This window comes from Hoeflea sp. AS16 (genome assembly GCF_038900095.1).
Classification (GTDB): Bacteria; Pseudomonadota; Alphaproteobacteria; order Rhizobiales; family Rhizobiaceae; genus Hoeflea.
The window spans coordinates 1-57,671 of the sequence record NZ_JBBMQQ010000011.1; the positions used below are offsets into that span (position 1 = coordinate 1).

43 protein-coding genes and 1 tRNA gene (1 of these 44 running past the window's edge) are annotated in these 57,671 nt (G+C 59.6%); 18 read left to right on the forward strand and 26 right to left on the reverse strand.

Features of this window, described 5'->3' with window-relative positions; all coding sequences use genetic code 11:
- Positions 1–98 precede the first annotated feature (98 nt).
- Positions 99–593: a hypothetical protein gene (locus tag WNY80_RS20005; RefSeq protein WP_342889175.1), complete on the reverse strand. Its 495-nt coding sequence runs from the start codon at positions 591–593 to the stop codon at positions 99–101.
- Positions 594–2,182: 1,589 nt separating this feature from the next.
- On the opposite strand from WNY80_RS20005, the gene WNY80_RS20010 reads away from it, so the two are divergent.
- On the forward strand, positions 2,183–4,300 hold the full coding sequence (locus WNY80_RS20010) for a DUF262 domain-containing protein (RefSeq protein WP_342889176.1): 2,118 nt from the start codon (positions 2,183–2,185) through the stop codon (positions 4,298–4,300).
- 165 nt (positions 4,301–4,465) lie between these two features.
- Here WNY80_RS20010 and WNY80_RS20015 read toward each other — a convergent pair whose 3' ends face one another.
- Positions 4,466–5,302: a DUF429 domain-containing protein gene (locus tag WNY80_RS20015; protein ID WP_342889277.1), complete on the reverse strand. Its 837-nt coding sequence runs from the start codon at positions 5,300–5,302 to the stop codon at positions 4,466–4,468.
- A gap of 32 nt (positions 5,303–5,334) precedes the next feature.
- Here WNY80_RS20015 and WNY80_RS20020 point away from each other — a divergent pair, with 32 nt between their 5' ends.
- The 5 genes from WNY80_RS20020 (at position 5,335) to WNY80_RS20040 (ending at position 12,537) form a co-directional block, all read left to right on the forward strand.
- Positions 5,335–6,054: a hypothetical protein gene (locus WNY80_RS20020; protein ID WP_342889177.1), complete on the forward strand. Its 720-nt coding sequence runs from the start codon at positions 5,335–5,337 to the stop codon at positions 6,052–6,054.
- Positions 6,055–6,116: 62 nt separating this feature from the next.
- Positions 6,117–7,607 carry a class I SAM-dependent DNA methyltransferase gene (locus tag WNY80_RS20025; protein ID WP_342889178.1) on the forward strand — a complete coding sequence of 497 codons (1,491 nt, stop codon included), beginning with the start codon at positions 6,117–6,119 and terminating at the stop codon, positions 7,605–7,607.
- Positions 7,597–8,769 carry a restriction endonuclease subunit S gene (locus WNY80_RS20030; protein WP_342889179.1) on the forward strand — a complete coding sequence of 391 codons (1,173 nt, stop codon included), beginning with the start codon at positions 7,597–7,599 and terminating at the stop codon, positions 8,767–8,769. The genes WNY80_RS20025 and WNY80_RS20030 overlap by 11 nt, the downstream gene beginning before the upstream one ends.
- Positions 8,770–8,776: 7 nt before the next feature.
- Positions 8,777–11,791, forward strand: coding sequence for a type I restriction endonuclease subunit R (locus tag WNY80_RS20035; RefSeq protein WP_342889180.1), 3,015 nt, complete (start codon positions 8,777–8,779; stop codon positions 11,789–11,791).
- Positions 11,792–11,793: 2 nt separating this feature from the next.
- Positions 11,794–12,537 carry a SprT family zinc-dependent metalloprotease gene (locus WNY80_RS20040; protein WP_342889181.1) on the forward strand — a complete coding sequence of 248 codons (744 nt, stop codon included), beginning with the start codon at positions 11,794–11,796 and terminating at the stop codon, positions 12,535–12,537.
- A gap of 524 nt (positions 12,538–13,061) precedes the next feature.
- Here WNY80_RS20040 and WNY80_RS20045 read toward each other — a convergent pair.
- The 5 genes from WNY80_RS20045 to cpdR1 form a co-directional block, all read right to left on the reverse strand.
- Entirely contained in the window at positions 13,062–14,060 is a 999-nt protein-coding gene (locus WNY80_RS20045; protein WP_342889182.1) for a hypothetical protein, read from the reverse strand.
- Positions 14,061–15,152: 1,092 nt separating this feature from the next.
- The gene (locus WNY80_RS20050; protein WP_342889183.1) at positions 15,153–15,554 is read right to left on the reverse strand and encodes an XRE family transcriptional regulator; all 402 of its coding nucleotides are present in this window, start codon (positions 15,552–15,554) and stop codon (positions 15,153–15,155) included.
- 253 nt (positions 15,555–15,807) lie between these two features.
- Positions 15,808–16,827 carry a GSU2403 family nucleotidyltransferase fold protein gene (locus tag WNY80_RS20055; RefSeq protein ID WP_342889184.1) on the reverse strand — a complete coding sequence of 340 codons (1,020 nt, stop codon included), beginning with the start codon at positions 16,825–16,827 and terminating at the stop codon, positions 15,808–15,810.
- A gap of 298 nt (positions 16,828–17,125) precedes the next feature.
- A tRNA-Val gene (locus WNY80_RS20060) sits at positions 17,126–17,200 on the reverse strand.
- A gap of 203 nt (positions 17,201–17,403) precedes the next feature.
- Complete coding sequence (gene cpdR1, locus WNY80_RS20065) at positions 17,404–17,769, reverse strand: response regulator CpdR1 (protein ID WP_152007482.1); 366 nt, start codon at positions 17,767–17,769, stop codon at positions 17,404–17,406.
- A 199-nt stretch (positions 17,770–17,968) separates the two neighbouring features.
- Here cpdR1 and WNY80_RS20070 point away from each other — a divergent pair, with 199 nt between their 5' ends.
- Positions 17,969–18,865, forward strand: a complete 897-nt coding sequence (locus WNY80_RS20070) for an N-formylglutamate amidohydrolase (protein ID WP_342889278.1) — start codon at positions 17,969–17,971, stop codon at positions 18,863–18,865.
- A 333-nt stretch (positions 18,866–19,198) separates the two neighbouring features.
- Entirely contained in the window at positions 19,199–19,975 is a 777-nt protein-coding gene (gene hisN, locus WNY80_RS20075; protein WP_342889185.1) for a histidinol-phosphatase, read from the forward strand.
- Here the strand turns inward: hisN and WNY80_RS20080 are convergent.
- Entirely contained in the window at positions 19,962–20,930 is a 969-nt protein-coding gene (locus tag WNY80_RS20080; protein WP_342889186.1) for an alpha/beta hydrolase, read from the reverse strand. The two genes, hisN and WNY80_RS20080, sit on opposite strands and share 14 nt — an antisense overlap.
- 407 nt (positions 20,931–21,337) lie before the next feature.
- Between WNY80_RS20080 and WNY80_RS20085 the strand changes: the two genes are divergently transcribed.
- Positions 21,338–21,805, forward strand: coding sequence for an Hsp20 family protein (locus WNY80_RS20085; RefSeq protein WP_342889187.1), 468 nt, complete (start codon positions 21,338–21,340; stop codon positions 21,803–21,805).
- A gap of 81 nt (positions 21,806–21,886) precedes the next feature.
- Here the strand turns inward: WNY80_RS20085 and WNY80_RS20090 are convergent, their stop codons facing one another.
- The 5 genes from WNY80_RS20090 to WNY80_RS20110 form a co-directional block, all read right to left on the reverse strand.
- On the reverse strand, positions 21,887–22,477 hold the full coding sequence (locus tag WNY80_RS20090; protein WP_342889188.1) for a DoxX family protein: 591 nt from the start codon (positions 22,475–22,477) through the stop codon (positions 21,887–21,889).
- A complete protein-coding gene (locus tag WNY80_RS20095; RefSeq protein WP_342889189.1) occupies positions 22,474–23,277 on the reverse strand; it encodes a DNA-binding domain-containing protein in 804 nt (267 codons plus the stop codon). Before WNY80_RS20095 ends, WNY80_RS20090 begins: the two co-directional genes overlap by 4 nt.
- Positions 23,264–24,184: a DUF692 domain-containing protein gene (locus WNY80_RS20100; RefSeq protein WP_342889190.1), complete on the reverse strand. Its 921-nt coding sequence runs from the start codon at positions 24,182–24,184 to the stop codon at positions 23,264–23,266. The genes WNY80_RS20095 and WNY80_RS20100 overlap by 14 nt, the downstream gene beginning before the upstream one ends.
- Before the next feature lie 31 nt (positions 24,185–24,215).
- Positions 24,216–24,521, reverse strand: coding sequence for a DUF2282 domain-containing protein (locus tag WNY80_RS20105; RefSeq protein ID WP_342889191.1), 306 nt, complete (start codon positions 24,519–24,521; stop codon positions 24,216–24,218).
- 179 nt (positions 24,522–24,700) lie between these two features.
- A complete protein-coding gene (locus tag WNY80_RS20110; RefSeq protein WP_342889192.1) occupies positions 24,701–25,750 on the reverse strand; it encodes a low specificity L-threonine aldolase in 1,050 nt (349 codons plus the stop codon).
- Positions 25,751–26,336: 586 nt separating this feature from the next.
- Between WNY80_RS20110 and gltB the strand changes: the two genes are divergently transcribed.
- The 3 genes from gltB to WNY80_RS20125 are packed head-to-tail and all read left to right on the forward strand — an operon-like array spanning position 26,337 to position 32,856.
- Positions 26,337–31,058 carry a glutamate synthase large subunit gene (gltB, locus tag WNY80_RS20115; RefSeq protein ID WP_342889193.1) on the forward strand — a complete coding sequence of 1,574 codons (4,722 nt, stop codon included), beginning with the start codon at positions 26,337–26,339 and terminating at the stop codon, positions 31,056–31,058.
- Between the two features lie 5 nt (positions 31,059–31,063).
- Positions 31,064–31,390, forward strand: coding sequence for a heavy metal-binding domain-containing protein (locus WNY80_RS20120; protein WP_342889194.1), 327 nt, complete (start codon positions 31,064–31,066; stop codon positions 31,388–31,390).
- 11 nt (positions 31,391–31,401) lie between these two features.
- Positions 31,402–32,856 (forward strand): glutamate synthase subunit beta, encoded by a 1,455-nt coding sequence (locus WNY80_RS20125; protein WP_342889195.1) that lies wholly within the window; start codon positions 31,402–31,404, stop codon positions 32,854–32,856.
- Between the two features lie 144 nt (positions 32,857–33,000).
- Here the strand turns inward: WNY80_RS20125 and WNY80_RS20130 are convergent, their stop codons facing one another.
- The gene (locus tag WNY80_RS20130; protein WP_342889196.1) at positions 33,001–34,164 is read right to left on the reverse strand and encodes a DUF459 domain-containing protein; all 1,164 of its coding nucleotides are present in this window, start codon (positions 34,162–34,164) and stop codon (positions 33,001–33,003) included.
- A 58-nt stretch (positions 34,165–34,222) separates the two neighbouring features.
- Entirely contained in the window at positions 34,223–35,440 is a 1,218-nt protein-coding gene (locus WNY80_RS20135; RefSeq protein ID WP_342889197.1) for a lytic murein transglycosylase, read from the reverse strand.
- 193 nt (positions 35,441–35,633) lie between these two features.
- On the opposite strand from WNY80_RS20135, the gene galU reads away from it, so the two are divergent.
- Positions 35,634–36,518: a UTP--glucose-1-phosphate uridylyltransferase GalU gene (gene galU, locus WNY80_RS20140; protein ID WP_342889198.1), complete on the forward strand. Its 885-nt coding sequence runs from the start codon at positions 35,634–35,636 to the stop codon at positions 36,516–36,518.
- A 51-nt stretch (positions 36,519–36,569) separates the two neighbouring features.
- On the opposite strand, the gene WNY80_RS20145 is transcribed toward galU, so the two are convergent.
- Positions 36,570–38,171, reverse strand: a complete 1,602-nt coding sequence (locus WNY80_RS20145) for an outer membrane beta-barrel protein (protein ID WP_342889199.1) — start codon at positions 38,169–38,171, stop codon at positions 36,570–36,572.
- A gap of 137 nt (positions 38,172–38,308) precedes the next feature.
- Here WNY80_RS20145 and WNY80_RS20150 point away from each other — a divergent pair, with 137 nt between their 5' ends.
- Positions 38,309–39,304, forward strand: a complete 996-nt coding sequence (locus tag WNY80_RS20150) for a KpsF/GutQ family sugar-phosphate isomerase (protein WP_342889279.1) — start codon at positions 38,309–38,311, stop codon at positions 39,302–39,304.
- Positions 39,305–39,306: 2 nt separating this feature from the next.
- Here WNY80_RS20150 and WNY80_RS20155 read toward each other — a convergent pair whose 3' ends face one another.
- The 7 genes from WNY80_RS20155 to WNY80_RS20185 all read right to left on the reverse strand — a co-directional run bounded on the left by WNY80_RS20155 (position 39,307) and on the right by WNY80_RS20185 (position 49,482).
- The gene (locus WNY80_RS20155; RefSeq protein WP_342889200.1) at positions 39,307–39,762 is read right to left on the reverse strand and encodes an NfeD family protein; all 456 of its coding nucleotides are present in this window, start codon (positions 39,760–39,762) and stop codon (positions 39,307–39,309) included.
- Positions 39,759–40,787: an SPFH domain-containing protein gene (locus tag WNY80_RS20160; protein WP_342889201.1), complete on the reverse strand. Its 1,029-nt coding sequence runs from the start codon at positions 40,785–40,787 to the stop codon at positions 39,759–39,761. The genes WNY80_RS20155 and WNY80_RS20160 overlap by 4 nt, the downstream gene beginning before the upstream one ends.
- A 149-nt stretch (positions 40,788–40,936) precedes the next feature.
- Positions 40,937–41,989, reverse strand: coding sequence for a ferrochelatase (hemH, locus tag WNY80_RS20165; protein WP_342889280.1), 1,053 nt, complete (start codon positions 41,987–41,989; stop codon positions 40,937–40,939).
- Positions 41,990–42,211: 222 nt separating this feature from the next.
- Positions 42,212–44,131, reverse strand: coding sequence for a 5'-nucleotidase C-terminal domain-containing protein (locus WNY80_RS20170; RefSeq protein ID WP_342889202.1), 1,920 nt, complete (start codon positions 44,129–44,131; stop codon positions 42,212–42,214).
- Positions 44,132–44,271: 140 nt separating this feature from the next.
- Positions 44,272–45,525 carry an AMP-binding protein gene (locus tag WNY80_RS20175; RefSeq protein ID WP_342889203.1) on the reverse strand — a complete coding sequence of 418 codons (1,254 nt, stop codon included), beginning with the start codon at positions 45,523–45,525 and terminating at the stop codon, positions 44,272–44,274.
- Between the two features lie 565 nt (positions 45,526–46,090).
- Positions 46,091–47,542 carry a homospermidine synthase gene (locus tag WNY80_RS20180; protein ID WP_342889204.1) on the reverse strand — a complete coding sequence of 484 codons (1,452 nt, stop codon included), beginning with the start codon at positions 47,540–47,542 and terminating at the stop codon, positions 46,091–46,093.
- 92 nt (positions 47,543–47,634) lie between these two features.
- Complete coding sequence (locus WNY80_RS20185) at positions 47,635–49,482, reverse strand: M3 family oligoendopeptidase (protein ID WP_342889205.1); 1,848 nt, start codon at positions 49,480–49,482, stop codon at positions 47,635–47,637.
- Positions 49,483–49,666: 184 nt separating this feature from the next.
- On the opposite strand from WNY80_RS20185, the gene WNY80_RS20190 reads away from it, so the two are divergent.
- Together WNY80_RS20190 and WNY80_RS20195 are read left to right on the forward strand one after the other, a co-directional pair.
- On the forward strand, positions 49,667–51,208 hold the full coding sequence (locus WNY80_RS20190; protein WP_342889206.1) for a sigma-54 dependent transcriptional regulator: 1,542 nt from the start codon (positions 49,667–49,669) through the stop codon (positions 51,206–51,208).
- 249 nt (positions 51,209–51,457) lie between these two features.
- Positions 51,458–53,233 carry a DUF882 domain-containing protein gene (locus WNY80_RS20195; protein ID WP_342889207.1) on the forward strand — a complete coding sequence of 592 codons (1,776 nt, stop codon included), beginning with the start codon at positions 51,458–51,460 and terminating at the stop codon, positions 53,231–53,233.
- 234 nt (positions 53,234–53,467) lie between these two features.
- Here the strand turns inward: WNY80_RS20195 and WNY80_RS20200 are convergent, their stop codons facing one another.
- Complete coding sequence (locus WNY80_RS20200; protein ID WP_035531163.1) at positions 53,468–53,734, reverse strand: DUF2312 domain-containing protein; 267 nt, start codon at positions 53,732–53,734, stop codon at positions 53,468–53,470.
- Between the two features lie 122 nt (positions 53,735–53,856).
- Complete coding sequence (locus WNY80_RS20205; protein WP_342889208.1) at positions 53,857–54,639, reverse strand: N-formylglutamate amidohydrolase; 783 nt, start codon at positions 54,637–54,639, stop codon at positions 53,857–53,859.
- Between the two features lie 303 nt (positions 54,640–54,942).
- Here WNY80_RS20205 and WNY80_RS20210 point away from each other — a divergent pair, with 303 nt between their 5' ends.
- Together WNY80_RS20210 and pyk are read left to right on the forward strand one after the other, a co-directional pair.
- Entirely contained in the window at positions 54,943–55,335 is a 393-nt protein-coding gene (locus WNY80_RS20210; RefSeq protein WP_342889281.1) for a DUF1036 domain-containing protein, read from the forward strand.
- Positions 55,335–56,774, forward strand: a complete 1,440-nt coding sequence (gene pyk / locus WNY80_RS20215) for a pyruvate kinase (protein WP_342889209.1) — start codon at positions 55,335–55,337, stop codon at positions 56,772–56,774. The genes WNY80_RS20210 and pyk overlap by 1 nt, the downstream gene beginning before the upstream one ends.
- Positions 56,775–56,816: 42 nt before the next feature.
- Here pyk and WNY80_RS20220 read toward each other — a convergent pair whose 3' ends face one another.
- Positions 56,817–57,671, reverse strand: partial view of an alpha/beta hydrolase gene (locus WNY80_RS20220; RefSeq protein WP_342889282.1) — the 3' portion only. The gene runs 159 nt beyond the window's last position; only the last 855 of its 1,014 coding nucleotides appear in the window; its start codon lies beyond the right edge, outside the window; its stop codon occupies positions 56,817–56,819.

A 57,671-nucleotide genomic window follows, 5' to 3' on the forward strand; every position in this document is an offset into this window, starting at 1 on the left:
CTGTTTCCGGCATCTAAGCCAAACTCAGGCAGAAATTCCACTTATCCCTGCTGTGCAGTTTTCCCGAGCCACCTCTCTCGACCGGCAGATTCCTCCGGTCATTCAGTCTTGACTTGAATGACCGGGAAGAAATGGCTGGTCTTCCTCATCAGCGGCTTGCGCATGTATTCGAGCCTGACCTTGTCGGCGGGTGAGGCGGTCTTCATCGCCTCATCGATTTCTTGAAGTTTGAACTCATTGATGAGCGTTGAAAGCTCCTTGGCGGCGTCGATGAACGCGCCGACGAGGCCAGTCGCGACGTTCAGTGATGTTGGCTCCAATCCTGACCACTCCGGCCATTCTGATGCCATCTCGAAATCAGGATGGTCGTTCTCAAGATTGACGTCTACTTCGACACCACACCAATGAAGGGACTCGTAAAAGAGGGTGTTGCTTGATCGCTCTTTCAGGAACTCCGCAAAAGATGATTTCAGATAGGATGCTAGCTCGTCTTCCGTCGGTTTGAGAGCTTCCTTGCGGGCTTTGGGACTTTGTTGTGCAGCCTTCTGGCGTTCACGACGGCGTTTCATTTTCTCTGCGTTAGACAGTGCCATAGTTTGATCTCCGTTGGTGTCGATATATATAGACACCGACACCAGTGAAGTCAATTACTTTCTGCCAAAATTAATTCGCCCTCACCCTCGCCGGAGAAAATTTCGATGGGCCAAATGTTCAGATTGCCAAGGGCTCCGATGAGTTCGCTGCGAAGGCAGACCGGTGCGGCAGGATCGAAAGTGCGGGCGATGCTCTCACCGCGATCAAGGACGAGGTGACAGGCGCGGCTGTGGAGAGTGCAGCCTATCACGCTAGGTCAGGCTCAGCGTAACGACACAGCTGCTTTTAATGGTAGAGGTGGGCAGGTTTCCCTTTCTTCGGCAGCATGCGATGTTGGCGCTAATTTCCGCGGCGTCAAAGCTTGGTAGGACTATGCGCCCTGTTCTTCAAAGAGCGTCAGACAGAACTATCTGCTTTGATGCCGAACAAAATAGCATATGCTAGGATGAGCTTCACCAAGTGTCAGCTTTCGGCGATGTCGACACGTCCACGCGCTGGTCGCCATTAGCTATTTTTCCTTGTGGCGTATGCGTTCGAGCTGATGCGCGTCGCCTTACGAGCGAGCCGGGACGTTTGTGCTGAAATAGCTATCGTGGAGATTGTCGGCACACTCGTCGTCCGACAGAAGAAGCGATCTTCGCTCTTAGCCGACGACATCGATGGTTGTGTTTCTTGACGCCACTATCGACAAAAAAGGCCGAATTTGACCCGTCGCTGTCAACTTAGCGTAAAGTTAGCGTCAACTGGCCCTTATTTCGCCTAAGAAGGAGCTCGGTGCGCTACACAACTGAGGCGGGAAAAAGTTGTCGAAACTGGCACGCGAGGAGTGAATATCTTTACATGATGACAAGGTCACAAGCGTCTGACCTTTACGTCCTGGTGCACAGAGGTGGATTGGTTTCCGGAAAGCTTGCGGCGCCAGGAGGCATCCCGTTGCAGTGAAGAAATATTTTCTAGGACTTCGCTCGCTGTGCAAGGCGATGTCACATGGCTTCCATCTATCCCGAAGCGGATCCTGGCTGATGCGATATCGTAAAACGATGAACATGGCCCTGATGGTTACTCAGGTTCAGGCCATCCGTGTCGGCGGGTAGCTCATTCATCGCGGTGATGCTCATCCGGGAGAGAGTAGCGCACGACAGATTGTCCGATGCTTATTGTTCAACGGTGGGGCTAGCTCGAACTTGTCGAGCAGGGCCGATAGCAGCATACGGGCTTCGTCCGGTGCGCGGTTGGGAGGGGCTGCTGATTGAGGTCTCCGACCAGGATTTTGGAATGCACCGGATCAACAAGCCTGTCACGTAGGGTGGTAAAGTCTGACGAGGTCAGACTCTGCACCTGCTGGCCCTTGGTGGCGCGATATTCATGTTGGCCAATAGATGGCTCTCTACGATGCCTACACCTTTATTCATCCCTTGACCGTCAGACGCTAGATCAGGCTAACTTGAAGGCACTGATTCCGAAGAAGGTGGTAGCATCGTTGGTGTGGAGATCAAATTAGCGATGCAAATCGAGCCGTGTATTAAGTCGCCCCACGCCTTCTGGCCTTGTAATTGTCGGTATGATTATTTTCAAATCAGGAGTTGTAATGAGCAACCAGCCTAAACCAGACTCAAAAACCTATGATGACCTAATTTCAGAAATTAAAAAAGGCATAATAAAGGTCCCCAAATTTCAAAGAGATTTTGTCTGGGATATTGCGAAAACGGCAAGTCTTCTTGATTCGATATTGAAGGGATATCCAATTGGAACTTTCATTCTTTGGGAGACAGACCAGCGTATCAATGAGATAAAAAATATCGGAAACCTTGATTTGCCGGACACACCTAGCGGTAGTAGTGTCCAATATGTTTTGGACGGTCAGCAGCGCATAACATCGCTTTTTGCAGCTTATCTGGGTGCGAAAATTCAGAAATCGGGTGAAAGGAAAGTCACGGATTACAACGATATTGTGGTGAATCTGGCTGATGATCTCGATGAAAACGAGGATTACATCATTACCGTAAAGGGTGAGGCAACTGAGTTCGTCAGCCTCCATGATGTGCTGCATTTTGATTTCGAGATGTCTCAGAGATTGGCGGGCATAGGCTACTCAAACGCGCAGATCAGCAAGATCAGCCGCTACTCGAAGGCATTCTCAACGTATGCCTTCTCAACGGTCACACTGCGCAAGAACGACATAGGCTCTGCTATTGATGTGTTCACCCGCATCAACACTGGCGGAAAAATTCTGACGCTTTTTGAGATCATGTCAGCCAAGACTTTTGATGAAAAAGCCAATTTTGACATGCAGGCGCTATGGGATGAGTTCCAAGATAAACTGAAGGATCGCAAATACGAGAATATTTCCCCCACGGTCATATTGCAGCTCCTTAGTCTGCTCATCAGCGAAACGAAGGAATGCAAGCGCAAGACCATCCTAACACTAGAGAAGACCGATATTATCAATACCTGGGCCTCGGCGATCTCGGCCATCGAGCATGCTATCGATTACTTCCGCACTGTGTTGCGCATTCCGGTCTCACAGCTTTTGCCTTACGACACGTTAATCGTGCCTTTTGCCTATTTCTATAACATCACCGGCAAGGCCCCAAACGGTCAACAACGCAAATATCTCGAAGAGCTTTTCTGGAGGTCTGCGTTATCCTTGCGCTATTCCTCGGCCACGGAGTCCAAGCTCGCTGCCGATATCAAACGAGTGGATAAGATCATTGCCGGTGAGCGGCCCACATACGGAGATGTGCGCCTTTTTATCAGCTCCGCTGATGATCTGAAGGAAACAGTCTTCTCCACAGGTAATGCTATTTGCAAGTCGATCCTCTGCATCTTGGCTTATCAGGAGCCGAAAGACTTCCATAACAATGCCCGTATTTTACTCGATAACTCATACTTAAAAATCGCCAGCAGTAAGAACTACCATCACTTCTTCCCCAAGGCCTTTCTGAGAAAATCGGAAAACGGCAACGCCAACTCGATTGTCAATATTACGCTCGTTAGTGCCGATCTGAACAAAAACAAGATCCGGTCAAAAGCGCCCTCGGTTTACCTTGAAGAGTTCCGTGACGAGAACCCGGAGCTGACAAATGCTCTGAAGACCCATCTTATCGACATTCAGCATTCAGGTGTTATCCAAGATGACTATTCTGCCTTCCTGAAACATCGCTCAGAGGCACTCTATATCGAAATCCTTAAGCGGATTGAGCCTTCGAGCACATCAGCGCCGATCGATTCCGTGCATGAACTTATCCTCGAAGGTGAAGGTCAGATGATCGAGTTCAAGTCGACCATGCGCTACGACATGCGCACAGGCGAGGTGAACAAAAAGCTGGAGCACGTGATCGCGAAAACGGTCGCTGCATTCATGAACTCTGCAGGCGGAAGCCTATTCATCGGCGTCGATGACAACCAGAACGCCATCGGGCTTGAGAAGGATTATACGACTCTGAGCAAGCCCGACCGTGATGGTTTTCAGCTCCACCTTAGCAACCTTCTCGACAAATATTTGGGTAAGGAGGTCATGAAGCTCTGGAAACTAGAATGGCCCATCTACGACGAGAAGCAGATTTGTGTGGTGCAGGTAACGGCTGGCAATAAGCCCGTCTATGTCACCTATGAGGGCAAAGAAGAATTCTTCGTGCGTAAGGAAGGCTCGTCGCAGCCTTTGACACGTGCAGAAGAGCATGCATGGGGACAAGGACGTTGGTAGATGCTATGCCAATATTTGATAATGGCGCGATGTGGCTACGGTTTTTTGTCATATGCCTTCGCGATTTAAAAACGTCGCACCACATAGGCTTCGTGACACACCGCCTGGTCCGCTGAAAATCTCAACTCCCGCTTTCGCGGTGTGCCGGTATGGCTGGATTATTCCCTAGTCAGACTCATTCTTGAAATCGATCGGCACCCCGCGCTTGGCTGCAGCGGTCACAAGCCGGGAATGAATGCCGTTTGTCGCCGGGGCGATCATGTAGCCGTTGGTGAGGTCGCCGATCGCAACGGATTGGTCGCGCGGTGCGACAATCCAATGCAGACCGATCAAAGCGCAGATCATGGCGTCGACCTTGTCCTGGTCGGATTTCCTGGGGGCGATTTTTGCGAGGTATTCGTCGCACCATTCATCGATTTGTGATCGCGCTCCAGTCAGCCCGAAAGTCCGGATGGTTTCGATCACGGCTTGCCAGTGTTCGATCCGGAAACGCTTGCGAACCGCCGGATTGTATTTGGGCTGAGCTAGCCGCTGGCAGAACACCTCATTCAGGCTGATGAGCGCCAGGGCCGGAAAGACTTCGATCAGGAACAGCCCCGATGCAGCCGAGCGCGCAGTTTCGGGATCCTCCACGGCATTGAGCGCGTTTTTGAAGCGCCAGATGGGTGCAGTGTCATCGAACATGCCGACTTTTGAGCGGTTTGCCGGCTGGACGCCGCCTCCCACCCAGGAGATGAGCGAGCCGGCAACCTTGTCGACTGGTCGCGAGCCCTTGAGGTTTGGCACGATCGTTGGCTGGTCGAGCGCGACCAGGCATTTGGTGACCAGATGTTGCTCGCTCTGGATAATCTGGACAGCCTCGTGGAAGGATACCAATTTGGGGGCCAAATGCAGCCATGTCCCCTCAGGCCCCTGGCGGATCACACATATGGCTCCAGGTGACCGCGGATTGTTGGTCCATGCTGAGTCAAACCCGATAATTGATGTAGTTTCTTGATTCATACGTATCCCACAGCTCGCGCAGGAGAAGATAGATGGGAATTCCACAGCATTACAGTCTCGACATTCCTGCCCGCTGCCTGGCACTCCTGGATCTGTGCGAGCCCGTTGTGAAGAGTGCCGGCGGAAGGGGTCGTTTTGGTGGTCCGTTGAACACGACCCTGTTGTTGGCGCTCGCTACCCCCATGATTAGCCTGCCGATTGAGCGGATCTACAAGAATATTGATTTTGGCGATAGGGAAGGGATGGTCGATGACCGGCGGGTCAATCCGCAACTCGCGGAAAGGCTGGACGCGGAAATCAAGCGGAAGACGCTCCGACAGAATAGGTATTTCAGCGATTTGCATTGGTCGTTCGCAAAGGACGTTGAGATTTTCAACGCGGCGCACCCTTTATCAACGGATCTGGCTGATCAGCTCTCTTCTGACGATGCTCACGAGGCGGCAAGGTCCATGGAGATGGCTCAGTTCGTCTCGTGTCTCCGCAATGCCTTGGCCCATGGCGGCATCATGTATCTCGATGGTGATGGACAAAGCTCGACCGGGCAGGCCGACATGTTGCTCTTCGTCAGCGCGAAGCCACTGATACCCGACCCTGTTTTCGACGAAAAAAAGGGGAAGTATGTCAATTCTAGGCCGGTCATGGAGTCGATGCGGCTTCTGCGTATTCCCCAGGAGGACTTCCGAACCTTCCTGAAGAGCTGGGTTACATGGCTCAACGAGCTCGGCATAATTGAAGATCTTGATGCTGCCTGATCGTTTGCCTTCCGCGACCCATCTGATAGCGTCGCGCCATAGTTGAATCGGGAGTTTGTTTCATGGCGACTTTGAGCTTATCGCAGCTGGAGACCCATCTCTGGCGCGCTGCCGATATCCTGCGCGGATCGATCGATTCAGGCGATTACAAGCACTACATTTTCGGGCTTCTGTTCTTCAAGCGGCTCTCGGATGTCTGGCAGGAGGAGTATGAGGAGCGGCTGGCGCGCTATGGTGACGCCGCGATCGCCGCCGATCCGGAGGAACATCGCTTCGATATTCCGAAGGGGCATTTCTGGGGCGATGTGCGCAAGCACACCACCGATATCGGCACGCATCTGAACGCCGCTTTCCGGGCCATCGAAGACGCCAACATGAAGCTGCGCGGCGTGTTCCAGGATGTCGACTTCAACAACAAGGAGCGCTTTCCGGATGCCATGCTGGAAAAGCTGCTGCAACACTTCGAGACCTATCGCCTTAGGAAGTCCGATGTCGAGCCGGATGTGCTGGGCCAGGCCTATGAATATCTGATCGCGCAATTTGCCGATGACGCCGGCAAGAAGGGCGGCGAGTTCTATACGCCGAAAATGGTCGTGCGGCTGATTGTCGAGTGCCTGAAGCCGGAAGAGGGAATGTCGATCTATGACCCCACCTGCGGCTCGGGCGGCATGCTGCTGGAGGCTGTGCATCATCTGGAGCGGCAGGGCGAGAACCCGAAAAGCCTGTCGCTGTTCGGCCAGGAGAAGAACCTCAACACCTGGGCCATCTGCCAGATGAACCTGTTCCTGCACGACATCGACGACGCGAAGGTCGCGCGCGGCGATACGCTGCTGGAGCCAAAGCACCTGACAGGCGAGGGCGTGAAGGCGATCCGCACCTTCGACCGGGTGCTGGCCAACCCGCCGTTCTCGCTGAAGAGCTGGGGCCATGATGTCTGGAGCCAGGGCGATGCCTATGGCCGCGACCGCTACGGCTGCCCGCCGAAGTCCTACGGCGATCTGGCCTTCGTGCAGCACATGTTGGCCAGCCTGAAGGAAGACGGCGTCTGCGGCGTGGTGCTGCCGCATGGCGTGCTGTTTCGCGGCGGCGCTGAAGGCCGTATTCGCGAAGGGCTGATCCGTGACGACCTGGTCGAGGCGGTGATCGGTCTTGCGCCCAACCTGTTCTACGGCGCCGGCATTCCTGCCTGCATCCTGATCCTGCGCAAGACGAAACCGGCGGCGCGCAAGGGGCAGATCCTGATCGTCAACGGCGCCGAGCAGTTCGTCGAAGGCAAGGCGCAGAACCACCTGTCGGAGGCGAATGTCGCCACCCTGGCGAAGGCCTATGGCGACTTCACGGACACCGACCGGCTGGCGCGCGTGGTGCCGGTTAGCGAGATCGAGGCAAACGACTTCAATCTAAACATCAGCCGCTATGTGCATCTGGGTGAAGAGGCGGACGAGGTGGATGTCGCGATGGAAGTGGAAAAGCTGGCCGAGCTTCAGGCCGATCGGGATGCGGCGGAAGCGCGGATGATGGGCTTTCTGCGGGAGCTTGGTTATGTCGCGTGAGGTGCCAGAGGGGTGGACGCTGCAAAGTCTGAACGGATTGATCAAGCTCATCCCAGGCTGGCCGTTTAAGAGCAATCGATTCACCGAAAACCCCGATAAAGGGCGCCCTCTTATTCGAATACGTGATTTGGTCAAACAGGCGCCTGCTGTCTTCACACCTGAAGATTGTGATGACCGTTATTCCGTAAACGATGGAGATTACCTCATCGGTATGGACGGAGAGTTTTTGGCTGTTAAATGGCAAGGCCCCTCTGCGGTTTTGAATCAGCGGGTGCTTAAAATCACATCAGCAGATGAATGTCTTGATGCAAACTTTCTGTTTTACCGGATTCAACCCGCGCTCTCCGACATTGAGGCCCGCACGGGCGCAACAACGGTCAAGCATCTCTCCACCAAAGATCTCCTTTCACTCAATTTGGGTCTCCCCCCGCTCCACGAACAGCGCCGCATCGCCGAAATCTTGTCCAGCGTCGATGAGGCCATTGCGGCAACGCGTGCGGTGATCGAGCAGACCAGAAAGGTCAAGCAGGGCGTGCTGGAACGCCTGCTCACCAAAGGCATCGGCCACACGCGCTTCAAGCAGACGGAGATCGGGGAGATCCCGGAGGGATGGGAGGTCCATAGTTTTGGCACGATTTTCAAGTTGACAAGCGGCAAACTCAAATCGGTCAAGGGTCTTGCCGCTGCCGAAAGTGATACCGCACCCTATCCTGCCTACGGTGGTAACGGTGTCGCAGGTTATAGTGCGGACTATCTCATTGATGGGGAATTGATCGTAATCGGTCGCGTGGGCGAGTATTGTGGTTCGATCTACAAAAGCTCTGGCAAAGTGTGGGTTACGGATAACGCCCTGTATACGAAGGAGATTTTGGCAGATGTAGACTTGGATTTTATTGCCTATGCGTTTTCGCGTGTCCCAGCCGAACGCATCAGAGGTGGAGGCGGCCAGCCACTGGTAAGCCAGGCGGCGATCTATAGGCAAACGCTTGCACTTCCAAGCTTGGATGAGCAAAAGGCAATCGTCGAAATTCTCAGCTGCTTTGACACTTCCGTATCTGATTTGCAGTTTGCAAAGCTCGTTGAGATCAAATCCGCCCTCATGTCCGACCTTCTCACCGGTCGCAAGCGTGTGTCGGACGCCGTGCCAATGGCTGCGGAGTGAGCGCTTCATGAGCCATGGCCCCGAATGGCATTTTGCCGAGCGACCGACCATCGAGCACCTGCAGGCCATGGGCTATGGCTTCGTGGCGCCGGCCGAGCATGCAGGTCTGCGCGACGGCGAGAACCAGGTTCTGTTTCGCCCGCACCTGGTCGAGGCGCTGATGCGGATCAACGGGATCGACCGGCCGTCCGCCGAGGCAACCTATGGCGAGCTGGCCGCGATCAGCGGCAACGAGACCTGGCTCAAGGTGCTGCGCGGCGACTACAGCCGCAAGATCTCCGGCCAGGAGACGCGGCAGACCCTGCGGGTGATTGACTTTCTCAAGCCCGGCAACAACCGCTTCAGCGTAACCAACCAGCTGCGCGTTGAGGCGGAGAACACGCGCCGGCCGGATCTGGTGGTTTTTGTGAACGGCATTCCGCTGGTGGTGATCGAGGCCAAGAGCCCGCTCAACATCAAGGACAAGACCGGCGAGGCCTTCGAGCAGATAAGGCAGTATGAGCGCGACATTCCGCGGCTGTTCTTCTCCAACGTCTTCAACATCGTCACCGACGGCGCGCTGGTGCTCTACGGCGCCACCGGCGCGAGTTCGAGATATTTCGGCGAATGGCGCGACCCCTGGCCGAAGAGCGAGGCCGATTTCGCCGACAGCCTGGCCAAGGGGCTCTGGTGCCTGCTGCAGCCGGGCCGGCTGCTCGATCTCATCGCCCATTACGTGGTGTTCGAGACGACCGAGAGCGGCACGGTCAAGAAGATCTGCCGCTACCAGCAGTTCCGCGCCGTCAACCGGATCGTCGAGCGCGTGCTGGAAGGCAAGCACCGCCAGGGGTTGATCTGGCACACCCAGGGCAGCGGCAAATCGCTGACCATGGTGTTTGCGGCGCTGAAGCTGAAGACCCACCGGACGATCCAGTCCGAGCGGCTCACCAACCCGAACATCCTGGTTCTAACCGACCGCGTCGACCTGCACACGCAGATCAGCGGCACGTTCGTCGCCTGCGGGCTGCCCAACCCGATGACGATCAACAGCATCAAGGACCTGCATGCCCTGATCCGCAACGGCAAGGACGGGCACACGGCGCTGTCGACCATCTTCAAGTTCCAGGGCTCCAAGCAGGCAATCGAGAATTCCGGGAACTGGATCGTGATGGTGGACGAGGCGCACCGCACCCAGGAAAAGGATCTCGGCGCCTATCTGCGCGCGACCTTGCCCGACGCCCGCTTCTTCGGCTTTACCGGCACGCCGGTGAAGAAGGACGACAAGGACACCTACGCAAACTTCGGCGTCGTCGGCGAAAGCTATCTCGACAAATACGGCATCGACGACGCGGTGGCGGACGGCGCGACGGTGCCGATCTATTACACCGGCCGCAAAACCGACTGGCACATCGACGAGGCGAAGATCGATATCCTGTTCGACACCTGGTTTGCCGAACTCGACGACGACAAGCTCAACGAGATCAAGAAGCGCGGAGTGAGGATCGAGGACCTGGTCAAGCATCCGCGCCGGATCGAGCTGATCGCCTATGACATATGGACCCATTTCAAGGCCTATGCCCAGCCGGACGGCTTCAAGGCGCAGATCGTCGCCATCGATCGCGAGGCGGTGATCCTCTACAAGCAGGCGCTGACGAAGGTGATCGCCGAGGAACTGCAAGCCGGGGGCCTGGACGCCGCGGCGGCGCTGGCGCGTGCCGACGCCATGTCGGCTTGCGTCTATTCGATCAACCAGGAAGACGGCAAGCCGAGCGAGGACGCGCACCGGCAGGCGATCCGCGACGGGCTGAAGGCGCATTATGTCGACGCCGAAGCCGAGAAGCAGGTGAAGCAGGCCTTCGGGCGCAAGGGCGAGGATCCGCAGTTTCTCATCGTCTGCGACAAGCTGCTTACCGGCTTCGACTGCCCGATCGAAAGCGTGATGTATCTCGACAAGCCGCTGAAGGAGCACGGCCTGCTGCAGGCGATCGCCCGCACCAACCGTGTCTCCGATCCGAAGAAGCGCAACGGCCTGATCGTGGATTACATCGGCGTCTCGGCGAACCTGGAGGAGGCGCTGGCGAGCTATCGCGCCGATGACGTGAAGAACGCCATGCGCGACCTCGACGATCTCAGAAACCAGCTGCGCACGGCCCATGCCGTGGTGGCCGTGATGCTGAAGCCGGTCAAACGCAAGGCATTCGACAAGGATGGCCTGAAGGCTGAATTCGACGCCTTCATCAAGGCCCTGGGCAGCGAGGACAAGTGGTTCGAGTTCAAGGCGCGGGCGCGCAGCTTCATCTCGCTCTATGAAACGCTGAGCCCGGATCCGAGCGTCCTGGAGTTCACGGCGGATCTGAAGTGGGTGGCGACCTTCCTGCTTTACGGCACCCAGCATTTCGAAAAGCGCCAGGCCTTCGACCAGATGAATTACAGCGAGAAGATCCGGGAGATGCTGAACCAGCATCTGGAGGCGACCGGCCTCAGTGTCACCGTCAAGCTGCGCCATATAACTGATCCGGATTTCTGGGAGGATTTCGAAACCGATGGCAAGACTGACGAAGACCTGATGACGGCTGCGATCCGCAAGACGACCGAGCTCAGGAAGACCGTCAGCGAGCGCATCGACGCCAGTCCGCACCAATACGGCAAGTTCTCCGAACGCCTGCGCCAGCTGCTGGAGAAGCTCGAAAGCGCGCAGCTGAGCTGGTCGGACAAGCTGAAGGCGGCCGAGGAGCTGGCCAAGGATCTCGCCGCCGAAGACGAAGCCCATGTCGAGGCCGGTCTTTCACCAGGCGCCTATGGCATCCTGCAGATCCTCAACGAATTCGATGCAGGTGCGGATTGGGAAGACCTCGCGATCCGCCTGGAAGGCCTCTACACTGATCCAGCGACAGCACCTGCCGGCTGGTGGGAGAAGGACGGCCTTCGCAAGAGCCTGCGTCAGCAGGTGCGCTCCATGGCGCATCTGGCCGGACTGACACAGCTCAAGGAGATTCCGGACCAGGTCGAAGCCTACGCGCTCAAACACTTCGCGGGGCATTAGGCATGCCGGTGTTCCAGATTGGCGGGCGTGAGATCGAATACACGCTCAGGCGTTCGTCCAAGGCCAGCAAGGCGAGCCTCAGCGTCACGCCGCAATCATTCGAGCTTGTCGTGCCGGATCAGGCGACCGAGAGCCAGATAGATGCCGTCCTCCAGCGCCGGCGCGCCTGGATCCTGCAGACCGTCACGCACATGCAGGAACGCGCCAAGGCACAGACGAGGGTCTACCAGTTCGTCACCGGAGCGAAGATCCCCTATCGTGGCCGGATGACCGGGATGAGCATCGAGCCGTTTGACGGACGTCTCGTCGAGGTTACCTTTCGCAACGGCTTCCAGATCCGCAAGCCGGAAGCGCTCACGCCTGGTTCCGCCGATGCGTTGATCGAGATGGCGCTGCGCCTGTGGTTGAAGCGCCGCGTGCGGGATGACGCCAAGGCCTTCGTCCGCCGACATGGCGAGCCGAACGGCCTGAAGCCGCGGGGTATCCAGATCAAGGAGCAGAAGCACATGTGGGGCAGCTGCGGCCAGGACAGGCAGATCAATCTCAACTGGCACCTGATCTTCGCGCCGAAGCCGGTGCTGGAATACGCCGTCGTCCACGAGATGTGTCACCTCAAGCACCGCAATCACGCGCCGGAGTTCTGGACCCTGGTCGGGAAGGTCCTGCCGGACTGGGAAGCGCGGAAGGCCTGGCTGGACGAGAACGAACACATGCTCGGCTGGGAGAGGGTGGAGCCGGTGCGGTAAGGTGGTGGGCCGGCTTTGTCACTTCTCTGGCGACGAGATCGAACGTTCTACCGGGAAGGTTCCGTGACGTGACGGACAATAGGAAGATACTCCGGTCCTTGGGTCTCGTCGCCGTTCATTGCAAAGTGCGCCGTGAGGCGCGTTTGGCCAAGCATGGAAGCCAGACACGCCGGAAGCGCCAACGATGCGCGCCAGCGGGCGCCTGAGGCGGTTTTTGACCGTGTCTGCGTGCGGGGCGAGCTTGGTCAGCCGAGGATGGTTGATTGTTGGGCTTATGGGTCCGAGTTTGCCGCAGGCAATGTAACACCGGAAGGTTGACGTAAGAAGCGACGCTTCGCGGTCACGCCGGGGAGGGGAAAGGAAGGGTGTCACGCTCTGCCAAGTCTCTTTATAACTCTTATATATAAGTTAGTTAAATACTTGGTAGAGCGTGACAGGTTGAGGCTCCCGGCGAGCGATCCGCGCAAGCGGTTACCAGCAGGGAAGTAACCACCGGCATGACCCGGATTCCGGAAGCTTTGAAATTAGAAAATGCTAATATTTGTGGGTGCATTCACTTTCGCGCGATCGCGCTCGCGCTTCCTTCGTTGCCGCAGCTTCGCCTTCTCACGCTTGGCCTCCAGCTTCGGGTCAACCGCTGGCCGACGTGCTGAGACATTCCCTTCGATGAAGCGGGAGACGACGGCGCACTTGCTCGCCATTGGGCATGCGGCACAAACAGGATTTGTGCTCGCGTAGGAACCTGGCAGACCAAGACAGGATGGCCATAGCTGTGTGGTGGACACCGTCGCCTCGTCGGGCTCCTCCGGCGGGAAGTGACGCAGGTCTGACTGGACGCTTTCCATCGCGCGTTCGAACACTTCCGGAGTCACGTATTTTTCGAATTCCTCCGCGGGCACCTGCTTCCAGTCAATTGCGTATTGCCTGATGTAATTCGGCAGCCGATTTCCACTTTCCATTCCCCGTTCACACACAGACTGACGATACTCGCGTTGCGCTGGCAAATCCTTGTAATTCTCGATCCGATAGGCGGGATGCGTGACCTTGTAGACCCCGGCTTCGAGTGCTTGGCCCCATTTTGTGGCCAGATACTCGAGCCAATATTCTTCAGCTTTTCCTGGGTGGTGTAGCTGGTTCGGTTGCGGAAACATGTTTCTTTTTCGTCTCAGTGCAAATTCGAATGATGACCAGATATAGAAATCGTATGGGATGCCGAACTCATCGGCGCGTTGCCGAGCTTTCCATACTTGAGTGCGTGTGCGATCATCAGAAAGATATTTGTTCTGATCGATTCCTTGCACGTGCTTTGCGCGCTCGACATCATTATATTCAGCAAACTTCTTTCTGAAGACATCTTGATAATGACGAATGAAGAGTAGCGTTGCGTCTTCCGGCGAGATGAAGCGGTAATCAAACCATTTTTTCATCATAAGATCAGGCTCAGCGGCCCGCACCTCAGCGGGGACATTTTCGGCACTCCATCCAAGGCGGCTGAAGCGAATTTCGTCGCGTTTATCGGGCATGGTCATAACTCCTCGATCGGCGTGTCGCGGCACGGCGCTATTGTTAAAAAGGTGATAGGGGTCCCAAGAATGGCTTGGAGCCTTCAATATAGCGGTCCGGCTGTCGGATGCAGACGATTTGTGAAATTTTCTGAAATTGGTTCTTGGGCCGGTCGACGGAAAGAATGGTCCGTCTTTGAGAAAGGCCAGCTCTAACGATGGGCTGACGATCAACAAGACCTATGGGAAGAGGTGGATTCGGTCACCAAACCTTGGTGGCACCAGAAGGCATCCCCTCCTTGTCCAAGGATTTCCGCTAGGACTTCGTTACGGGATCCACCGATCCGGAAAGTGGAACTCCTTGGTTCCTGATTTCCGGACAGGGAAGGGCGCGAGCAGCGAGATCGGTTTCCTGCGTCGTGCATTCGGGTTCGCGAGGGCGGGTGAATGTGGGAGCTGTGGTAGTCCACGAACCTAGTCGTCGTTATTCCCAGTCTTGGTTGGCAGGGGCGTGATCCGGAGCTCGGATTGATGGAGCGGTTTCTGCCACGACCGCAAGATGTTTTGGACCGTTCCCGCTTCGGCTACCCTCGCTTCCTCGCGCGTCAGTCCGTGCTGCTTCATCAGCATTTCGTAGTCTGTCAGCCGGTGACGGACATAGTTGGTCACAGTGATGCCGACGGCCCGGCCGATGGTAGCGTCCCGCCAGGATCGCTCCGCTACCCTCCGGACGATTTCATCGCGATGGATCTGGGGGCAATTCGGGAAATGTTTTAGCATGTGCCTCTCTACGGCCTTCGCCTTAAATCGTCGTTCAGTCACGGGCGGCACCTCGTGTCCTGCCGTGTTGAGACGCCGGCCTCGATATCTGCGTTTGGCGACAAGCTTGATGCTTGCCGTCGGGATCCGCCGACGCGGGCGATGGGAACGGATCGCCTTGGTTCCTAAAATCGGGATCCATAGCTGATTGGCGTTCGGTTCCCGACTTTCTGCGGTCCAAGGCTTGCCTCAAGGCCTGAACGCTTTTGAGATCCGGCACCGGGTCTGTGTCGCCGGAGATCAAGCGGAGAAATTCGACCCAGGCGCGTTCGTTTTCGCTAATTCGCCAATTCTTCATTTCCCGAAAATCCCCCTGACTGCCGAGCGTGCCCTGCCGGTCAGCGGCGGGTCGGTGTTCTCGCTGGCTTCCCGGATCGCGCGGAGCCAGTCGCCCTCGTTTTCGGTGACGATTGTCCGGAAGATGCGCTGTATGGCATTGGCGGTGGTCGGGTTCTCGATCTGCTCGAGCGCCATAAGGAATAGCCGGGCCGGGTCGCACTCCAGCGCGGCGGCCAGGCTTGGCACGCGATCAAGCGCCAGCTTGGATGCGCCGCTCTTGATCATCGAAATCATGTTCGGGTTGGGGAAGCCTGCCTCGGCGGCGATCTGGGCCTGGGTCTTGCGAGGTTTCAGCTCCAGAATGCGCCTGGTGACAAACTGGGCAAGGCGGCTGTTCCGGTAAGGCTTGGTTGGCAATGTGGTCTCCTTGTTCGCTGACGCAGCTAGCGTGCTGCTAAGTCAGATATAGCGAGGGGGAGACGGTTGTTTCCGGAGGGAAATTGGGAACTGGGTGGCTTCATGGATGCCAAGGCCATGTGACAGTGAGGGCCTTTTTCCCCGGCTGTTGGGACAGGCTGGAGCCACTGAATTCAGGTGCTCGGATGCGATGATGCACGCCCGCAGTCGGTGACTGCGGACCATTCCGGGCCGAGCGGAAGCATGGTGATTATCAATCTATCGCGGAAAGCCGCTCCGCAGTCTCCGGCATTCTTTTCAAGCTTGCTTCGATTCTTTCCCGCCATCGCGGACCGCGCGACAGCGCGTCCTCGTAAGCTTCAGCGAGCTCGTTCGGACGATCCTCGGCAAGCACTGCTATGAGAAACTCGGCCTGTGCACGGTCCTTACGTGCCTTCAATTGATCGGGGCCGCCTTTACGTCGATCAGCTACGATCAGCTTGTGAATGGCGAACCGCTCGGGTCGTGGCACCTGGATCAGAACGCCTGACCGGTAGAGGGCGACGGCCTGGATGGGGTCAGCAATCAGGAAGTTCAGGTAGTTCAGGCCTTGGGCGCTTACCCCCAGCGCGGGTAGAGGCTTGACGGTTTCATCTCCGAATGCCGGCGTCAGGAATTCGACCATCGCTTCGGAATGGCTTTGTCGCCATCTCCAGACCTGCCGATCGTTTACACCGGGAACGGGATCGAACTTGAGCGACTTGAGGATCTCGTCGGGGTTTTCGTCGACTTGGTCTTCCAGAGCAACAGAGAGACGCTCGAAGCTGGCAAAATCCATGTCGCCTGTCTGGGCCAGTTCCTCGTAATCCATGCGCACGCCGAGCTCACCCTGATAGAGGCTGTAAGCCGAAGTGCCGACCAGGGTGCCACCAAGCCGGAACACGCCGGCGCGGGAGAACGCGAGAAGCAGCGACCCTGTTTCGCGGTCAGTCGTGATGAAGCCTTCGGCGCGAAGCACTCTGGCGAGCCTGGTCATCTGTTTCTGCCGGGTCTCGGATTCGGCCTTTAACGCCTCGGCGTGTTCAAGGCGTGCGCGCAACTCCGGTTTGTCCTCGCCGAGGTATCTGCTGACCATCTCCGTGCCGAGGCGGAACTTCTCATAAAGGTAGATGCGTCCGTTGCGCTTTCGCTCCTCAATGGTGCCAATCAGGCGGGATGCCCGTTCATCGAGATGAAGACGTAGTAGGTCCTGGTAGGCGACGACGGCAGCACGGCTTTGGGCGACGATTTCCATCAGCTTGGTTCCTGGTGTTGTGTGCATCAATCTAATTTTTGCTGCACACAAAAGCAAGTGTGCATCAAGAAAAACAATGATGCACACACCAGCAGAGGGAGGAGCCGTGAAGCCGAGCTCGGCCGGCCGGCGGAAGTCCTTGCACGCGTGAGATCGCAGGGCGTTACAACGTCTTGCAAACCCGTTAGGCTCGTGAATTCAGTAGCTTGTCGTGATTTTGGGAATAGTAAGCGAATTAAGCCAAGGTTCAGTGAACCTGTCGCCCACTACGTAAACCCGGTCTAAGTGCTTGAAAGGATGGTGGGCGTAACAGGGATTGAACCTGTGACCCCTACAATGTCAATGTAGTGCTCTCCCGCTGAGCTATACGCCCATCCGATGGGCCGCATACACCACAGAAACCCCCGCTGCGTCAATACGAAATCAGCGCGTTTTTTGCGACTGTTTGCCGAAGTTGTGCGCAGGCCCGCTGTTGACGCGAAAATGCGGGCCCAAAACGGCAAAACCCGGACAGGTGTGCCCGGGTTATCGCAATGACAGTGGCCGCGAAATCGAGCGCGGCGGAGACCTGCCTGGTCAGGCGGCGAGAATCATCTTGTTGACCTCGTCGACGAGGTCGCGGAGATGGAACGGCTTGGACAGCACCTTGGCGTCCTTGGGAGCCTTGGAATCCGGATTGAGCGCCACGGCGGCAAAACCGGTGATGAACATCACCTTGAGATCGGGATCGAGTTCGGTGGCCCGGCGGGCCAGTTCGATGCCGTCCATTTCCGGCATGACGATATCGGTCAGAAGAAGCGAGAAGGGCTCTTCGCGCAGGCGGTCGTAGGCGCTGGCGCCATTGTCGAAGGACCGGACCTCGTAGCCTGCTTTTTCGAGCGCCTTGACCAGGAACCGGCGCATATCATTGTCGTCTTCCGCGAGGAGAATTTTCGGGGTCATTCTGTTTCCAAACCTGTCAGCGTGCTCGTCGAGCTCTATCCGCCCCATCTATGGGGCAGTCCAGTAAACATCAGGTGAATCATGACGCTTTTACGGCACTGTTTGTTCCGGACTGGACAGCTGTGGGGGCAACTGGCAAGGTGATTCAGGCAGTTGCAGGGGCAAAGGGACAGATATGCAAGAAGCCGAAAGGCCCGGCATGGGTGGCAAGCCAGATGCCGGCTCACAAGCGGTTGCTCCTTTCGAGATCCACCGCCCGTTGCAGCAGACCGAACCGTTCGTGTTCAATTCGCCGCATTCCGGCCGGATCTACCCCGAATCATTCCTGAGCATGTCACGACTCGACCGCATGTCGATCCGCCGCTCGGAAGACCATTTTGTCGATGAGCTGTTTGCCAGCGTGGTTCAGCTGGGAGCGCCGATGCTGGCTGCACAGTTTCCCCGGGCCTGGCTTGACGTGAACCGGGAACCCTATGAGCTCGATCCGCGCATGTTTGACGGTCCGCTGCCGCCGTTCGCCAATATCGGCTCGATGCGGGTTGCAGGCGGCCTGGGAACGATCCCGCGGCTGGTGGCCGAGAACATGGATATCTACCGGGGGCGGCTGAGCGTGGAAGAGGGGCTGTCGCGCATCGAACAGGTCTACCGCCCGTATCACGCCAATTTGCGCAGAACCATCGCACAGACCCATGTCCAGTTCGGGAAAGCCATCCTGATCGACTGCCATTCGATGCCGGCCAATGTCCGGGTGGCGGGCGGCAACCGACGGCCCGACATCATCATCGGCGACCGCTACGGTGCGAGCGCGGCACATGATTTGTCACGCGCCGCCGTCTCGTTCCTTTCCGGACTTGGCTACAATGTGGTGCGCAACAAGCCCTATGCGGGCGGTTTCATCACCGAGCATTACGGCCGTCCGGCGCGCGGCCTGCATGCCTTGCAGATCGAGATCAACCGCGGGCTTTACGTCGATGAAACCAGCCTCGAAAAGACATCGGGCTTCGATCTTCTCAAGGCAGATCTGTGGGAGTTTGCCAGCCAGATGATGGCTTATGTCCGCGAGGGGTTTTCAGAAGACCGGCTGGCCGCGGAATAGCTGCGTCTGATGCTTCAGCCTTGCCCGGCCACCTGTGGGCCAGACACCTGGCGCGGGATGGCTGTGATGAGCGCAAAAAAAACCGCGCTTGTGGCGCGGCAAAATCTAGGGAGGAAACGCCCAAGGAGGGCATTCACAGTCAAGGACTGCCATTCAAAGCTAATGCTGCGCTGCACAAATGTCAATCGATCGGGCCTTGTTCTTTGTGCGTATGCGAAATGGTCATCGAGCTCCGCCAACCCGGCTTGCAATTGAGCGCCAGCCGGGTCAGGAAACGGGCCAATACCGGCTCCGTCCATTCCCGCCAACACTTCGTCTCTCATGGAATTCCCAATGCTTCCTGATATCGCCTTTTTTGATGCCATCGCCGAAGCGGCCGCGGCGGAAACACTTGCCCGCTTCCGCATGCCGGGTGCAATCGACAACAAGCATGCGAACGGGTTCGACCCGGTGACCGAGGCCGACCGGGCCGCCGAGAAGGCGATCCGCCAGATCATCTCGGACCGATATCCCGAGCATGGCATCCTGGGCGAGGAGCACGGGGATGTCGGCCTCGACCGCGATTATGTCTGGGTCATCGATCCGATTGACGGAACCCGGGCCTTCATTTCAGGCCTGCCGGTCTGGGGCACGCTGGTGGGGCTGTATCACAAGGGCAAGGCGGTGATGGGGATGATGGACCAGCCGTTTACCGGGGAGCGGTTCATTGCCCGGCCGGGCGAAGCGACGGTCTCGCGCAATGGCAAGACCTCGCGGCTGGGCACCCGGCAAGGGGTTTCTCTGGACCAGGCGATCATGATGACGACATCGCCGAAGATTTTCGCAGAGGAGCTGGAGCCGTCCTACAAGCGGGTTGAGAGCCGCGTTCAGCTGGCCCGCTATGGGTGCGATTGCTACGCCTATGCGATGGTGGCCGCGGGGTATATCGACCTTGTCGTCGAGGCCGATCTCAAGCCCTATGACGTCGGCGGGCTTATCCCGCTGGTCGAGGAAGCAGGCGGGGTGATGACAACCTGGAGCGGCGGGCGGCCGGAAAAGGGTGGCACCATCGTCGCCAGCGGGTCAGCCGCACTGCATGAAGCGGTGCTGGAATTGCTCAACCGGGGCTGACAGGATCGTCCTGGTCGGGCGGAATGAACGCATCAATGGCGGCCAGCACCGGAACGCGGTAGCGATCAGCTTCCTGCAGCAATTCATGGCGTGCGCCGTCAATCATGATCGCCCGGCCGGCGCGAAAGCGGTTGCCGAGGCTTTCGATGGCCTGCGCCGCCACGATCGGGTCATTGCCCGCGCCGATCAGCAAGGTCGGCACCTTGATCTGGTCGAGATGCTCGAATTTGCCGACGCGGTCGATCGCGTTCAGCATCTCGTTGATCCATCCAAGGCTGGGTGGGCCGAGGCGAAGTTCCGGATGCTCGACGTAGAGAGCCTGGTTGCGTGAGAATCTCCCGAAATCGGTGGTCAGGGAATTGCCGGCAAAGGGTTGCGGAAAACTGTCGCGGCCCGAACCAACCCAGCCCAAGCCGATCATGCGCATCAGTCTGGTGACCAGCCGCAGGCCCCAGACCGGTACGGCCTGGTTGGACAAGTCGACAAACGGGGCCGTCAACACCATGCGGTCTATGCGGTTTGCCAGCTTTGGCGCCATTGAAAGCGCAACAAGCGCTCCCATCGAATGGGCCACGAGGCAAAAGGGCAGGCGGGTCTCCGGCAGCACAATGGTTTCGAGAAATGCGGCCAGGTCGGCTTCCAGGTCACGAAATCTTCGAACATGCCCCCGCAGCGGGTTTTTCAGCAGGCGCTCGGAAAGCCCCTGACCGCGCCAGTCAAAGGTCGCAACCCAGAGACCGCGGTCGGTGAAATGGCGTATGGTCTCGTAGTATTTCTCGATGCATTCGTTGCGGCCCTGCAGCAGCACCACGGTGCCGCGCGCCACTGCCACGTCGGACTTGAAAATCGCATAGCGCAGCCGTTTCCCGCCAACGCCGTCAAACCAGCCGGTGACATGGTTGCCGGGCGCCGGGTTGCCGTCGGTCTCGATCAACAGGGGGGTATCATCGCTCATGATGTTTTCGATTAGTGGTTCGCCTGTGTTTGGTCAAAAGGAAAAGGCCAATCACCGGCAAAAAGGCTTCGCAGCTGTAAAGAGGCCGGAGCCGTCTTGCGAGCGGCCCCGGCCAGATGCCCGGAACAGAAGGGACGGGATGTTCCCGGTGAGCCAGACTGTTTGTGTCTGATGCATGAACGATAGAGATCGGCCACTGAACCGTGGCCGAACAGCCCGTTAATCGGGAGTTCATGCGGCTGGCGCCGGTTTTTGGCGGGTTTGGGCAGGTCTTGAACCGCTTTGCAGGAATTCCCACATTGGTGCTGCAGGCGCCGGATACCGGGTCTGCTGGCAGGGATGTCGCCCAATGCGGGACAGCCCAGACACCAAAACGCGAACTCTAGTCGCTCTGAAGGAGGACACCCATGCGTCACGTTGATTTTTCACCACTCTACCGTTCCACTGTCGGTTTCGACAAGCTTTTGACCATGCTCGACAGCTTGGCGCCGACCGATCAGTCGCAGTCCTATCCGCCCTACAATATCGAACGGACCGGCGAAACCACCTACCGCATTACCATGGCGGTCGCAGGTTTTGACGAAACCGAGATCTCGATCGAAGCACGCGAACATGTGCTGACGGTCAAGGGCGAAAAGGCTGAAGACACTGAAGCCGAAGGCACGGAATACCTATATCGCGGCATCGCCAAGCGCGCGTTCGAACGCCGCTTCCAGCTTGCCGATCATGTTGAAGTAACCGGCGCATCGTTGCGCAACGGTCTGCTGCATGTCGATCTGGTGCGCGAGCTTCCCGAAGCGATGAAGCCGCGGCGCATCGCCATCAGCAAGGATACAGGCGGAACTCCGAAGCAGATTGAAGCCAAACAGGCCTGATCCAATTCCCCAACTGGAATAGTCTTACGTGGCGCTCAGGAAACTGAGCGCCATTTTTTGTGGGCAGCGGGAACGGGTGGTTCAGGCCGGAAGTGCGTGTGTCTTGCCGGAGCTGTGTCTGGTCAGCAATGCATCGACGGAAAACAATCCCGGACCCTTGAGGATGACGACAGTCAGCGGCACGATCCACAACAGGCGTTGATCGGCGATGACACTGTCGGGAAACCTGTCGAACCAGGCGCCGATGCTTTCAGTGCCAATCTTGTGGACGGTGATGTCAACATATGTCTGGACGGCAATGAAGCCGATCATGCCAAGCGCGGCAAGGCGGGAGAACAGGCCGATGACAATGAGAAGCGGCAGGATAAACTCCGCATAGGTGCCCATGATGACAATCAGGCCCCACGGAAAAAACGCCACCGCATCGACATCGCCTCCGGCCGCGTTCACCGCCGGAAGGGCGATCTGGTAATAGGCCCCCGGCGAGACCGAGAAAAAGCCGAGGAAACCTTCACCGACCTTGGTCTTTGCCGAGTTGAGGAAGTAGACCCACAACACGGCGGCGAAGGAAAACCGTGCAATAAATCCCAGCAGCCAGCTGTCGCCGAGCCGTTCGAGAAAGCCGAAAACGCGCCTGTGGAGACCGGTGAGGAGATCAATTGTCGATGTCATGCGGTTTGCTCCAAGTTTGCCTGACCGAACGAACAGGCGGAAAACACGCCGGCTTCCAGCATGGCTGAGATGGCTGACGGCAGGTCGAACTCCGGATGCCGGGCGACCGTCGTGCCGGCTGCCTGGCCGAGTGTCGCGCCTGCGATCAGGGCGGTGAAGAAGTCCGCGGCGCCGGGGGGCAGTTGCCGGACGGTCACTGCATCGTACGGGCGGGTTATCAGCCCGTCCTCGGCATCGCCTGGCTGTATTCCATCTAGTGTCCGGTCTTCGCGGCTTGCCGAGAAGATCGAGACTGCCGCAAAGCTGCTTTGAACAATGCGTGTCGACGGATGTGCGGTGAATGTGGTGTCAGTGAGATGTTCGGGCGGGATGGCGGCAAGGCTGTCGGGGGCCAGCGGATCGGCGTCGCCGGCGTGAAAGGCATCAAGCCAGGCCCGCTCCAGCCGCGCGACATCCGGCAGGTAAGGATATCTGGACAAGGGCTCGAAGCGCTCGAGAAAGGCTGCGAAGCCGCCGCCATATTCAAAGATGACCGGGGACTGCGGTGGATCCATGACCAAGTATGTCCGGGCCATCTCGCGGAAGAAACTGTCTCCGACAAGCCGCTGGATGGCGGGGAATATTCCTGCGAGCGCGTCAATCAGGCTCACGGTGACATTGTTGCGGTAGACGGCGAAGCGCTTCTGCGCGTTCTTGCCGTGCGGGCCGACAATTCCTTCTGGCAGCGGCAGGTCAGGGTCGAGAAGAGCCGCGCCGAAATCGCGTTGCCCGGGCGGCATCACCGGATCATTCCGCGGCATGACGGGATCCCAGCAACGAGGCTGGTCCAAGCCGGTCTAGAATGGCATCGGCAAGCAGGGCTTCCCTGCGCAGCACCGGCCATTCAGGGACGTCATTGTCCCACTCAATCAGTGTCGGCAGGGCGCCGGCCTGGCTGATGACGATCTCGTAGAGCTTCCAGACCGCATCGGCGACCGGACGGTCATGGGCATCGATCAGGAGAAGATCGCCTTCATCATCAACATCTTCCGCATGGCCGGCGAGGTGAATTTCCTCCACCAGCTCCAGCGGGAAATCGCGCAGGTAGTGCATCGGCTTCCAGCCATGATTGGTGGCGGAGACGAAGACATTGTTGACGTCGAGCAGCAGGCCGCAGCCTGACTTGAGGGCGATCTCGCGGATGAAATCGGTCTCGCTCATGGTCGATTGTTCGAAGGCCACATAGGTGGACGGGTTTTCAAGCAGGATCGGGCGCTTGAGCCGGTCCTGGATCTGGCCGACATGGGCGGCAACGCGGTCAAGCGTCTCATTGTTGTAGGGGACTGGCAAGAGGTCGTTGAAATAGCCTGCATCATGGCTGGACCAGGCCAGGTGCTCGGACACCATGGCCGGTTCGTAGCGCTCGACGACGCCGGCAAGGCGTTCGAGATGCACGGGGTCTATGCCACCTTCGGAGCCGATGGAAAGACCGACACCGTGGACGGACAGCGCAAACTCGCGGCGAATGGCGGCAAGTGCGCGATGGGCCGGGCCGCCGTCACCCATGTAGTTTTCAGCGTGGACCTCGAGAAATCCGATCCTGTAGTCATCGGACAGGATGGCATCGATATGCTCGGTCTTCAAACCCGCTCCCGCACGTGGCGGAAGCGGGCCGGCCGGGAAACGGGACGTCTCGACAATCGGCGATAGTGGGGCGGACTGCGTCATCTCGTGGCTCCGTTTACCGGGTGTTTTGGGGTCAGGCCGGGAGGTCGCGATCAAGCGGCTCAAGCGAACCCATGCGACCACCGTCAAGGCTCATCGTTGTGCAGGTGCCTGCTTCGACGCTTTTCCAGGCATTGCCCTGGAAGTCGACCTTGGAGGTTCCTGCACATGTGGTGCCGGGACCGGCTGCGCAATCATTCTTGCCGGCCAGGGCGACACCGTAGCATTTTTCGGTGGCAGCGGCTGCACCCTGGGTGGATGCTAGGAACGTTGCGCCCGAAATAGCCATAGCTACTGCACCGGCGAGCGTTGATGCACCGATAAGTGTTTTCTGCGACATGGTGTTCTCCTTGGATGTTTTTGAACTGTTTCCGGACTGTTCCTGTCCGGCAGGAGAACAATGACGAATTGTTACATCACTTGGAAATCAAGCGCACGTTATCCGGCATCACTTGGCCGTGAACTTGCCGTGATGCGTTTTACTTTTTTGCACTGTTTTTCTTGTCGAAGTGTACGGCCTTAACCCAGCAAGTCGACAAACTGGTCGACGTGGTCCTGGGTGGTTGCGAAACTGGTCACCAGGCGGAGCATGGTTTCTTCCGGGCCGACCAGATGGGCGGCCGAACGTGGCGGGGACCATTCGTAGAACATCGCTCCCTTTGCCGCGAGTTGCTTGGCAAGGTCCTTGGGCACAATCGGGAATGTCTCGTTTGCCGGGCTCTGCCATGCAAGCCGCGCATTGTCCGAGCTGGTGATACCCGATTGCAGGCGCGCAGCCATCGCATTGGCGTGGCGGGCGATGTCAAGCCAGAGGCCGTCTTCGAAATATGCGTCGAACTGGGCCGCGATAAAGCGGCTCTTGGAAAACAGGTGGGCAGCACGTTTGCGGATGAAGGGGGTTTGGCTGGCCATTGCCGGATCGAGGAAGACGAGGGCTTCCGCGCACCAGCAGCCATTCTTGGTGCCGCCAAACGAGACGATGTCGACGCCGAGTTCAGCGGTCATCTGGGCAGGCGTGAGGTTCAGGGCGACCAGCGCATTGGCAAAACGGGCGCCGTCCATGTGCAGCGGCAGGCCGTGAGCCTTGGCGATTGCCGAGATCGCGCGGATCTCGTCGGGCGTATAAACCGTGCCGGACTCGGTGGCCTGGGTCAGGGTGATGGCCATCGGCTGACCGGCATGGACAAAACCTTCGGGAAACCGGGCGATTTCCGCTTCCAGGGATGCAGGGTTCATCTTGCCTTCCGGCCCATCCACCGGAACAAGCCTGGAGCCGTGGCTGAAAAATTCGGGTGCGCCGCATTCATCGGCAATGACGTGGGCCTCGCGATGACAGAATGAAACGCCGCCCGGCCGGTTGATCGCCGACAGTGCCAGCGAGTTGGCCGCCGTGCCGGTGCCGACGAAGAAAACCGCGACTTCCTGTCCGAAGATGTCGTTGAAGGTCTGCTCAACCTTGCGATCGAGATCGCTGGCGCCGTAGGCCGGGGCAAAGCCGGTCGAATGGGCCGAGAGCGAAGCTGCGATTGCCGGGTGAGCACCCGCCCAGTTGTCGGAAGTGAAGATCATGAGCGTGGTTCTCCGATAGCTTGAGTTCGTCCGGCTATCGCATGATTTCTGTGGCTTTCAAAGTGCCCGGAGAGGCGGGTGAAGTTTGCAAATGCGTCCTGCGGGGTTGCCGGGAGCTTCATCCGCTGGCCGCTGATTCCAAGTTCGTGACAGCAAAACGCCGCAAAGCCGTCGGCATACGTAATAAAATTGCGCATATCTGTTGCAATCGATCATTTACGGTCGTTTGGGTGCGGTTTTTTGAGTTCGCTATCTTGCGCAGCCGCCTGCATTCTGTCATAGAACATTCGAAATAGGACAGCCTTACTGTCCTATTTGTCTCTGTCCTGGCCGGCTGGTAAAGGTCCTGGCAGATACAGGGGGCTGTTGGCAGTATCCGCCAATTCTCGATCCACCGGTTCAAGGTGACCGTCCTGCCCCTTCATGATACAAATCACGCCGCGCGCCCGCACACACCGGGTGAAGCTTTTTAGGCGCGCAAGGCCAGACGACAGATGTATCCGGAACTTTCAGCGTCGCCGCACCCGGCGGGGGCGAATGATGGACCGGGATCAACCGCCACGGCGGCCATGAAGGAGGAATGAAGATGGCAGACCTTTCACCATCTCTGACGGACGTTACCGCTTGTGAGGCACGTGCCGAGACCAAGACGGCCACCGCGCGTACCTTTGGATTGCCGCACAAACAGGGCCTTTACGATCCGCGCAACGAACATGATGCATGCGGTGTTGGCTTCGTAGCCCATATGAAAGGCCAGAAGTCGCACCAGATCGTGCGTGACGGCCTGTTCATGCTCGAGAACCTGACCCACCGCGGTGCCGTCGGCGCCGACCCGCTGATGGGCGATGGCGCAGGGCTGCTGGTGCAGATCCCTGACCGGTTTTTCCGCGAGGAAATGGCCGCCCAAGGCGTGACGCTGCCCGATCCCGGCGATTACGCCGTGGGTTTCATCTTCATGCCCCAGGACGAGGCACGCTGCGAGCACCTCAAGGGGATCATCGCCGAGGTCGTTACCGCCGAAGGTCAGACCCTGCTTGGCTTCCGCGATGTGCCGGTCGACAATTCATCGCTGTCAAAGGCTCCGGAGATTGCCGCGACCGAACCGCGTCATGTCCAGGTGTTCATCGGCCGAGGCGAAGGTGTCGATGACCAGAACGACTTCAAGCGCCAGCTTTTTGTGCTCCGGAAGGTGATTTCGAACCGGGTCTACAATGAAACCGATGAAAGCGATGACGGCTTCTATTTCGTTTCGCTGTCGACGCAGACAATTGTCTACAAGGGCATGTTCCTGGCCTACCAGGTCGGCGCCTATTACAAGGACCTGAGCGATCCCCGCTTCGAATCCGCCGTTGCGCTGGTTCACCAGAGATTTTCGACGAACACGTTCCCGTCCTGGAAGCTTGCCCACCCCTACCGGATGGTGGCGCACAATGGCGAGATCAACACGCTGCGCGGCAACGTCAACTGGATGGCAGCGCGGCAGGCGTCGGTGTCTTCGCCGCTGTTTGGCGACGATATTTCCAAGCTGTGGCCGATTTCCTACGAGGGCCAGTCCGATACGGCCTGTTTCGACAACGCGCTCGAATTCCTGATCCGTGGCGGCTATTCGATGGCGCATGCGGTGATGATGCTGATCCCCGAAGCCTGGGCCGGCAATTCGCTGATGAGCGCGGAGCGCAAGGCGTTCTACGAATATCATGCAGCCTTGATGGAGCCCTGGGACGGTCCGGCCGCGGTTGCCTTTACCGACGGGCAGCAGATTGGCGCCACGCTCGATCGCAACGGGCTCCGGCCCGCGCGCTACATTGTCACCAATGACGACCGGGTGATCATGGCGTCAGAAGCCGGTGTGCTGCCGGTCGATGAAAGCACCATCGTATCGAAGTGGCGGCTGCAGCCCGGCAAGATGCTGCTGATCGACATGGAAGAAGGCCGGATCATTTCCGACGAGGAAGTGAAGTCCGGACTGGCGGCGAAGCACCCCTATCGCGAGTGGCTGGAACGTACCCAGCTGATCCTGGAAGATCTCAAGCCGGTCGAGCCGCGGGCATTGCGCAAGGATGTGTCCCTGCTCGATCGTCAGCAGGCTTTCGGCTACACTCAGGAAGACACCAAGATCCTGATGTCGCCGATGGCGACCACCGGGCAGGAAGCCATTGGTTCGATGGGGACCGATACGCCGATTTCCGCGATGTCGCAGAAGTCGAAGCTGCTCTACACCTATTTCAAGCAGAATTTCGCGCAGGTGACCAACCCGCCGATCGACCCGATCCGGGAAGAGCTGGTGATGAGCCTGGTGTCCTTCATCGGGCCGCGTCCGAACCTTCTCGATCACAAGGGCGCTGCAAAGAAGAAGCGGCTTGAAGTACGTCAACCGATCCTGACCAATGGCGACCTGGAAAAGATCCGCTCGATCGGTCACACCGAGGACCGGTTCGACACCAAGACGCTGGACTTCACCTATGCCAGCGAAAAGGGTTCGGACGGCATGAAGGCGGCGCTTGACCGGCTTTGCGACCGGGCAGAGGAAGCCGTCACCGGCGGCTACAACATCATCATCCTGTCCGACCGCCAGATCGGTCCGGACCGGATCGCCATTCCGGCGCTTCTGGCCACGGCGGCGGTGCATCACCACCTGATCCGCAAGGGTCTGCGCACGTCGGTTGGCCTCGTGGTCGAATCCGGCGAGCCACGTGAAGTGCACCATTTTGCCTGCCTGGCAGGCTACGGTGCCGAAGCGATCAATCCGTATCTGGCGTTCGACACCCTGCTGGACATGCACAAGCGCGGAGAATTCCCGCCGGAAGTCGATCACTACGAGATCGTGTCGCGTTACATCAAGGCGATCGGCAAGGGCATCCTCAAGGTGATGTCGAAAATGGGGATTTCGACCTACCAGTCCTATTGTGGCGCGCAGATCTTTGATGCGATCGGGCTTTCGAGCGATTTCGTCGATACCTATTTCAGCGGCACGGCGACCACGATCGAAGGCGTAGGCCTGGACGAGGTTGCATCGGAAACCGCCGAGCGTCACCGTCTTGCCTTCTCCAATGACCCGGTGCTGGCCACCTCGCTGGATGTGGGCGGCGAATATGCCTACCGGATGCGCGGTGAAGAACATGCCTGGACACCGGATGCGGTGGCCACGCTTCAGCATGCCGTGCGCGGCAATGCCAAGGATCGCTATCGCGAGTTCGCCGACATCGTCAATCGCTCGACCCTGCGGATGAACGCCATTCGCGGCCTGTTCGAGATCCGTACTGCGGAAAGCGCCGGGCGCAAGCCGGTGCCGCTGGATGAGGTCGAGCCTGCCGCGGATATCGTGAAGCGGTTTTCGACCGGCGCGATGTCGTTCGGGTCGATCAGCCGGGAAGCGCATACAACGCTGGCGATCGCGATGAACCAGATCGGCGGCAAGTCGAACACCGGCGAAGGCGGCGAGGAGCCGGACCGGTATCTGCCGCTGTATGGCGGTGGCCGCAATCCGGAACGCTCGGCGATCAAGCAGGTGGCTTCCGGCCGGTTCGGCGTGACCACGGAATACCTGGTCAACGCAGACATGATACAGATCAAGGTCGCGCAGGGCGCCAAGCCCGGTGAAGGCGGTCAGCTGCCCGGTCACAAGGTCGATGCAACGATTGCAAAGACCCGGCATTCGACGCCTGGTGTCGGTCTGATTTCGCCTCCGCCGCACCATGACATCTACTCGATCGAAGACCTGGCGCAGCTGATCTTCGACCTCAAGAACGTCAATCCGGAGGCCGATATCTCGGTCAAGCTGGTGTCGGAAGTGGGCGTCGGCACGGTTGCGGCCGGTGTGGCAAAGGCGCGTGCCGACCACATCACCGTTTCAGGCTACGACGGCGGTACCGGCGCATCGCCGCTAACGTCGCTCAAGCATGCCGGAGGCCCGTGGGAAATCGGCCTGGCCGAAACTCACCAGACGCTGGTGCTCAACGGTCTGCGCTCGCGCATCGCGCTGCAGGTCGATGGCGGGCTGAAGACGGGGCGTGACGTGATCGTGGGGGCGCTGCTCGGCGCCGACGAGTTCGGCTTCTCGACTGCACCATTGATTGCGGCAGGCTGCATCATGATGCGCAAGTGCCATCTCAACACCTGCCCGGTGGGCGTGGCGACACAGGATCCTGTTCTGCGCAAGCGCTTCAAGGGCACGCCGGAGCACGTGGTCAATTACTTCTTCTTCATTGCAGAGGAAGTGCGCGAATGGCTGGCCGCGATGGGATATCGCAATCTTGACGAGATCATCGGCCAGTCGGACCTGCTCGCCAAGGACGGCATGATCGAGCACTGGAAGGCGAAGGGTCTGGATTTCAGCCGGATCTTCTACAAGCCCGACGCTCCGAAGGAAAAGATCTACTGGACCGAACGCCAGAACCATCCGATTGCCGACGTTCTTGACCGGCGACTGATCGAGAAGGCGATGCCGGCACTCGAGAACAAGGAAAAGGTCGAGTTCGGCGTCGAGATCAAGAATGTCGACCGTTCCGCCGGTGCGATGCTGTCGGGCGAAGTTGCCAAGCGGTTCGGCCACAAGGGCCTGGACGAGGACACGATCACGGTCAAACTCACAGGGACCGCAGGACAGTCGTTCGGCGCATTCCTGGCCCATGGCATAACCTTCGACCTTGCTGGCGACGCCAACGACTACGTCGGCAAGGGCCTGTCGGGCGGCTGCATCATCGTGCGCCCGCCTGAAAACTCGCCGATCGTGGCGGAGAATTCGATCATCGTCGGCAATACCGTGCTTTACGGCGCGGTCGAGGGTGAGTGCTATTTCCGTGGCGTTGCCGGTGAACGCTTTGCCGTACGCAACTCGGGTGCCATCGCGGTTGTCGAAGGCGTCGGCGATCACGGCTGCGAATACATGACCGGTGGTCTTGTCGTTGTCATCGGTGAAACCGGCCGCAACTTTGCTGCCGGCATGTCCGGCGGCGTTGCCTATGTACTTGATGAAGCCGGCGATTTTGCCAGCCGCTGCAACATGGCGATGGTCGAGCTGGAACCGGTTCCGGAAGAAGACGACATCCTTGAAAAGCTGCATCATCACGGCGGCGACCTGGCCCACAAGGGACGGGTCGACGTCAGCGGCGACATGACCCGGCATGATGAAGAACGGCTGTTCCAGCTGATCTCCAATCACATGCATTACACCCAGTCGACCCGGGCCAAGGAAATCCTCGACAACTGGGCCGATTACCGTCCCAAGTTCCGCAAGGTGATGCCGGTCGAGTACCGTCGTGCGCTTGAGGACATGGAGCGGATGCGCATGGGCGTGGCGGCGGAATGAGATCAATGATCACATCGACCACCAACACGATCGAGGGCAGGGAGATTGTCGAGTACAGTGGCATCGTCACAGGCGAAGCCATTCTCGGCACTAACATCTTCCGCGATATCTTCGCAGGTATTCGCGACATAGTCGGCGGCCGCTCGGGCGCTTACGAAAAAGCATTGCGCGAGGCGCGCGAGATCGCGCTGAGCGAAATGCAGGACGAGGCGCAGAAACTGGGTGCGAATGCCGTTATCGGCATCGATCTCGACTATGAAAATATTTCAACCGGATCCAGTGGTTCGATGCTGATGGTATCGGCATCGGGAACCGCGGTTGTGATCCGGTGAAGGAGTAGATTATGGGTAAGGTAACGGGTTTTCTCGAAATCGACCGGCAGACGGCGAAGTATCAGCCGGCTTCTGACCGCATTCGCCATTTCCGCGAGTTCACCATCCGGATGACCGACCAGGAGGTCCAGAAACAGGCTGCGCGCTGCATGGATTGCGGTGTGCCCTATTGTCATGGCCCCACCGGCTGTCCGGTGCACAACCAGATCCCCGACTGGAACGATCTGGTCTACAACAACAACTGGGAAGAGGCGATCCGCAACCTGCATTCGACCAACAACTTCCCCGAATTCACCGGGCGTATCTGCCCGGCGCCGTGCGAGGAAGCCTGCACGCTCAATCTCGAGGATGCGCCGGTCACGATCAAGACCGTGGAACAGGCAATCGCCGACAAGGCCTATGAAATGGGCTTCATCGTGCCGCAGCCGGTGACCAACAAGACCGGCAAGACCGTCGCCATCATCGGCTCCGGGCCTGCAGGGATGGCTGCCGCACAGCAGCTGGGCCGGGCCGGGCACGATGTCCACGTCTATGAGCGGGAGAGCCGTCCTGGCGGCCTGCTGCGCTTCGGCATTCCGGACTTCAAGATGGAGAAGCACTTCATCGATCGCCGGATCGAGCAAATGGAAGGCGAGGGCGTTACGTTCTTCTGCAACGTCAATGTCGGAGTCGACAAGAGCATGGAGGAGCTGCTCGGCTCCTATGATGCAGTGCTTTACACCGGCGGTTCGGAAAAGCCGCGCGATGTGGGCATTCCGGGCGCTGACCTGGTCGGCGTTCATGATGCGATGCCTTACCTGGTGCAGCAGAACAAGCGGGTTGCCCGCGAGAGCATCGACAATGTCGGCTGGCCATCCGATCCGGTGGTTGCCGGCGGCAAGCACGTGGTGGTGATCGGCGGCGGTGATACGGCGTCGGACTGCGTCGGCACGGCGTTCAGGCAGGGAGCCGTCAAGGTCACCCAGCTCGATATCCGTCCGCAGCCACCCGAGAAGGAAGACAAGCTCGCCGTCTGGCCCTACTGGGCGACAAAGATGCGGACATCATCCTCGCAGGCTGAAGGGGCGGTTCGCGAGTTCCAGGTCGGGACACTCGAACTGGTCGGCGAAAACGGTATCCTGTCGGCGGTCAAATGCTGCCATGTGGATGAAAAGCGCAAGCCCGTTGCCGGATCCGAATTCCTGATCAAGGCCGATCTCGTGTTCGTGGCAATCGGCTTCCGCGGCGTTCTCGACACCGGCGTCGTCAGCGATCTGGGTGACCGGCTTTTGACAGACACCGACGGTCGCGGTTCGACCAACATCTCGGCCAACGAAACCGATTATCGCACTTCCGTGGACAAGCTTTGGGCTGCCGGCGACGTTCGCCGAGGCCAGAGCCTGGTCGTCTGGGCGATCCGTGAAGGCCGTCAGGCGGCACGGGAAATCGACCTGAGCCTGATGGGTGCCACAGACCTGCCGCGTTGAGCATCAGCCTTGCTTCATGCCGTGCCGGAGGGAAACTGACGCGTGCGGCATGAGTTTCGCGTGGAAGCGCGGTGATGGGGGTGTGTTCGCGGGAGCTCTGCTCAACCGGGCAAGGCAAGAACCGTCAGGTTTTTGAGTGCAGGCTTATTCGCTCGACTGATCGGCCGGTGGCCAGGCAAAGTTGTCGACGCGTCCTTCGGGCGCTTCAGGCAAGATGCCATCAAGCACCAGCTGGTCGCGCGGCGAGGGAACCAGGCCGGCAGTGGCGGGCATTTCACCCAGCAACTCAGAGCCTCCGTCAAGGGCGGGATCCGTCATGGCGACCGGCATGGTCCGCGTGATGGCGGCAGCGTTTTCACCCGGGGCCGGCGGCATGAATATTTCCGGGAAATTGGCTGAATCAAGCGCTGAAATTCCTGCCGCCGCGGCGTCGCCAAGCAGTCTCCGGATCGATTTCTCGGCATAGAACGCGATCTTGCGCCGTCCGGCCTCGGTCACGTTGATGCCATCGGACCCGCGAAGGCGGACCTGCTGTCCGTTGATGTCGGATCCGGTGAAGACGAACTTGCCTTCCTCGTCGACAAACCCGTCCCAGATGTCGATGAATTCGCCGCCGGATTTCTCGACCTGGGTGCGGAAAACACCGTTGAAAGCCACCATGTCCGTGGTCATGGAAGGCGATTTGAAAGCCGGCATGCCGATCCAGAGCAGCGGTGTGTTGCGGACCTGCAAGGCATCGATCAGCGAGCGGGTTCGGCGTTCATACTCGGCAAGCCATTTGGCAGAACGTACGGGTTCGCGCTCTCCATCCACCACCAGTTGCTGGCGATCGTTGGAGCCGATCTGCACCACGATAATCGAGGGCTGCACCTCTTCGACAATGTTGCGGGCTTCTTCGGGCCAATTGTAGTAATCATCGCGAACCAGGCCGGATGAGCCGTTGGCGCGGTCGACGATGACGACGCCCGGTGCCTCGGCAAACGCTGCTCTGAGGCCATCGGCCGTGCGGTTGGCGAGGAAGTCACCGACAACCAGGATCTTGCGGGCGTTTTCCAGCTTTTCGACAACCGGCTCCGGTGGAGGGGCAATGCTGGGCGCGCGCTTTGCGACCCTGCTGCTGCGCGATGGCTGCCGGGGCGCCTGTTTTCTGGCAGGTTCGCTGCCGCCGAACAACAGTTGCAGAAAGGATTTCCGTTCCACGCGTTCCTGCGCCGCGGCAGGTCCGGCCAACTGCAGGGCAGTCAGGCCGGCCAGCGCCGCAACCAGCAATAAGACGGCACACCGCAGCAATGGTTGGCGGTTTGACACGCGGAAATCATCTCCTGTTCAGCCGTATGGCCGGTTGGATTCCGGCGCGTACGCGTCATCAATAGCGACGGATCGCATCCAGTACCTTCTGCGATGGAATCGCCTCGCCGGTCAAGCCGACGCGGGACTGGAAGGCCGCGATGGCGGCCTTTGAGCCCGAACCGAAATTGCCGTCGATCTCGCCATCGTAAAATCCGAGCCGCTTGAGCCGGGTCTGCAGCTCGAACTTCTCCTTGACGTCGAGTGTTCCCGCGGGGCGGGGCCAGCGTTGGTCGACGCCGCCGTACCCGGCGATCTCATCGGCCAGAACACCGACGCCAAGGGCGTAGGAATCGGAATTGTTGTAGCGCTTGATAACGAAGAAATTCTTGGTCATCAGGAACGCCGGACCGTTGGCGCCGCCTGGCATCTTGAGTTCGGCGCGGCGGCTGCCGACAGGAAAGCCCTTGCCGCCTGGACGGGTGAAGCCGAGGGACGCCCATTCGGACAGGGTCTTGGTCTGGCCGTTGTACTTGGCGCCACCTCTGGGCGGTACCGCTTCATAGCCCCAGGTTTCACCGGTCCGCCAGCCATTCTTCTTGAGAAGGTTTGCGGCGGTCGCCAATGCGTCCGGGATGGAATTCCAGATGTCACGATGGCCGTTGCCGTCGGCGTCGATCGCGAAAGCCAGGTAGCTGGTCGGAATGAACTGGGTGTGCCCCATGGCGCCAGCCCAGGATCCGGTCATCTCCCGGGTCGAAATGTCGCCCGATTGGAGGATCTTCAAGGCCGCCACGAGTTGCTTGCGTGCGAACTTGGCGCGCTTCCGGTCAGCATAGGCAAGGGTGGCGAGGGCCTGCGGAACATAATGCAGGCGGTCGGTCTTGGTGAGGATCTCGCCGTAATTCGATTCCATCGACCAGATGGCCAGCAGAATCGATGCGTCGACGCCGAAGTGACGCTCGATGGCTGACAGTGTCCTGGCATGCTGCGCCGCCATCTCGCGGCCCTTGGCGATGGTGTAGGGATTGACGCGGGAATCGAGATAGTCCCAAACCTTGGTGGTGAATTCGGGCTGGTAACGGGCTTTTTCGAGCACCACTGGATCTGGTGCGGTGACGCCCCTAAATGCTGCTTCATAGGTCGAGCGCGAAATACCGGCTTTGGCAGCGGTGCTGTAAAAGCTCGAGACCCATTTCTGGAAACCGGCATCTGCGTGTGCCGACAGAGGGGCGAAGACACCAGCAAAGAGGCAGAAGCTGGCGGCGCGAACAAATTTCCTGGGTGATCGGATCATGTTCCAAGCATCCTGTTGTTTAGGGCTGTTGCGGGTGACTGATCGATCATCATAGTCTGGAGCCGTCAACAAATCGTTTACCATATTCGCTGCCTGTATGTCCGCGTTTGCCTCTTCCTAACAAATGGTGCGTACTTCCCGAAAGGCACCGGGATGCACCGGTAAGATCATTTATGAGAAATGAGGAAAATACATGACGAAAATACGTAGAGTCCGGAAAGCTGTCTTGCCGGTTGCAGGTCTGGGGACCCGTTTCCTTCCCGCGACCAAGGCCGTGCCGAAGGAGATGCTGACCGTCGTAGACAAGCCGGTGGTTCAGTATGTCGTCGAAGAGGCCATGGCAGCCGGGATCGAGCATTTCGTATTCGTCACCGGCCGCAACAAGGCGGTTATCGAAGATCACTTCGACATTCAGGTGGAACTTGACGACACGCTTCGCGAGCGCGGCAAGAGCGCGGAACTGAAGTCGCTCGAAGACATGCTGCCAAAGGCAGGGGCTACGAGCTTCACACGCCAGCAAGCCCCTCTCGGCCTTGGTCACGCCGTCTGGTGCGCCCGCGACATCATTGGCGACGAGCCCTTTGCACTGCTGCTTCCCGACATGGTGATGCGTGACCAGGCCGGTTGCCTTTCCGGAATGGTGGATCTTTACAACAAGGTTGGCGGCAATATCGTCGCGGTGGCCGAATGCGATCCGGCGCAGGCGCACAAATACGGCATCGTCGGCAAAGGTGAAGATCTCGACGGCGGTTTTCGCATCACGCAAATGGTGGAGAAGCCGGAACCGGGGACCGCGCCGTCAAACTACTACATCAATGGCCGCTATATCCTGCAGCCCGAAATCTTCGATATCCTGTCGAAGCAGGAGCGTGGCGCCGGCAACGAGATCCAGGTGACCGACGCGATGCTGAAACTGGCCGATCAGCAGCCGTTTTCAGCTTACCAGTTTGGCGGCGAAACCTATGACTGCGGTTCCAAGGCCGGGTTCATCCTGGCCAATGTGGCCTTCGCTCTCGACCGGGATGATATCAAGTCGCAAGTGTTTGAAGATCTGAAAAACATGATTGCGAAGGCCTGATCGCATCATCCGGCGGATTTCCCGAGGGGGCAGGCATGACGCGCCGGCCCCTTATCTGCGCAGCTTGAGACCCAATCCGAGGCGTGTCGTTTCCTCGTCGGTTCCGCCGGGCTCCTTGGTCCGCTCGTAGCTCGCGTCCGCTTCCAGATCGAGATAGCGGTTGATGCTCCAGGTCAGGCCGGCAGAGGCGCCGTAGCTGCGTTGATTGCTGCGGCCGCTGCCGGAATCATAATCCCGGTAGCCGGCGGTGGCTCCGAGCCGGGCAACCAGATTGCTGCGGATCTGCTGCGACAGGGTGGAATCGAACTCATAGACCACGGCGCCCGACTGGCCGGCGGCTGTCGCCGATTCGAGTGTGGTTGCCAGACCGATATTGACGTTGGTTCCGCGCAGGGGCGACCAGGTGAGGTCGCCATCGACGGTAAGCCCCGAAATGTCTGCCAGATTGGCGTCATCGAGCGATCGCAGCACATATCCGGCGGCGAACTCCCCGGAGAGCTTTTCACCGAAATTGACTTCAGCGCCGGCGCGCCCGCCAAGGGTGGTCGAAGACCGTTCCGCGCCGGTTGAATCGATGCGCTGGTCATATTTTTCGCGGCCGACGGTTGCTTCGATAAACGGCACCAGTGCCGGCGAGACTTCGTAGCCGATCCGGGTGGTCAGTTCGGCGCCCAGCGTGTCACGGTCATCCAGAAGAACGGCGGTTCCGTCGGCGAGTGTGGCGTCACCGTAAAGCTTGCGGGTGATGTCGAGGGTTGTTGCGCCGCGCAGCAGGCCCAGGTTTTTCTCGAGTCCAATGCTGGCGCGCAATTCGTGCACACCTGCCTGGGTGGTGGCACCGGAGATCGCATTCGGGTCGGTACGGCTTTCGCGGGAGTAGCTGTAGCCTGCGCCCAGCACGCCGCTGAGGTCATTGAATAGGTCCAGGTTCAGCCGGGCATTGATGTCTGCCGTCGGTGTTTCTGTTCCGGTGCCGGAGAGGTTCTTCTGCCAGGTTCCGGTGCCGTCGACGGTGAACTGATGCCGGGACCAGTCGGACTCGAGCGTGCCGGACAATGTTGTCTGGCTGTAGGTGCGGTTGGTCTTGGTTGCGCCGTAGCGGACCGCCTCATGGACGACCCCCTGGTCCAGCGTCGGCCGCAATGTCAGGGATCCGAACGAAAACCCCGGAACATCAGGCTCGTCCGCCGAGGGATCGAGCGGCAAGCCGTCAACGGTTCCGATACGGGCGTTCTGGCGCGCGAGGCTTGCGGCATAATCCTGATCGGCCTGGCTGAGGTCTGACGGAGAGCCGATCGTTCCGGTGATGTCTTCCGGAGCCGGCTGGACCAGGCTCGCTGCGGGGTCGGCTTGTCCGGCCGTACCTGCCGCAGCAAAGCTGTCGGTCTCGCCGGATGTTGGCGCAAAGCTTCCAGCGGGGCGAGGGGCGGGCAGCGCTCCGTAGAGTGTCGAAGCGGCACTGGGTGCGGTGGACGACGTCCGGTCCGTGGTGCCGCGGAGTTCAAACTGGTCGCTGGTAGAATTCGAACCCGATACGGTTTGCGCAAGCGCGCCGGGAATTGCCGTGAGCATGCAGAGTGCGGATACAGTGAGGCGAAGGCCGTCGCGCCGGACCGCCAGTCGTCTTTGTGCCGTGTTGATGCGGTCGCGCATGCGTCTTCGGTTCCGGACTCATCCAAATCTTGTCAAAGCGTAAACACTTGTGGTTAACGCAAGGTTTCGATCCTCCGCTTTGCGGATCGGTAATGTGGTTGATGGACACGGGCGTGGGGACGGGGTATTCGGGCCTGATGAAGAAGATCTTGCCAGATTATCCACGCAGCGAGATGCTGAGCTCGGCCGGGCGCACGATCCAGACCGAGAAAGCCGGACTGGATGCGCTCTCGGCAGCCCTGGAAAACGGGCTGGCCGAACCATTCACGCGGGCGGTCGAGGCTATCGGAGCGATATCCGGGCGGGTCATCGTTACCGGTGTTGGCAAGAGCGGGCACATTGGCGCCAAGATCGCAGCCACCCTGGCCTCCACCGGCACACCGGCGCATTTCGTCCACCCCGCGGAAGCAAATCACGGCGACCTTGGAATGATTGCCAAGGACGACGCGATCATCGTGTTGTCCTGGTCGGGTGAAACCGCCGAGTTGAAAGGCATTCTGGCCTATTCCCGGCGCTTCGGCATTCCACTTGTCGCTTTTACGGCGGGGGCTGATTCCGCTCTCGGGCGGGAGGCAGACATTGTGCTGTTGTTGCCGCGCGAGCAGGAGGCCTGCCCTCACGGCCTGGCGCCAACCACCTCGACATTGATGCAGCTGGCGCTGGGCGATGCGCTTGCGGTGGCGCTGCTTGAAGCCAAGGGATTTACCGCCGGCGACTTTCACACGTTCCATCCGGGCGGAAAACTCGGCGCAACGCTGGCCCATGTGTCAGACGTCATGCACACCGGCGATTCCATTCCGCTGGTGCCGACAGGGACACCGGCGCCGGACGCAATCATGACCCTGTCAGAGAGAAAGTTCGGCTGTGTCGGGGTAACCGGGCCGGACGGGCGCCTGATCGGCATTGTCACTGACGGTGACGTTGCGCGCAATCTGGGGCGCAATCTGGTTGATCAGCCGATCGATGCGATCATGACCAGCCAGCCGAAGACAATCGCGCCAACGGCCCTGGCCAGCACCGCGATGGCGATCCTGAACAAGAACGCCATCGGCGCACTGATCGTGACAGATGAAAACCTTTCACCGGTCGGAATCGTGCATTTCCATGATCTTCTCAGGATCGGCGTGGCCTGAGATCAGGCCCGTTCGACCGTCAGGCTGCCGGCCTGTGCCGTGGTGATGCGCACGCGTGCGCCTGCAGGCAGGTCCGGGCCCTGCACGATCCAGGTCGTGTCGTCGAGCCTGATGCGGCCCTTGCCATTGGTGATCGGCTCTTCCAGCGTCGCTGTCCGGCCGACAAGGCCTTCGACGCGGCGGTTGAGCATCGGTTGATCGCTTTCGGCATTTGATCCCGACAAGCGCCGGCCAAGCAGGGCCAGGCCGATGGCCAGCACGGCGAAAATCAAAAACTGCAACTGCCAGCCCCACAATGCGGTGCCCCAGAATGCAAACGACAAGGCGCCGACGACGATTGCCGCCAGTCCGATCCAGAGCAGGAAAACGCCAGGGATCAGGATTTCAAGGCCGAGAAAGACCAGGCCGACAATCCACCAACTCCAGGGACCGAGTTCGGTTACCAGGCCGGCAATCATGTGTCCTGTTCTCCCTGCGGTCCGGCGGGATAATCCGGCGTCGTGGCGCGGGGCTGGCGCGGTGGCTGGCCGGGCACGCGTCTCGTGGCCTGAGCGGAACCGTCACCGCTGTTCTTGCCAAAAACTTCCTGCGCAATCGCACCAATGCCGCCGAGCGAGCCGATCAGCGAAGAGGCCTCCAGCGGCATCAGGATAACCTTCTGGTTCGGAGCGGAGGCAATCTTGCCGAGCGCTTCGGTGTATTTCTGTGCGACGAAATAGTTGATCGCCGATGTGTCGCCCTCGGCAATGGCGACCGACATCATCTGGGTGGCCTTGGCTTCGGCTTCGGCGAGCCGCTCACGGGCTTCGGCGTCCCGGAATGCAGCATCCCGGCGGCCCTCGGCTTCCAGGATGGCGGACTGCTTGGCACCCTCTGCACGCAGGATCTGTGAATTGCGCGAGCCTTCGGCTTCGAGGATATCGGCGCGTTTCTCGCGCTCGGCTTTCATCTGCCGGCCCATTGCCTCCACGAGGTCGAGGGGAGGCGCAATGTCCTTGATTTCAACACGGGTGATCTTGATGCCCCAGGGAGCTGCTGCCTGGTCAACAACCTTGAGGAGACGATCATTGATCGCATCGCGGTTGGAAAGCAGCTCATCAAGATCCATCGACCCCATCACCGAGCGGATATTGGTCATGGTCAGGTTAAGCAGCGCCTGTTCAAGGTTGGAGACCTGATAGGCGGCTTCGGCGGCGTTGAGCACCTGGTAGAACGAGACAGCGTCAGCGGAGACGGAGGCATTGTCACGGGTGATGACTTCCTGGGTGGGAATGTCGAGCACCTGTTCCATGATGTTTATCTTGCGGCCGATGCGGTCGACAAACGGAACGATTATGTTCAGGCCCGGTGTCAGCGTGCGTGTGTAGCGGCCGAACCGCTCAACCGTGAAGGCAAAGCCCTGCGGGACCGTCTTGACCCCGGAAAACAGAACCAGAATTGCAATGACAACGACGACAATGGCCGTGATATCCAGTCCCAACATGCCCGAAGACCTCCTCTGCCGGATTCAAATTGCGCGTTTGCGCCGCGTGTCTAGACAGGTAGTGGGTCTGGCCAGTGCTTGCAATCTTGGCGGATGATTATCTTGGACCGGGATTGCCGGGCGGATCCTGCCAAATTGCCGGATTGTTGTCAGATCCAACCCTGGAGTTCCCGCCGGACAACGGTCTCAAGCACCTTCATGCCACCCTCTGAATCGTTGAGACAGGGGATGTGGGTGAAGTGTTCGCCGCCGTTCTCGTGGAAGATCTCGCCTGCCTCGCCGGCAATTTCCTCGAGCGTTTCGAGACAATCGGAGACAAAGCCGGGATTGATCACGGCGATGCGCTTGACGCCATCCTTTGCCAGCTTCTCGACGGTCTTGTCGGTGTAGGGCTGCAGCCACTCTTCAGGCCCGAAGCGGGACTGGAAGGTCGGCATCAGCCTTTCCTTTGGCCAGCCCAGCCGTTCACGCACCAGCCGCGCGGTTTTCAGGCACTGACAGTGATAGGGATCGCCCTTGAGGAAATAGGATTTCGGGATGCCGTGGAACGAGGTGAGCACGATTTCCGGTTCCCAGTCGAGCCCGGCGAGATGGGTCTCGATCGACTGGGCGATCGCCTCGATATAGGCGGGGTCGTCGTGATAGGGCGGGACGGTCCTGAGCGCCGGCTGCCAGCGCATCTTCATCATCGCCTCGAACGCCTTGTCATTGACTGTGGCGGTGGTGGCGGCGGCATATTGCGGGTAGAGCGGAAACAGCACGATCCGGTCGCAGCCTGCATCCTTGAGCGCATTGAGCTTGTCGGAAATGGATGGCTGGCCATAGCGCATCGCCCAGTCGACCATTACCGAGGGGTGGGACGCCAGCATCTCGCCGAGCCTGTCTGACTGGTTGCGGGTGTAGGTTCTCAGATAACTCTCATCGAGATCCTTGTTCCAGATTTCCTCGTAGGCCTTGCCGACGCGTCCGGGACGGGTGTTGAGGACGATGCCGAACAGGATCGGATACCAGAAGAACCGTGACCATTCGATCACACGCCGGTCTGTCAGGAACTCCTTGAGATAGCGCCGCATGGACTTGTAATCGGTGCCATCGGGCGTACCGAGGTTGACGATCAGCACGCCGACCTTCTGGATTTTCACCGGCGGATGCTCCGGCGGAAGCTCACCCACGGTACGGCTTTGTTCTTCAGTCAGGATCATGGGGGTGCTCACGGTCGCGTTCCATTCGAGTGTTCATCGGTCTTGCTCAACCGGCGGAGGATCGTGCGAGCCGTTCTGTCTGCCCGGCAGCCGATTAGCCGTTGAGCCGGAACATAGAGACATCAAACGACAAATCAATCTTCGGCTGATGCGGCTTTTTGCCAAATCGCCAAAACAAAAGGGCCCGGAAAACCGGGCCCTCTCTTGAAGCTGGTGGTTAACTCACTTGGCCGGGATCGACAGCGTTTCGCCTATAACCAGATCTTTCGGGTTTGCCGAGGGATTGGCTTCGGCGATCCGGGACCACATTGTGCCATCGCCATAATAGGTCTTGGCGAGGTCCCACAGGGTGTCGCCGGCTGCAACGACGTGCTGCTTGCCGGGCATTGCTGCAGATTCCGAGGCCGGTGCTTCCTCGGCAACCATTGGAGCCGATGTGGTCAGATCCTTGAAGCCGGCAAGCGGCTCGGGCACTTCGACCGCTTCCGCTGCGGGGGCTGCTTCTTCTGCAGCCGGCGCGGCTTCCATGGTCTTTTCTGCCGCTTCCATCACACGGCCTTCGGTGAACGGCGTGTAAGGATTGTTCTTGGCGAGATAGTCGGCAACCACCTGCTCAAGGCCAGGACCGAAATCATAGGCGTTCATACCGGCGGAGCTGAAGATCGAGTAACCGTCGCCACCGCCGCGCATGTAGTTGTTGGTTGCCACCATGTAGACGGCATCCGGGTCGATGGGTTCGAAACCGTCGCCCTTCTTGACCTCGACCGAGACAATGCGCGAACCGGGTTCCGCGGTCTTGTCGAAGGTGTAGCGAATCCCTGCGACCTGTGCGAAGCGGCCGGCGCCTTCCTCGATCTGGCTGACGCCGTTTTCAAGGGCGGTAACAATATCGGACCCCTTGAGTTCGAAGGTTGCCAGCGTGTTCTGGAACGGCAGCACGTTGAGCACTTCACCCATGGTGATCTCGCCCGAGTCGATCGACGCGCGCAGACCGCCACCGTTCTGGATGGCAATGGTCACGCCCTGATCGCCGACACGGTCCAGCATGGCGTCCGTGACCAGGTTGCCCATTTCGCATTCGCCGGCACGGCAGGTGTCGCGGCTGCCGTCGATATCCTTGGTGGAAGCCGAGACGATCTTGTTCTTGAGCTCCTCGATCGGAGCACCGAGTTCCTTGATGCGCGCCAGAACGGCCTCATCGGGTACAATCGAGCTGTCGAGCAGGATCGGATCGCCCTTGGCTTCCTTGACCACACCATTGTCATCGAAGGTGACCGAGAATTCGCCAAGGTATTTCGAATAGGACGCGGCCTGCGTCACCGGCACCTTGTAGCCGCCGGGGTTGTCGATCATCGTCGGATAGGGGCCCTCGGCCTTTTCGTCGGTGTTTGACAAAAGCGAGTGCGAGTGACCGCCAACGACAACATCGACGCCGGGGATCCTGGCAATCATTTCCTTGTCGCGCGGATAGCCGACATGGGTGAGCGCGATGATCTTGTTGATGCCTTGAGCCTCGAGTTTTTCAACTTCGGCCGTGATCGTGTTGATATCGTCGGCAATCAGGATGTTGGGGCCGGGTGACGCAATCTCGGGCGTATCGTTGGTGACCGCGCCGACGATGCCGATCTTCTCGCCACCGACCTCGATCACCATTGACGGCTTGATCCGATCACCGACCTTCGAGGATGCGCTGGCTGCGACGTTGGCGGAGAGAACCGGGAATTCGATCACGTCGAGGAACGGAACCAGTGCCTCTTCGCCGTCGTCAAATTCATGGTTGCCGACAGTCATGGCGTCGAACTTCATCTGGTTGAGAAATTCGGCTTCAACCGCACCCTTGTAGGTGGTGTAGAACAATGAGCCCTGGAAGTTGTCTCCGCCGTTGAGCAGCAGCACATTGCTGCCTTCAAGCGCCTTGCGGCGATCGGCGATGGCGGTTACCAGACGGGCTGCGCCACCGAAGCACTTGCCTTCGGTCTCGTCGTCAGCCGAGCAGGTGGACTCATACTTGTTGTTGGATTCAATGCGGCTGTGCCAGTCATTGATGTGCAGGATGTTCAGAGTGTAGTCGGCCAACGCTGCGCCCGAAGTCAGTCCGAGGGCCGATACGGTCAATAAAGCGCGTTTGATGATTTTGTTCACGGAATAGCTCCCTGTTTCGCTGCTCACAGCGTGCCGAAATTAGTCTCTGCGGACGCCCACGGCAGGCTTCAATGGATGGTTTCACTAACCGCGAAGAACTTCAAGTCCCGTATATGACGGGATTGAAATATTACCTGGATTCATGCCGTGTAATCACGCTCGTCGGCAATGACCTTGCCGTCATTGGGCAGGCTCGACGGGGCTGCTATCTCGACGGTGCCGCGCAATTTGGCGATGGCCGTCAATGTTGCCTCGATGTCCTTGACGACAGGGGTGGCGCCGGCGGCGGGTTCAACCATCAGGGTCATCACATCGGCATCATTGGAGCGGCTGACAACCAGACGTGCCCGGGCAATCTCGGGATGCGCCTTGAGGATTTCGGCAACCTGTTTGGGGTCGACGAACATGCCCTTGATCTTGGTGCGCTGGTCGGCGCGGCCCATCCAGCCCTGGATGCGCGGCCCGGTGCGGCCGCAGGGCGACAGACCCGGCAGGATCGCCGACAAGTCACCGGTGCCGAAGCGGACCAGCGGGTAGCCCGGATTGAGGGTGGTGACGACGAGTTCGCCGACTTCGCCTTCCGGCACCGGGTCATTGGTGCCCGGACGGACGATTTCGACAATCATGTCCTCGTTGACGATCATGCCCGGATGCGGCGCGCCATTGGCATCAGCGCTTTCATAGGCAATCACGCCGAGATCGGCGGTGGCATAGCTCTGGAGCACCGAGACGCCGCGCTCCGAGTAATACTGGCGCAGCGATGGAAACAGGGCGCCGCCCGAGACCAGGGCCCGCTTGATCGATGAAAGATCGTGGCCCAATTCGTCGGCTTTTTCGAGAATGGTCTTGAGGTAATCCGGCGTGCCGGTGAAGCCGGAGGGCTTGAGCCTCAATGCTGCATCGACCTGGGCTTCGGTGTTGCCGACACCTGCGGGAAACACCAGGCATCCCAGCGCCCTTGCACCTTCATCGAGAATGAAGCCGCCGGGGGTCATGTGGTAGGCAAGGCTGTTGTGAACCAGATCGCGGGAGCGGAAGCCTGCGGCAAACAGCGCCCGGGCCGAGGCCCAGGGGTCAACGCCAAGGCCTTGCGGTTCCCAGACCGGGCCCGGAGACATGAACACGCGGTTGCCCTTGAGCGCATCGGGGTCGGCAAGGCCACCGAAAGGCGGATTGGCCTCCTGCATCTGCATCAGGTCCGGCTTGCGCAAGACGGGAAGCGTCGCCAGGGCGGTGCGATCGACAAGCTTTGCCGGATCAGGATGGCCGAGCCAGGCATCAAGTGCGGGAAGCCGTTTGAGACTGCGGCTCAGCAATCCGCTGAGAGCAGCGAAGATCTGCTGCTCGCGGACTTCGGGCGCACGCGTCTCGCGATCATCGAAATGGCTGGTCATGACAAGGGCCTGTGCTTGCTTAGATGCGGCGTACCAGGGTGAACTGGGCACCTGTGGAGGAGGTGCAGTTGAGCTGGGACTGGGAGGCAAGCGCACAGCGTACTACTGATGGCGGGCGTCCTGCAGTGAGCGGAGTAACGTTAATCTCAATTAGATTTTGTGAGATCAATCTGTAATTACCTTGTGCCACCAGTAGCCCGCTAGTTGAGGATCTTGAATCAAACTGTCCAGACCTAAAGGTCGAAACGACAAACTCTGATCCTGAAACTTGGCCAGCCGCGTCAACGCCAGATACACGAGAGTTCTGATCGACCCACTCTCCTTCGACACCCTGCTGCTGCACCATTGGGCGCGGTGAATACGTTGCCGACTGGCAGCCAGCCAGCAATCCGGCAAGTGCGCCAACGGCGATGATGCGATGTAGGTTCATGGTCAGGTGGTCCCCTCGAGCCGTCATCAATATGATTCCCTCTATGAAAGAATGCAGCGCCGGCGTGTCGAAAGCAAGGCAGCAACTCGCCGCCCGGCCCTGTGGCCGGGCCGGCTGATGCTGCCGGTATCGATTCTAGTGCACCAGCACGTTGCGGAACTGCCAGGGATCGCTCTTGTCGATGTCTTCCGGGAAAAGCCCCGGCCGGCCATCGAGCGGCGTCCAGTCAGTGTAGTGGCCTTCGACGGGCCCCAGGTAGGGCGATTGCACTTCAAGGCAGCGCTTGTAGTCGACCTCGTCGGCCTCGACGATGCCGGCTTTCGGATTCTCCAGCGCCCAGACCATGCCGGCCAGAACCGCGGATGTCACCTGCATGCCGGTGGCGTTCTGATAAGGGGCGAGGCGGCGGGTTTCTTCAAGCGAGAGGCGCGAGCCGTACCAGTAGGCGTTCTTGTCGTGGCCGTAGAGCAGCACGCCGAGCTCGTCGAGACCTTCGACCAGCTCGTTCTCGTCGAGCACATGCAGCACCGGTTGCGCGTTGCCGCCATTGCCGAACATCTCATGCAGCGACAGCACTGCGTCATTGGCCGGATGATAGGCATAATGGCAGGTCGGGCGGTAAGTAACGTCGCCGTCCTTGTTCCTGACGGTGAAATAGTCGGCAATCGAGACCGATTCATTGTGGGTTACTAGGAATCCGTATTGCGGACCGGGCGTCGGGCACCAGGTGCGGACGCGAGTGCTGGCGCCGGGCTGCTCAAGATAAATCGCTGCCTTGCAGCCCTTCTTGTGCTTCCTGGCGTTTTTCGGCTTCCAGTTCTCATGCGTGCCCCAGCCGAGTTCCGCCGGTTGCAGCCCTTCCGAGATGAAGCCTTCCACCGACCAGGTGTTCCAGAACACGTTGAGCGGCTTTGGCACCTTGCTCAGCTGCGTGTCGCGCTCGGCAATGTGCACGCCCTTGACGCCGACCTTCTTCATCAGCTTGGCCCAGCCCTTGCGATCATTCTGGTCAGGCTCTTCGAATTTGACGTCCAGATCCCTGGCGAGATTGACCAGCGCCTGCTTGACGAACCAGGACACCATGCCCGGATTGGCGCCGCAGGTGGACACGGCCGTGGTGCCGCCGGGGTTCTTCTTCTTTTCGTGGCGCAGGGTCTCGCGCAGCGCATAGTTGGTGCGCTCGGAGTTCTTCATGTCCTTGTCGAAGTAGAAGCCGAGCCATGGCTCGATGACGGTGTCGATGTAGAGAACGTCGAGCTTGCGGCAGAGCTTGATCAGGTCAAGCGAACCGGTGTCGACGGAAAGATTGACGCAGAAGCCCTGGCCTTCGCCTTCGGTCAGCAATGGCTTGAGCAGGTCCTTGTAATTGTCCTTGGTGACATGCGCCTTGATGTGCCGGATGCCGTGCTGGGCAAGGATTTCCATGTCGCCCGCATCGTCGCGCGGATCGATGACCACCATCCGGCTCTTGTCGAACCTGAAATGGCGCTCGATGAGCGGAAGGGTGCCGCGACCGATCGACCCGAAACCGATCATCACGATGGGGCCGGTAATCTCCCCATAGACCGGATAATCCTGCTGGGTCATGTCATTCGCTCCATAGCTGGCGCTGCAGCCGTCTGCGGCGGTAGCGGCGGCTAAACCATACTTCACTGTTACAATAAAGCGAAATCAGAAGCTCAGCTGTCCATGGCCTCCAGTTCGTCGATCAATCCCTCGATCATCGACAGGCCCTGGTTCCAGAAGCCCGGATCGGAGGCATCCAGGCCAAAGGGGGCGAGGAGTTCCGAATGGTGCTTGGTCCCGCCGGCCTTGAGCATGTCGAAATAGCGGTCGCGGAAGCCTTCCGGCGATTTTTCGTAGACGGAGTAGAGCGAGTTCACCAGGCAATCGCCGAATGCGTAGGCGTAGACGTAGAACGGTGAATGAATGAAATGCGGGATATAGGCCCAGAAGGTCTCGTACCCTTCCGACAGGTTGACGGCCGGTCCGAGGCTTTCGGACTGCACATCGAGCCAGAGTTGCCCCAGTTGCTCCGAGGTCAGCTCGCCTTCGCGGCGCGCGGTGTGGACCCGTCGTTCAAATTCGTAGAACGCAATCTGGCGAACCACGGTGTTGATCATGTCCTCGACCTTCTGGGCGAGCATCGCCTTGCGTTCGCGGCGGTCGCTGGTGCGTTCGAGCAGGGCGCGGAAGGTCAGCATCTCGCCAAACACCGATGCCGTTTCAGCAAGGGTCAGCGGCGTTGACGACATCAGCGCACCTTGCGCGCCGGCCAGCACCTGATGCACGCCATGGCCAAGCTCGTGCGCCAGCGTCATCACGTCACGCGGCTTGCCGAGATAATTGACCAGCACGTAGGGGTGGACCGAGGGCACGGTGGGGTGCGCAAATGCGCCGGATATCTTGCCCGGTCGGCTGGGTGCATCAATCCAGTTGCGGTCGAAGAAGCGGCGGGCGATATCGGCCATTTCCGGCGCGAAATCATTGTAGGCCGACAGCACCGTGTTCCTGGCCTCGTCCCAGGCAATGGTTTCGCGCGGGGTTTCGGGCAGGGGGGCGTTGCGATCCCAGAACTCGAGCTTTTCCAGCCCAAGCCAGCGGGCCTTCATGGCGTAATAGCGGTGTGACAGCCGCGGACAGGCTTCACGCACGGCATGGGCGAGAGCGTCGACGACGGGACGCTCCACCCGGTTGGCCAGGTGGCGGCTGTCGGCGATATCCTCAAAGCCGCGCCAGCGGTCGGAAATTTCCTTGTCCTTGGCGAGCGTGTTGGTGATCAGGGTAAAGGTGCGCAGATTGTCCTTGAAGGTGGCGGCAAGGGCCAGGCCGGCCTTTTTGCGCTTGGCGCCATCGGCATCCTGCAGCAGCGACAATGTGACTTCGAGCGGCAGCGGCTCATCGTCGATGGTGAATTCGAGGCTGCTCATGGTTTCGTCAAACAGCCGGTTCCAAGCCGCATGGCCGGTCATCGACTTTTCATGGAACAGTTGCTCGATCCGGTCTTCGAGCTGGTAGGGCCGGTCCAGCCTGAGATCATGGATCCAGGGGGTGTAGTGGGCGGCACGTGCATCGCGTTTCAGGCTGTCTTCAATCAGCGCGTCATCGACCCGGTTGAGTTCGAGCGCGAAGAACAGAAGATGGGCGCTGATGTCGGTCATCGTGCTTTGCACGTCGCCATAGAACTTGGCGATTACCGGGTCGGATGTGTTGGTGAAGTAGGCAAGACCCGCATAGGAGATGATCCGGCCCATCAACTCCTCGAGCTTTTCATAAGCTTCGATTGCCGCTCCCAGCCCGTCGTCCCCGGTGTTCCCGGCGGCTTCGGCAATCCGGCCTTTCCAGCGGGTTTCGAAATTTTCCGCGCCTGTCCGTGCGGCGGCGAGATCAGCCTTGAATTCGGGTGCATCGGGACCGGAATAGAGATCACCGAGATTCCAGCCCGGCAGGTCCCCGAGAGCAGCTTCAGTTCCGCGGGCCGTTGCGGGCGCGTGGACTGGCGCATGGTCCAGAATTGATTTCGGCATCAGGTCACTCTCTTTCAAATACAGGATCGGCCTCAAGCGGGCCGGCAACGCGACGCCCGGTTTTACCGGCAGCGACGATTAAAATGCAAACATTTCTCGAAATCCGATTTTCAGCCTTTCCTGTCAGTCTCCGGCAATGGTCAAAACCCCTGAAGATGCCACCGGGAATGAGGAAACAAGATCCGTGTCCAAACGAATTTTGATTGTTGATGATGACCCGGTTCAGCGCCGGTTGCTCAAGGCGGCTGCGGAAAAAAGCGGCTATGAAACCGAGTTGCTGACCGAGGGACGCTCTGCGCTTGCCCGGTTGATCGAACCGGATCATGGCATTGCCGCAGTGGTGCTTGATCTGATGATGCCGGAAATGGGTGGCCTGGAAGTGCTGGAGCGGCTTTCCGCCGCAGGCAGCACGACCCCTGTGATCGTGCAGACCGGGCAGGGCGGCATCGAGACCGTGGTCAAGGCAATGCGCGCCGGTGCTTTCGATTTTGTCGTCAAGCCCGTGTCGCCGGAGCGGCTGGCGCTTGCCCTGGGCAACGCGCTCAAGGCCGCGCGCATCAATTCTGTTCCGATGCCGGCGATGCGGCATGCAGGTTTCAATGGCATCGTGGCTGCCAGCCCCGCCATGGAACGGGTGATCTCGCTCGGCCGCCGTGCGGCGGCATCGACCATTCCGGTGGTTCTCGAGGGCGAATCCGGCGTTGGCAAGGAAATGATCGCCCATGCAATTCAGACGGAAAGCGGACGGCGCAACAAGCCGTTTGTCACCGTCAACTGCGGAGCCATTCCGGAAAACCTGGTCGAGAGCATCCTGTTCGGTCATGAAAAGGGAGCCTTTACCGGCGCCACCGAACGCCATGCCGGCAAATTCTCCGAGGCGGATGGTGGGACGCTGTTCCTGGACGAAGTCGGAGAGCTGCCGCTGGAGGTCCAGGTCAAGCTGTTGCGCGCCGTGCAGATGGGAGAGATCGAAACCGTGGGCTCACGGATGCCCAGGAAGGTGGATATCCGGCTGATTTCGGCCACCAACAAGGACCTGATCGAGGAGGTCAAGGCCGGGCGGTTCCGCGAGGACCTGTATTACAGGCTCAATGTTTTCCCGATCCACGTTCCGGCCTTGCGCAAGCGCAAGGAAGATATCCCGCAGCTGGTGCGCCACTTCACCGAGCGGTATGCAGGTGTCATCGGCGGGAGACGCATCCGCAGCATCGCGCCCGATGCGATGGCGCTGCTGACCGCGCATGACTGGCCGGGCAACATCCGTGAGCTGGAAAACGCGATCCACAGGGCAATCGTGCTTTGCGACAGCGACACGCTGACCACCGACCTTTTCCCGCAGATCGCGGCTCAGATGCCGGGATACACGCTTGAAACATCCGGTTTTCGTGATGACGGCCAGGCCGCTTCCGGGCAGGCGCAGGAGGCGCTCGACCTGACGTCACAGCAGGATACCGCAGAGCTGGGCCCAATCGCCGTTAGCGAGACCCATGAGCTGAGCATTCCCGCCGACAGCGGCATGCCCGCGGTCAACGCGGTGACGCCCGAGGGTGAAGTGCGCCGGCTTGCCGAGGTCGAAGAGGAACTGATCCGCTTTGCCCTGTCATTCTATCGTGGCCAGATGAGCGAAGTCGCCCGCAGGCTCGGCATCGGCCGTTCGACGCTGTATCGAAAGCTGAAGGACTATGCGATCAATCCGGACGATCCTGACCGGGAGGAGGCGGCCTGAAGCGGCATTTTCGCCCAGGGGCGAAAATATTGACGCCGGTTTGATCTGTTTCATTCCCTGTTAAGTGATCATTCACTATAACTGTCCCTGCAGCGATGCGTGGCAACGGTTGCCATTGTGTCACCGCATTTGGTCACCAAAGGGTGATCTGTAACGGTTTTCCGGCGCCCGGGGACAGCATTGGCGACATTGAACACAGTATCAGTTCTTGCACAGGCTACTTGGTGCATCGGTGTGCGAATTTGGCACATGACGGGCATTGCCTTGGTGCGGGTTCTATTGCTGGCGGTTCTGGCAATGTCTGCCGGGTTCGTGGCAGCGCCGGAAGCGTCAGCCGAAACACGCTCCCTCAAGCTCTATTATCTGCATACCAAGGAAAAGGCCGAGATCGTTTTCAAGCGCAATGGCCAGTACGACAAGGCCGGCCTGAGAAAGCTCAACCGTTTCCTCAGGGATTGGCGGCGCAACGAACCGACCAACATGGACCCGCGGCTGTTCGATCTGGTCTGGGAAGTCTACAGGCAGGTTGGAGCGCGGGACTATATCAACGTGGTTTCGGCCTACCGGTCGCCCGCGACCAATGAAATGCTGCGGCGGACCCGTGGCGGCCAGGCCAAGAAAAGCCAGCACATGCTCGGCAAGGCGATGGATTTCTATATTCCGGGCGTCAAACTGAGCAAGCTTCGCGCCGTGGCCATGAAAATGCAGGGCGGCGGCGTTGGCTATTATCCGAAATCCGGTTCCCCCTTCGTGCATCTCGATGTTGCCGGCGTACGCGCCTGGCCGCGGATGAGCCGGCAGGAGCTGGTCAGCCTTTTCCCGGACGGCAAGACGCTTCATTTGCCGCCGGACGGCAAGCCGCTTCCCGGCTACAAAACCGCGCTGGCCGAATACAAGCGGCGTGGCGGGGCGATTGTCTCTACGAGCCGCAGCGCCAGTTCCGACAAGAATACCAAGCGGTCCGGCGGATTGCTGGCCGCATTGTTCGGTGGCGGCGACGAGGATGAAGAACCAGAAGCAATCGCGGCGGCGCCAAAGCCGGTGCCTGCTCCAGCGAAGACGCAAATCGCATCCCTGCCGGGTGTTCTGGATGCACCGGCAGAGGTGGCGCCTGCTGCGGTCGAGACGGCCCTGGCCTTGCCGGCCCAGCCACCCATCCCCGTTGCGCGCCCGGTGATCGAACAGCCACAGCCGGTGGTGGTGGCAGCGCTCGCGCCGCCGGAGCCAGTCTTGCCGGCGCAGAGCGAAGTCAATGCGTTTGCGGCTGCTGCAAATGCCGACGTCGAGGCCGATGGCGCGACACAGGACGCTGCGCCGGTGGATCTGGCCAGCATTCGCGTTCCGGTTCCGCAATTGCTGGCTGAGCGGGCTGGCGGACAAAAGACCGCTGCGGATGCCGCGGCCGTCGAGTTGGCCGCACTTCCGGTTCCCAGCCTGATCAAGGCACGGATGCAGATAGATACGTCGGAGCAGCCTGCACAGGACCAGCAGATCGCCGCGGCACTGGTTGACCGGGCGGCCGAGGTCGCACCGGCCGTGGTGCCGGTTGCCAAGGTTGCGAACCTGCCGTCGGGCGAGGCCTTCATCCCGCTGCCGATACGCAGACCGGGGGAACGTGCCGGCGACCGGGTTGGCACTGGCGCACAGCGCGAGATTGAAATGGCATCGCTGGCTCCCGCGCAGCGGGGCGGGCGGGTTGCCAGCGTATCGGCAACCATATCAGCCTCCCGCAAGGGTGACCGGCCCAATGCCGTGGCCGCGGCAGAGCAGCCGCAGCGTACGTCGATCCGTACGGAGCCGAAGCTGACGGACACGATCATCTCGAAATGGGCGTTGGCCCAGGACCGGGTGAAGAAAATGGCGACACCGCCCGGCAAGCCGCGCAAATTCATTGGCGCCCAGCTTCGGGCGGCGCCGACAGTTGTCTATGCAAACGGGTTTGCGCCCGGCGGCGGAGAACTTCCGCACAATCAGTTCACCGGATCGGCCGTCAATTTCATAACCGTCGCGCGCTTCGACAACTGAAGCCAACGGGCAGTTCCTGCCTGACACGCGATCCCGGGCTTGCCGCACAGACTTGCTTTGACAGCAGCAGCACCGGTTGATTTTCGAGAGACTCTGTCCGTCTTCAGAATGGTACCGGACTCAACAAAACAACGCCGCGCGTCTGGTCAAACGCGCGGCGTTGTTGGGTCTGGACTGCACTGCACAGGCACTCACACACTCACATAAAGTCGCGTGAGCGGGGCAAGTGTCAGGTCAGCTTGCGTCTTCGGGCTCAGGCGCCATACCCAAAGCATGCAGGTAGGTGTCGAGGATCGCTTCCTGTTCGAGACGATCGTTCTGATCCTGCTTGCGGATGGCGACGACTTTGCGGAGCACCTTGGTGTCGTAGCCGTTTGCCTTTGCCTCGCCGTAGACATCCTTGATGTCGTCGGCAATGGTTTTCTTCTCTTCTTCCAACCGTTCAATGCGTTCGACAATGGAACGGAGCTGGTCGCGGGCGACGGCACCGGCATCGGACATGAGGTCTCTCCTGTAAGGACAATGGGGGGTAAAGTGTGTGAGGCTTCAAGTGCCCAAACGATGGCTTCGGGTCAAGGGTGTTTGCGCCATACCCGGGGAATAATCCTGATTTTCAACCGTCGCTAAGAAACGCGCGAGCCGTGAAGCTCGACTTCGTGCAGTTCCGGTTGGCCGGTCAGATCGGAAAGGATTGGTGCAAGCCGGTCGACCCATGAGTCCACGCCCACGGCGTCTCCTATCAGGTCCTGCCGGATCTCGAGCAGGGCATGCGGGAGGCCGGTCATGGAGCAATGCCTGTGCATGGTGTCGCCTCTCAGGGCGCCATCGTAGGGTTCGTTGTCGCCAACAACCAGCGCCGGATCCATACCCAGGGCATTGATCAGGGCCTGTGCCGCACGTGGATCGGTGTCCCACAGAATACCGGCGTGCCAGGGCCGCGGAACGCCTTTCCAGGCGGGCGTGAAAGAGTGGATCGAGATGACCAACGGCGGCTTGTCAGCCTTGCGCCAGGTTTCGGCGATGACCGTGGAAACGGCATCGTGGTAGGGGCGATGGAACAGGTTGAGGCGGCGTTCGCGTTCCTCGGCGGACAGCGGGTGATTGGCCGGGATGACCATGCCGTCAGAAAGCTTCATGATCAGTGTCGGATCGTCCTCGCCCCGGTTGGGATCGATCAGCAGCCGGGAAAAGCAGCCGAGAACCGCAGGCACACCCAGCCGCTCGGACAGTTTCCGGGTCACATCCTCGACGCCGATGTCATAGGCTATGTGGCGCGAGAACGCTCCGGCGGGCAGACCCAGGTCGCCATATTCGTCGGGGAGCCGGTTCATGGCATGATCGGCAAGAATCACCAGTGAATGGTGTGGATCGCCGGGAATAATCTCGAAAGGCTGAAAGCCGGACATGACGGATTCTGGAACCAGGTTTGAGGGATGTCTTTGCTGCCGGATCAATTGCACAGCCTCGCCTTGCGGGCAACCGTGCGGATAGCGAACTTCATCTGCTATAAACGTATGCGAGTGCATGATAGGAATGAAGCTTGGGTTTAGTCTCGCGTCTTTCGTTGACTTTCATGCCCCCCCGGCGCAAAAAGCAAAGCACAAATCGTGAGCGGAGACTGACCGAAATTGATGTTTCGCACGTTGCCAAAAGCCTGTCTTTCCATCGTCAGATTTGCCGTGTTCATCCCCTTGGCTGCCGGGGCGCTGATGCTTGCCTCCGCGCAAGAGGCAAAAGCTGATTTCCGGGTGTGCAACGGTACGCAGTCGCTTGTCGGCGGTGCGATCGGATACCGCACGGCTGAAGGCTGGGTGACCGAAGGCTGGTGGCAGATTCCCGCCAATTCCTGCGCGACCCTGATCGAGGGGCAGCTCGGATCACGTTATTATTATCTCTATGCCGAGGATGCCGGCGGCGGTGGCCGCTGGGCCGGTGACATCAACATGTGTGTTGCAGACAATGAATTTCGCATTGTCGGTGTCGAGGACTGTTTTGCCCGCGGGTTTCAGCGCGTGGGGTTCAAGGAATACGATACCGGGAGACAAGGCAGCTGGATGGTCCAGCTATCGGATGCCCCGGAAGCGCCAGAAAGCCAGAATTGATGAAGCGGCTACGCAATGTGAAAATCCTCGCAACACTCGGACCGGCCTCGTCGGACGAAGCGATGATCCAGAAACTGCATGAAGCGGGCGCCGACCTGTTCCGCATCAACATGAGCCATTCGAGCCATGAAATGATGCGCACGCTGGTTGGCCGGATCCGCGCGGTGGAGAAGACTTGCGGACGGCCCATCGGCGTTCTTGCCGATCTTCAGGGGCCGAAATTGCGGGTGGGCAAGTTCGCGGACGGGTCGGCAACGCTCAAGGCAGGCCAGACCTTCACGCTCGACAACAAGGATGTTCCCGGCGACGCGACGCGGGTTTTCCTGCCGCATCCCGAAATTCTCGAGGCGGTACAGCCCGGCCACCGGTTGCTGATCGATGATGGCCGGTTGCAGTTGCTTGCCGTCGAATCCACCAAGACGTCGATTGTCTGCACGGTTGTCAGCGGCACCAAGATCTCGGACCGCAAGGGCGTCAGCCTGCCTGACACCACGCTCGGGGTGGGAGCGCTGACGGAGAAAGACCGCAGCGATCTGGACGCAATCCTGGCTGTTGACGATATTGACTGGGTGGCACTGTCGTTTATCCAGCGGCCTGAAGACCTTGCCGAAGTTCGCAAGATCGCCCGCGGTCGCGTTGGCCTGATGTCGAAGATCGAGAAGCCGCAGGCGCTCGAGTGCATCGACGAGATCATCGAGTTGTCAGACGCGCTGATGGTTGCGCGCGGCGATCTCGGGGTGGAAATGCCGATCGAATCGGTTCCCGGCATCCAGAAGCAGCTGATCCGCGCCTGCCGCAAGGCCGGCAAGCCGGTGGTGGTCGCGACCCAGATGCTGGAATCGATGATCTCGGCGCCGGTCCCGACCCGGGCCGAAGTGTCCGACGTTGCCACGGCAGTGTTCGAAGGTGCTGACGCGGTGATGCTGTCGGCTGAATCCGCTGCCGGAGACTATCCGGTCGAAGCCGTCGAGATGATGGCCTCGATCGCGCGCAAGGTAGAGCGTGATCCGAATTATCCCGGCATCATCTATTCCCAGCGCCCGCAGCCGGATGCGACCGGTGCCGATGCTATTTCGCTGGCGGCGCGCCAGATCGCCGAGACGCTCAACCTGTCTGCGATCGTCTGCTACACATCGTCGGGGAATACGGGCCTGCGCGCTGCGCGCGAGCGGCCGAATGTTCCGATCATCGCCCTGTCGCCGGTGATCCAGACGGCACGGCGGCTCTCCGTCGTGTGGGGCCTGCACTGCGTGGTCACCCAGGATGCCACCGATCTCGACGACATGGTGGACCGGGCCTGCCGGATTGCCTTCCGTGAAGAATTCGGCAAGCCAGGCGACCGCATCATCATTTCCGCCGGTGTGCCGCTGGGCACGCCCGGTTCGACCAACATGGTGCGGATTGCCTATATCGGATCTGACGGGATGACCGGGATCTGACCTGCATCCAGCCGCACTGATTTGGCTCAAAAACGCTGCGGCTCAGCCCGGGCAGACGGCATTGTCGGCTGCCAGGGCGGCTTCGGCGCTGGTCGCTGCGGCTTGCAGATCGACATCCATTCCCGCCACCTTCTCGATGGCGCGGACAGCGAGGTCCGTTGTCACGTGGTCGGGCTTGTGGCCGAGATTGCGGACCCAGACCAGTTCCGCGCCTTCGATGTCACGGGCCAGTCCTTCCGAATGGATGTGGGCGAGGACGACCGAGTCGCTGTCGCCGGTGACAATCACGGTCGGGCTCTTGATCTCGGGATATCGCGGTGCGACGCGGGTCACGTAGGGTTTGAGATTTGCGACATCGATGGCGTTGTTGCGGAAAGCCCGCGGTCTGAGCACCAGTGCGGGTGCGGTCTTGCTCACATAATCGTCGGGTTTGGGATTGGGCGCGAAGACGCAGGCCGATCCGCTTTCCAGCCGTGTCAGTCCGGCGGGAAGCGCCAGTGTATTGGCGAACAGGGGGCCAATTACCGGCAGCCGGGTCAGGCCGTAATACCAGGCTATGCCGCCGGGCCACGTATGTGTCGCCGGCGCCAGAAACACGAGGCCTGCGGTCATCTGAGGATGGTCGAGGGCAAAACTTGCTGCAATCGCGCCGCCGAAAGAATGTCCGATGATGATGGCGCTGGAGATGCCCTTGGCCTGCATGGCACGGGCAATTGCTGCGGCTTGTCCCGCGGGCGTGTCATTGGCCTCGCCGCCGCGCTCTGACCAGCCGTGGCCGGGCCGGTCTATGAACAGCATTTCGGCCCGTCCCTCGAGCATGGGCCGGAACGGGGCTTGCTGATCGAGAAGATTGCCGCTGGCACCGTGGATGAACACCAGCGGCGGCAGGTCGGCACT

Bases quoted from the DNA above. Each gene is read 5' to 3' on its own strand.
- WNY80_RS20160 (WP_342889201.1), bottom strand. From the start codon at position 40,787: ATGTTGGGACTGGATATCACGGCCATTGTCGTCGTTGTCATTGCAATT.
- WNY80_RS20195 (WP_342889207.1), top strand. From the start codon at position 51,458: ATGACGGGCATTGCCTTGGTGCGGGTTCTATTGCTGGCGGTTCTGGCA.
- WNY80_RS20080 (WP_342889186.1), bottom strand. From the start codon at position 20,930: ATGAGCGATGATACCCCCCTGTTGATCGAGACCGACGGCAACCCGGCG.
- WNY80_RS20035 (WP_342889180.1), top strand. From the start codon at position 8,777: ATGAGCCATGGCCCCGAATGGCATTTTGCCGAGCGACCGACCATCGAG.
- galU (WP_342889198.1), top strand. From the start codon at position 35,634: ATGACGAAAATACGTAGAGTCCGGAAAGCTGTCTTGCCGGTTGCAGGT.
- WNY80_RS20135 (WP_342889197.1), bottom strand. From the start codon at position 35,440: ATGATCCGATCACCCAGGAAATTTGTTCGCGCCGCCAGCTTCTGCCTC.
- WNY80_RS20040 (WP_342889181.1), top strand. From the start codon at position 11,794: ATGCCGGTGTTCCAGATTGGCGGGCGTGAGATCGAATACACGCTCAGG.
- WNY80_RS20030 (WP_342889179.1), top strand. From the start codon at position 7,597: ATGTCGCGTGAGGTGCCAGAGGGGTGGACGCTGCAAAGTCTGAACGGA.
- hisN (WP_342889185.1), top strand. From the start codon at position 19,199: ATGCTTCCTGATATCGCCTTTTTTGATGCCATCGCCGAAGCGGCCGCG.
- WNY80_RS20180 (WP_342889204.1), bottom strand. From the start codon at position 47,542: ATGACCCAGCAGGATTATCCGGTCTATGGGGAGATTACCGGCCCCATC.
- cpdR1 (WP_152007482.1), bottom strand. From the start codon at position 17,769: ATGACCCCGAAAATTCTCCTCGCGGAAGACGACAATGATATGCGCCGG.
- pyk (WP_342889209.1), top strand. From the start codon at position 55,335: ATGAAGCGGCTACGCAATGTGAAAATCCTCGCAACACTCGGACCGGCC.
- WNY80_RS20020 (WP_342889177.1), top strand. From the start codon at position 5,335: ATGGGAATTCCACAGCATTACAGTCTCGACATTCCTGCCCGCTGCCTG.
- WNY80_RS20110 (WP_342889192.1), bottom strand. From the start codon at position 25,750: ATGATCTTCACTTCCGACAACTGGGCGGGTGCTCACCCGGCAATCGCA.
- WNY80_RS20095 (WP_342889189.1), bottom strand. From the start codon at position 23,277: ATGCCGCGGAATGATCCGGTGATGCCGCCCGGGCAACGCGATTTCGGC.
- WNY80_RS20125 (WP_342889195.1), top strand. From the start codon at position 31,402: ATGGGTAAGGTAACGGGTTTTCTCGAAATCGACCGGCAGACGGCGAAG.
- WNY80_RS20045 (WP_342889182.1), bottom strand. From the start codon at position 14,060: ATGCCCGATAAACGCGACGAAATTCGCTTCAGCCGCCTTGGATGGAGT.
- WNY80_RS20205 (WP_342889208.1), bottom strand. From the start codon at position 54,639: ATGTCCGGCTTTCAGCCTTTCGAGATTATTCCCGGCGATCCACACCAT.
- WNY80_RS20175 (WP_342889203.1), bottom strand. From the start codon at position 45,525: ATGACCAGCCATTTCGATGATCGCGAGACGCGTGCGCCCGAAGTCCGC.
- WNY80_RS20025 (WP_342889178.1), top strand. From the start codon at position 6,117: ATGGCGACTTTGAGCTTATCGCAGCTGGAGACCCATCTCTGGCGCGCT.
- gltB (WP_342889193.1), top strand. From the start codon at position 26,337: ATGGCAGACCTTTCACCATCTCTGACGGACGTTACCGCTTGTGAGGCA.
- WNY80_RS20150 (WP_342889279.1), top strand. From the start codon at position 38,309: ATGAAGAAGATCTTGCCAGATTATCCACGCAGCGAGATGCTGAGCTCG.
- WNY80_RS20090 (WP_342889188.1), bottom strand. From the start codon at position 22,477: ATGACATCGACAATTGATCTCCTCACCGGTCTCCACAGGCGCGTTTTC.
- WNY80_RS20155 (WP_342889200.1), bottom strand. From the start codon at position 39,762: ATGATTGCCGGCCTGGTAACCGAACTCGGTCCCTGGAGTTGGTGGATT.
- hemH (WP_342889280.1), bottom strand. From the start codon at position 41,989: ATGATCCTGACTGAAGAACAAAGCCGTACCGTGGGTGAGCTTCCGCCG.
- WNY80_RS20070 (WP_342889278.1), top strand. From the start codon at position 17,969: ATGGGTGGCAAGCCAGATGCCGGCTCACAAGCGGTTGCTCCTTTCGAG.
- WNY80_RS20085 (WP_342889187.1), top strand. From the start codon at position 21,338: ATGCGTCACGTTGATTTTTCACCACTCTACCGTTCCACTGTCGGTTTC.
- WNY80_RS20185 (WP_342889205.1), bottom strand. From the start codon at position 49,482: ATGCCGAAATCAATTCTGGACCATGCGCCAGTCCACGCGCCCGCAACG.
- WNY80_RS20145 (WP_342889199.1), bottom strand. From the start codon at position 38,171: ATGCGCGACCGCATCAACACGGCACAAAGACGACTGGCGGTCCGGCGC.
- WNY80_RS20055 (WP_342889184.1), bottom strand. From the start codon at position 16,827: ATGGAAATCGTCGCCCAAAGCCGTGCTGCCGTCGTCGCCTACCAGGAC.
- WNY80_RS20120 (WP_342889194.1), top strand. From the start codon at position 31,064: ATGATCACATCGACCACCAACACGATCGAGGGCAGGGAGATTGTCGAG.
- WNY80_RS20010 (WP_342889176.1), top strand. From the start codon at position 2,183: ATGAGCAACCAGCCTAAACCAGACTCAAAAACCTATGATGACCTAATT.
- WNY80_RS20210 (WP_342889281.1), top strand. From the start codon at position 54,943: ATGCTTGCCTCCGCGCAAGAGGCAAAAGCTGATTTCCGGGTGTGCAAC.
- WNY80_RS20105 (WP_342889191.1), bottom strand. From the start codon at position 24,521: ATGTCGCAGAAAACACTTATCGGTGCATCAACGCTCGCCGGTGCAGTA.
- WNY80_RS20005 (WP_342889175.1), bottom strand. From the start codon at position 593: ATGGCACTGTCTAACGCAGAGAAAATGAAACGCCGTCGTGAACGCCAG.
- WNY80_RS20200 (WP_035531163.1), bottom strand. From the start codon at position 53,734: ATGTCCGATGCCGGTGCCGTCGCCCGCGACCAGCTCCGTTCCATTGTC.
- WNY80_RS20015 (WP_342889277.1), bottom strand. From the start codon at position 5,302: ATGAATCAAGAAACTACATCAATTATCGGGTTTGACTCAGCATGGACC.
- WNY80_RS20100 (WP_342889190.1), bottom strand. From the start codon at position 24,184: ATGACGCAGTCCGCCCCACTATCGCCGATTGTCGAGACGTCCCGTTTC.